Raw genomic sequence first — 57,671 nt, 5'->3', positions numbered from 1 at the left:
GGGCGCGTGGACGGACTCCGCCGTCCGCCGCTACGTGACCGACGCCGGCCCGCTCCTCGAGCGGCTGCACCGCCTGACCCGTGCGGACTCGACGACCCGCAACAAGCGGAAGGCCAAGCGGCTGTCCGACGCGTACACGGACCTGGAGGACCGGATCTCCGCCCTGCGTGAGCAGGAGGAGATCGACGCGATCCGCCCGGACCTGGACGGGACGCAGATCATGGAGATCCTCGGGATCTCGCCGTCGCGTGAGGTGGGCGAGGCGTACAAGTACCTGCTGAGCCTGCGCATGGAGCGCGGCCCGCTGGGCGAGGAAGCGGCGACGGAAGAACTGAAGAGGTGGTGGGCGGAGCGGTAGGGCGCATGCAGCGTCGGGGCGAGAAGATCCCCGCGCCGTCTCGCTCACGCTCGCTCGTTCCTCGCTCCCTCCGCTACGGCTTTACGGCGGCGCGGGGATCTTCTCGCCCCGACACCGCATGCGGCGTCGCCGGCGGGGTTATACGTGGGTCGGGTCGAAGAGGGCGCTGACCGACTCGCCGCTGTGGATGCGGCGCACCGCCTCGGCGAAAGCCGATGCGACGCTGATCACGGTCAGCTTGTCGTGAGCCAGCAGCCCGGCAGTCGGCACCGTGTTGGTCGTGACGATCTCGACCACGTCCGGGTCGGCTGCGATGCGGTGGACCGCGTCGTTGGCGAAGATCCCGTGCGTGCAGGCGATCCGCACGCTGCGCGCGCCGTGCTCGCGCAGCAGGTCGAGGATGGCGATGATCGTGGACCCGTTGGCGATCTCGTCGTCGAGCACGATGATGTCGCGGCCGGTGACGTCGCCGATCAGGGACGTGATCTCGACCCGGTCGCCGTCGAACCGCTCCTTCGCGGCCGCCGCGACGGGAACACCGAGCATCTTGGCGAACGCCGACGCGCTCTTCGCGTTCCCGAGGTCGGGGGAGACCACGGTGGCCTTCGACAGGTCGCTCGGCAGGAAGTGCGCCGCGAGCTCGCGGAGCGCGTTGAGCTGATCGGTCGGCACCCGGAAGAACGCCTGCACCTGCGGTGCGTGCAGCGTCATCGTGAGGATGCGGTCCACGCCTGCCGTCTCCAGCAGGTCCGCGACGAGGCGGCCGCCGACCGAGATGCGCGGCGCGTCCTTCTTGTCCGACCGCGCATACGCGAAGTGCGGCATGACGGCGGTGATCCGGGCCGCTGACGCGCCCTTGGCCGCGTCGATCATCAGCAGGAGCTCCATCAGGTTCTCCTGCGTGGGGCGCGCCACGGGCTGCACCAGGTAGACGTCGCGCTCGCGACAGTTCTCCAGGAGCTGGACCTGCAGGCAGTCGTTGGCGAACCGCTGGATGTTGATCGGGCTCAGCGCGACGTCGAGATCAGCGCACATCTCGTGAGCGAAGCGCTGACCCCCGGTACCTGCGAAGACCCGTACCTCGGCCATGGCTGGAAGTCTACGGAACGTCGAGCCGACGCGCCTAGCAGCAAGACGGCATCATGTGGTTGGTGAGCCTCACCGACTGGCAGACCTGGGAACCGTTCGTCGACGCGCTGCGTCGCTCCGCACCGCCCGGGACGGACGTGAGCGAGTTCGTCGGCACCGTCGGCCGCGGCGCGTGGCAGGGCACCTACCTGGACGACGGCGACGCCGAACTCCGTCGCGAGCACTACCGCAAGCTCGCGCGCGAGGCCGCCCGGACCGGCGACCGTGGTCCGAAGGCGGACCTCGACGACGCACTGCGCGCGCTCGCCGAGCTCACGCCGGACGCCGAGCAGACCGTGCGGGTAGTTGCCGCCGGTCGCCCCGACGGCGATGTCGTCGAGCTTGTCGCGCTCCCGTCGGCCGTCGACTCGGGGCCGGTCACGCCGATCCTCGAGGTCGTGCTGGAGCCGGGGGCGCTCCCGGCGCAGTACCTCGCGACGATAGTGCCGCCGTCGGACGCCGCTGTCGCGCCATCGGCCGATCCGGACGCCGTGGCGCGCGTGATCGCCGAACGGATGCCCGACGCCGTCGGCGCGTCACCCGACGAGATGGCCGCCGCCGAAGCGGACCTGCCCGCGGGATCGCACCTGCCTGACGAGGTGCGTGCGCTGTATGCGTCAGCGGGTTCGGGGAGTCTGAAGCTCGCGCCCGAGGAGGACCGGTTCGGCGGGTTCGAGATAGTGCCGCTGAGCGGCAGCTTTCTCCGGGAGGCGTTCCTGCCTGCCGCACGCTTCAGCACCTGGTCCGCCGACGCCGGCACCTTCGCCCCCGAGGATCCGTCCGGCAGGGTGCAGCCGGTGATCGGCTCGCCGCTCTGGTTCCCCGTGGGGACCGACGGCGCCGGGAACGTCTACGCCGCCGATCTCGCACCGGGCACGGCCGGGCACGTCGGACAGATCCTGCTGCTCGACCACGAGATGCGCGCCGGGGCGGTGTACCGGGCGGAGAGCCTGGCAGCGCTGCTCCTCGGACGGACGGCGGGCTCGGCGGAACCAGGTCTCGACAAGCTCGACCAGCGAAGGCCGGACCAGGCCGGAGTGGGGCGCGGGGCAAGCTCGGCGGGCCCGGGTCCCGACAGGCTCGACCAGCGAGAGCCGGAGTTCCTGAACCTCGACCCGGCAGGCTGGGCCGAGCGGCTCGACGCCGGGACGGTGCCGGACACGCTCAAGGCTGCCGGCCTCGTCCCCGACCCGGCCCGTCCGCCTGCCCTCACCGAGTCGATCTCGGCCGCGAACCGGCTGCTCGACCTGCGCGGTCTGGAGCCCATCGAGGTCACTCGCGTGACCCGTCCCGAGCGGAAGGGCCTGCTCGACCGGCTCTTCGACCGGTAGGGCGCGCGGACCCGACCAGGACGCGAAGAGGGCGGGAACCCGGTACCGGATTCCCGCCCTCCGCACGCCCGCGGCCCTTACCCTGCCGGGTCAGTGACCGCCGCTGAACTCGCCGTCCGACTCCGGGCGCTTGATCATCGTCGCCAGCCCGATGGTCACCGCCATCACGCCGGCGCCGATCCCGAAGGCCAGGCCGGCACCGCCGGCCATGCCCTCCGCGGCAGACGCACCTGCCTCGGTCAGGGACGTGGAGTGGATGGTCATGATCGCGATGAACAGCGCGGTACCGGCAGCACCGGCCACCTGCTGCACAGTGTTGATCGTGGCCGAACCGTGCGAGTACTGGTGCGGCTTGAGCACCCCGAGCGCGGCGCTGAACAGCGGCGTGAACACGGAGGCCAGGCCGACCATCAGCAGGATGTGCGCGCCGAGGACGTAGAAGATCGACGTCGTGGGCGAGAGGAACGCGAACGCGCCGATCGCCACGGTGACCAGTGCCGTCGCCGGGATCAGGATCGGCCGCGGGCCGAACTTGTCGTACCAGCGCCCGACGACCGGGCCGAGCACGCCCATCGCGACGCCACCCGGCAGCATGAGCAGGCCGACGGTCAGCGGCGGCAGGCTCAGGGCCTCCTGCAGCACGAGCGGCAGCACGATCAGGGTGCCGAACATCGCCATCATCGAGACCGCCATGATGCCGACCGCGACGCGGAAGTTCGACTCGAGGAACGTCCGCAGGTCGAGCAGCGCCGAGTCGGTCCGCTGGCGGGCGATCTGCCGCCAGATGAACAGGCCGAGCACCGCGAGTCCCACGCCGAGCGGGATCCACGGGTTGATCGCGGTGGCGTGCTGCGACGCCTCGCCCAGGCCCGACAGGCCCCACACCATTCCGCCGAACGCGACCAGCGCGAGCAGGAGGGAAAGCGGGTCGAGGTGGTGCTCGTCCTTGTCGGACACGTCGCGGATCCAGAGGATGCCCGCCACCAGGGCGAGCGCCGAGATCGGCAGCACGACGCCGAAGACGCCGCGCCAGCCCAGCGGCTCCAGGACCGCACCCGACAGCGCCGGGCCGAGCGCCGGGGCCAGGGCGATGACCAGCGTGACGTTACCCATGATGCGCCCGCGCATGTGCGGGGGCACGATCGTCATGATCGTCGTCATGAGCAGCGGCATCATGATCGCCGTGCCCGTCGCCTGGACCACACGGCCGGTCACGAGGATCGCGAAGCCCGGCGCGATCATCGCCAGGGCGGTGCCGCCCGTGAACAGGGCCATCGCCAGCAGGTAGGCACCGCGCGTGCCGAGCCGGTTGATGAGGAACCCGGTCGCCGGGATGACCACGGCCATCGTCAGCATGAACGCGGTGGTGAGCCACTGGCCGGTCGTGGCGGTGATGCCGAGGTCCGCCATGATCGGCGGGAGCGCGACCGACATGGTGGTCTCGTTGAGGATCACCGTGAAGGCGCTCGCCATCAGCAGGGCGATCGCGCGGAAGTGGCCGGGGGCCAGCTTGTCCGTGCGGGTCGGTGCGACCTCGTCGCCCGCAGCGGGCGGCGTGGCAGGTGGTTCGTTCAGGTGGTCGGATGTGTCGATGGTGTCGGTACTCATAGGCTTGCCCTCTCGGTACGGTGCGCGCGGGCCGAGATCGAGAGCGACATTGCACACGACCTACGTCTAAACGACGCCGGAACATCGTCGGGTATTCCCTCCGATGATCGCGACCTCTTTTTTACCGACGTCTGCGGTCAGCAGAAATCATCGGTTCTGCCCGGTGCTCTTTGCCCGATCGCCGAGACGTCAGCTCCCCGCGGCGTCCGCGGGCTCCCCGGAGTCCGTCGAGTCTCCGGGAGACACCGACTCCGTGACCGGTGCGGCCACGCCGAGCGTCACGCCCTGCGCGGCCATGAACGGCTCGGGGTCCACCGCCTGGCCGTTGACCCGTACCTCGTAGTGGAGGTGGCAGCCCGACGACGTGCCCGCACCCGCCGGGTCGATGCGCGAGTCGCCGCCCATCGACGCGATCTGCTGCCCGGCCTGCACCGTCTCGCCGACCCGCACCAGGTTGGTGCCGGTGAGCAGGTGGCCGTACGTCGAGTCGAGGCCCAGGCCGTGCTCGATACGGATCGTGTTGCCGGTGCCCCAACCGGTCGCTCCGGAGATCACCACGCGTCCCGCCGCTGCCGCGTACACCTGCGTACCGCAGGACGCCGCGATGTCCTGGCCCAGGTGATAGGTCGACGCGCCGGCGATGCCCGTGCTGCGCGGCCCGAACCCCGACGCCTTGGAGCCGACCGCCGGGTTGGCCCAGCCACCGGCGCCGACGGCGGCGTGCCCGACCGAGCCGGACATGCAGGGCGCGCCGGCCGCCGCACCCTGGATGGACCGGGACAGCGCCTCGAGGTCCTGCGCATCCGCCCCGCTGACGAGCTGGATCACCTGGAGCGCCTGGTCCCAGTACTTCTGGTAGTGGTACGGGTCGGCGTTGCGCTGCGCCTTGTGCGCGGCGAGCGTCGGCTCCAGCGTCTCCCAGCCGGTGACCGCGAGCAGGCGGTCGTAGAACCGGCCCGACGACTGCACTGGGTCGAGGCGCTCCTCGACGGTCCCGTACCACTTCTGCTCCTGGAACATGCCAATCGACGACGTGAGCGTCCCGTCGGGGTTGCGCACCCCGAACCGGTCATCGCCGTAGGACAGGTTGCGCATGCCGGACTCGCCGAGCGCCGTCATCACCGCGATGGCCTGGGCCCGGGCGGGCACCCCGCGTTCCTGGCCCACCTGCAGGATCACCGTCGCGTTCTGCAGCTGCTCGCCCGTGAAGCCCCCGGCCGACGTCGCCTGACCGTCCGCGGGCACGACGGAGGCCGACATGCTGCAGCCGTTCTGCGACTGGTTCTCGCTCACCGCGCCGCCCACGAGCACGACCATCGCGATCACCGCCGCCGGCACCGCCATGACGGCGGCGACCAGCACGGCCAGCACCAGCACCGCTCGCCTGGTCGGATCGTCCTTCTTCCTGCCTCTGCCAGGACGCCCGCCTCCGGACCGGACCGCCTGTGCCACCGCACGCGTCGCGATCCCGGCGGCACCCTGCCCGCTCACGATCCCTCCGGCGGCCTGATCTGCTCGGCGAGCCAGGGGGCCGCGCCGTCGGCCCGGGTCAGGAGCACCGTGTAGGGACCGATGTCCGTCGGCACCGCGACCTCGGCGAGCAGCGTCGACGTCTCGTCGGTGACCTCCGGGGCGCCGGTCACCTCGGTGACCGGCACGAGCCGCGGGTCCACGTCCTGGTAGACGGGCCGGGCCTGCGGCGTGAGCAGCGGCTTCAGGTCCGCCCACCAGGCGTCCGCGGCCTGGTCGGTCGCCGCGAACGCCGTGATCGTCGCGAGCGCCGCTTCGCGTGCCGCCGTCCGGACGTTCTCGTCCCAGATCGCCTCGACCGGCTCGCTGGGCGCCGTCTCGTCGAACTCGGGTTCGGCGGTCACCTCGACCGCGGGGTCGCCGGCCGCCGGCTCGCCCTCTACCTCCTCGGAGGCGGCCGCCTCGCCCGTGTCGTTCTCGGAAGAGCCCTCGGGGTTCGCGAAGTCGTCCTGCCCCCTGGGTGTGACGACACCGTCGCTCTCCTGTGCGGTCGGGTCGACGAAGCCGCCTTCGCGCGGCCAGCCGATCCAGGTCCCGATCGCGAGAGCGACCACGGTGATCACCACGATGACTACACGTTTCATCAGCGGCCCAGCCCTCGCATCTGACGGCGGCCGGGGTTGTGGACGATCGCCGACGGCTGCGGCCCGCCGGCCTGCGGCGCCCCACCCTGACGTGCCGCGTTGAACGACTGGGCCAGCCGGGCGGCGCTCTTCGACCGCTCACCCCGCTTGCCGAGCCCACGCGCGGCGCCGAGTGCCTGCTTGGCCTGTCGGGCCTTCTGCACCACGCTGAGCGCCTTGGAGGCGCCGACGGCGGCGCTGGACGTGCCACCGCTCGCGACCATCGCCCCCGCCTGCAGCGCTACCGACGTCCCGGTGCGGCGTGCGCTGCCCAGCCGGTCGCTGAGGCGCTCGCCGGCGGTCGGCGGCAGGTGCGGGCTGGGCTCGTTCGACGGCTTCTCGCCGGCGTTCGTCCCGTCCGGCAACGGTTCGGTGCCCGCACGTCCGCCGTCGGGCGATCCGTCCTGGGCGGTACGTGCGGCACTGGACCAGGCGTTGCCGCCGCCTCCCCCGTCAGCCGGGGTGCCGTCGGGCCCTACCGGTTGTCCGGCGGCGCCCACGGGGATGGGGACCGTGCGGTTGTCGTCACCCGGCGCGCCGTTCGACAGGCCGCCGCTGCCGCCCGCCGAGCTGCCGACCGGCCCGCCACCAGGAGTCCCGTCCATGGTGGACGGGCCGGCGGCCTGGATGTCGTTGCCGTCGATCTGGACGCCGTCGCCGTTCGGCTTCACCGGGGCGGGCCCGATGCCGACACCCGCCCACTCCCTCGCCTTGTTGTAGCGGTCGCGCCACTTCGCGGTGCCGTCCCACGGCATCGCGGCGGGCTCGCCAACCTGTGAGGGGACGCCGGCTGCGGCGAGCTTGTCGGCGAGGCCGCGCAGGGCCTGGCGAACGCTGGCGCCCATGAGCACGTAGAAGACGGCGCCCGCGATGACCAGCGTGTTGAACAGGTACAGCCGTACCAGGAACGGCAGGCCGCTCGTGGCGTCGTAGAAGCCGAGCAGCATCCTCATCCACGCGACCAGGAACATCGTGGCCATGGCCACCAGGACCGCGCCGAACGCCACGCTGGCGAACGTGCGGAACAGCTGGGCCCGGGTCCCGCTGGAGATGACGCCGACGGGGAGCTGCCACAGCAGCTTGATCGCCGACCAGCCCAGCAGCAGCACCGCGAAGATGGTGCCGCCGACGATCACCACGGACAGCAGCAGGAACACGAAGCCGGTGGTGAGCAGGCTGAGGGTCGAGACGACGGTGCCGGCGTCGACGGTGGACGCCGCCTCCTGGTAGGCCTCGTCACAGCCACCGATCGCCTCGACCGCGTTCTCCCGGCCGACGTTCTCGGTGTAGGTGTTCTCGCAGCCCGTGCCGTCGATGACCGTGCCGTAGTTGATGATCTGGTGCGGCGCACGGAGCAGGGTGTCCACGAGCTGGCCCTTGAGACCCTCGCGGATCACCACCGAGTCCCGCTCGAACGAGGCACCCTCCGTCGCGAAACCGGTGGCGATGTCCATGCCGGCGTTCCTCGACTGCATGATGACGCCCTGCTCACCGCCGATGGTCGCCATCGGGTTGGCGAGGAACCCCGTGGCCAGGGCGGCGATCAGGCAGCCGATCAACAGCTCCATGAACCCGCCCGCGTACCGGCCCTTGAGCAGCCAGAAGCCCACCACGAACGCCAGGATGATCAGCATCAGGTTGAGCAGACCGATCTGCGCGATCATGCCCTGGATGATGATGCTCAGGCCCGCGAGCGGCGCCAGGATGTAGCCGAGCCAGTCCATGCCGAGCACCCAGTCGAGCACCCAGATCTGCACGGCGACCATGTCGCGGTACCAGACCCAGAACATGCCGGCGAGGGTCGAGAAGATCTCGGAGTCGACGTTCAGCGGGTTCCACGGCGAACCCGTGTCCCACTGGAGCATGAACCGGTCGATGTTCACGCCCTGGGTGTCCTCCAGGTTCAGCCCACCGCCTGGATCAGCCGCTGCTGCGAGCGGCGCCAGCCGGGTCATGACCCGATCACCGCGCCCGTGGAGCTCGTCGGCGTGGTCTTGACGGTCTGCGCACGCGACTCCACCAGCGGCGCCATGACCTTGGCCCGGCCGTACCGGGCCTGGAAGTCGCGGATGAGGCACTCGCCTCTCCGCTCCTCCGTCACACCGACGGCGGCGTCCGTCACCGGGGCGGTGCCCTCGGTGACGAGCTTGACGAGTCCTTCGTCCACCGGGGCGCCCACGGGCAACCCGTGGAGCCAGCGCAGCCCACGGCGCGCGAGGTTGGCGTCCCGGTGTCGCAGCAGCACGCGGAACGGGATCAGCCCGCGGACGACCTCGTTGCCGAAGTCCTCCTCCGCGTCGTGGCTGCCGAGCAGGAGGGCGGCCTTGTGCTTGCGGCCGTCCCGGATGAACATGCCGATCTCTTCGGCCGCCTCGGGCGACGACATCGTCTTGGACGCCTCGTCGGCGGCGAAGATGTCGAGCCGGGAGCGGTCGGCGAAGCAGCGGTACCTGGCCAGAGCGGCGATCAGCGCGAACGTGGCCCGGCCGAACACCTTCTCGGCCTTGAGCTCCGCGAACAGGTGCCCGTGCTCCATGTCGGCCTTCGAGGGCAACTGCATCTTGTGGGTGTGCAGCACGATCGCCGGCGAGCTCAGGTCGAGCGGCGGCAGCGAGTCGTCGAAGAGGGCGCGGCCGAAGTCGAGCTCCGAGAAGATCCGCATCTCGTCGGCGAGCATCCGGGCGCCCGGGTACTCGCAGTCCTCCTCGAGGTGCCGGGCGAGGGAACCGAGCGAGGTGATCTTGTGCCGCCACATGTACTCGGTCTGGAGCACCTTGGACAGCAGCACGTTCTGCTCGGACTTGGTCTGCACCGACAGCAGCACCGTGATGAAGGCACGGGCCACACGGGGTGCCTGGGCGGGTGGCAGGATCCGCAGCGGGTCCATGGAGACCGTGGCGTCCTCGGAGATCTCGACCACCTGGGAGCCCGGGATCTCCGAGACGGCGACACCCCACTCGCCCATCTCGGTGTGGTCCACCGCCATGAGCGTCGCACCCATGTCGACGTTGTCCATGGCCACCGTCTTCATGCTCACCGACTTGCCAGCGCCCAGCTCGCCGACGAATCCCATCGCCAGCGCGACGTCGAGCTTGTCCGTGGCGCCCGCCAGGTTCACGAAGACCGGGTTCGGCCGTGCCGCTCCGTTCGAGATCTCCAGGGCGAACAGCGCGCCGGAGGTGTCCCCGAGCTCTGTCGTGGCGAACGGCACCGCCGCCGAGAAGGCCCGTGCGGTAGTGATCTGCGAGTACTCCCGCACCGCCCGGGGCGTCGGCATGCCGGGCAGGGTGGCGTCGAAGAGCGTCGGCTGGATCGTGGGGTCCGTGCGCAGCGAGAACTGCATCGCGGCGAAGTACTTGGTCAGGTCGCGGGCGTCGTCGAGCGCCTGCTCGGGAGTGTGGCCGGAGACCGTGAACATGGTGGTGGCGTCGACCTCTACCTCGAGCTCATCGGCGTCCATCACCGCCTGGTACTCGCCGAGCGCGCGTGCGGTCGTGTCCAGGGAGGATCCGGCGCGTTCCTCCTCGGAGCGCTGGTCGAACTGGTCGTTCAGGGTGCGCACCGCACGCCGGTTGCGGTTGGTCACCTCGTCGCGGGACCGCACGGTCATGCGGATCGCCCAGTCACAGGGCACTCCCGACTCGTCGACGCGCCCTATCCACTCGCAGCCCGGGTACACGATCCCGCCCGACGGCGTATCGGCCACCACGAGCGTCGTCTGGTACGAGGCGAGCTCGGGGTTGGTCGGGTCGATCACCTTGACGTAGGGCCGCTTCAGGATCTGCAGCGGGCCCAGCTTCTTCTCGGAGTCGGTCTGCCCGGCGGGGTCCACCAGTGCGGACGGCAGGACAGAGGGTCCGGACAGGTGCATCTCGGCGTCCAGGGACCCGTCGACGGGCACGGCGGTGTCGAGCCCCAGGCCACGCTGCATCGCGTGGCCGAACATCCAGGCCATCTCGGCGACGGTCGCCGGCCGGGGGTCGAACGCGGAGGGCATCTCCTTGCGCAACGCCTCCGCCTGGGCCGCCCGTTCGCCTACCGCATGCCTACCGGGTACGGAGCGCGGCATCATCAGCGTGTCCTGGAGCGTGGTCCAGCTCGCGTGCAGCGGTTCCATGAACGCCTTCGCGCCCGGGTTGGCCAGGGGCGCGGCGATCCAGTGGACGCGCCGTCCGATCGGGATCTGCTCGAGGAAGTCGAGGGTGGCCTCGCACTCGGCGGCCCACGCCTCGCGCTCGGTCAGGTCGACGCCCTCGATCATCGAGAGCACCACCGACGCCGGGTCGGTGGCCGCGGTCAGGCCGAGGTGCAGGGACTCGCCACGCAGCGCGCGGTATAGCGCGGTGTGGTGCCGCCGCGCGGCGTGCTTCTTGTCGTCGGGCTGAAATGCGTAGGGCACAGGTGACACGCGCCAGACCGCCCACACGGTCCCGGTGCGGGTCCACATGAGGCCGTCGGTCAGGGCCGAGATGTGGCTCAGCATGGGGGCTCAGTCCTCTCGCGGGGTGGTGGGGGCCGTGCGGTCGGTGTCCTGCGTCTTGCCGGCGAGCAGCTGCCCGACGCCGGTGAGGTCGGCGTTCTTGCGTCCAGCGGCCGCCGCCGCGGCTGCCGCTGCCCAAGGCCCTCGCCCGGTCAGCTCGGGCAGGAGCTCGGTCGGGATCGGCCGCGCCACGGCTGGGGGCTGTGGCTCGACTGTTCCGGCTCGCACCCCGGCCACCGGCCGGAACTGCTCGGCCGCTGTCTCGGCGCGGGACGTGGTGACGGTCTGCCGCGGTAGCACGACCATCACCCGGTGGGTGATCAGCCGCGGCTTGGGCAGGGATACCTGCCCGCCCGCCAGGCGTCCAGGGCTGGTGGTCAGGTTCATCGCGTCCATGACGAACGCGACGGGGTTGCGCCCGCTGCTCGGAAGCTTCCCCGTTGCCCAGACGACGCCCACGACCACGCCGACGGCGACCACTACGTTCATCAAGCCGCCCAGCCGCGCCCACAACGGGGCGGTCTGCCACAGCGCGAACGCCACCACGGCGCCCGCCCCCACCTGGGTGATCGTGTACGGGCCGCCCCAGATGCGCCCGCCGCTGGGTAGCTTCCCCACCAGCATGGGGATGCGTCGGGCCTTCGTGTAGAACTTCGCGGTCTCGGTCACCGGACACCCTCCTCACCACGTGCTGGGCGCGCGAACGCGCCCACCTGACCAACCCTGTGTCGTGCCCTCAGCGTCCTGCCCATATGCCTGGCCCCGTCGGCCCAGCGGCCGTCAGAGAACTGTCTGCGTGTTCACGATCGCCGGAGCGGAGTCGAACTCGTCCCTGGCGAGGTCGGAGGTGACGTTGATGCCCCCGTTCACCAGCCACAGGACGATGCCGCCAACGATCGCGGACATGAGGATCGCCGCGATCGACATCTTGGTCTTCACCGCCGTGATGACGACCATGAGGATGACGACGACGAAGGTCACCGACTCGATAGCACTCTTGACCTCCTCGGACTTGACGGTGATGAGGTCGAGGAAACCGCCGGCCATAACAATCTCGTTGATCATGGTTCTCTCCTTCTAGTCCCCGGCTGTGCCGGAGTCGATCGTGCCGGATGGCGTCGTGTTGATACGGACGGCCGGCTCGAGGCCGGCCACCTCCCAGCGGCCGTCCCGCGCGACGAGCGTGAGGACGTACTGGGCGGTGGTCTTGTTGCCGTCGAGCCGCGTGAGCTCGGCGGTGATCAGGGCGTGCGTGCCGTCGTCGTCGGCGGGATCGTCGGTGACCTCGTGCGTGCCCTTGATACCCGACACGGTCACTGCCGTGTAGGGGGCGGGGGTGATCGCGGAGATCGACGTGCCGGGTCGGAGGTAACGCGTGATCTCGCCGTCGCCGGCGATCATGGCCGCGAGGAACCCGGCGGCCGACTGGCCGGCGGCGGACGTCGGGGAGATGGTCTCGGGGTAGTCGAGGTCCGGCGGCTCGGCGGCCGCGGCGGGCCCGGGGACGGGTGCGGGCAGCGCGAGAGCGGTCACCGCCAGGTTGGGGCCTGACCACTCGGTGTCCGTGCGGTCGACCAGGACCGGCACCTGGAAGTAGCGGCGCACCCACACGAGCGGCACCTCGGTCTGCTCGCCGGCCTTGGCCTCCCCGCCCGCGGGCGGGGGCGTCGAACCGGGCGCCGGCTCCGCGACGTCGACGCCGACGGTCACCGACCACACGTCGTCGTCCGCCGGCTCGATCTGCGCCACCGACGAGTCACGGATGGTCAGGCCCGTCTGGGGAAGAGAGCCGACCGGGGCGTTCGTCAGGGAGGCAAGGAGCTGCTGGTCGTTGCTGTCGGCCCGCAGCCAGGTCTCCACGAGCTCGATCGCACGCTCGTTCGCGGCGGCCTCCTCGGCCGTGCTCGCCGCACCGGCCGTCGCGGAAACGGGGGCAGGCTGGGGGCGCAGCAGCGTCCACGCCAGAGCGGCGGGCCCGGCCAGCAGCGCGAGCGCGAGCACCGCACCCCACGCCTTGGTCACCAGGGCGGGCCCGTTGGACCACTCCACGACCTGGGGAGGGGGATTCTCGCCGTCGTCTCCGCCGCCCGACGACGGGGGAGTCGCGGGCTGGTCGGGTCCGCCGGCCCAGGGCGAGCCGGTACTGGAGGCGCCGTCGGCCGGGGCAGGCAGCTCGGCCGGCTTGGCTGCCTTCTTGCCACGCCGGCGCTCGAGGAGCGAGGTCATCGCGTCCGCACCTCGTTCTGCAGGTCCGCGCGGATGCGCTCGCGAGCCTCGCGGGCGCTGCGTACGCGAGGGCTGTCGAGCGCCTCGGTCAGGCGGACGGTCGTGTCTTCCTCGCCAAGGGGGTCCTCGGAGAGGGAAGCGATGAGGTCGCGCACCAGAGGCGCCACCTCACCGCGGGCCGCGTGCACCTCAGCGGTGTCGCGAAGCAGTGACCACGTGTGGTCGAAGTCCGGTGCATCCGGATCCGCACTGCGGACGCCCGCACTGCCGAGGTCGGTGCTGCCGAGTCCGGCGCCGGGCGCCTGGTCGAGCTCGTCCTTGCTCATCTCGCCTCTCCCGTTTCTCCGTCTCCTACGTCTCTTGCGTCTGCTCAGCACAAATGGCAGGTCGGCAGTTCGTGTGACATCGGTGATGCCCGGGTTTTGGCCAACTGTGACGCAGGTCACATAGTCCCGAACGGAGCGGGCAACAGTGGCGGGCAACACCCCCCGGATGGACTCAAGGCTGATCGGAGGGGGGAACCGCCATGCCTGCACGTACACCTGCACCAGCTGGGACGCTGATGCGCGAGCTCGACCACGACTGGGCAGACCTGGTTCGTACGCGGTCGTTCGCGATGGAGATCGCGCGCCTCGTCGGACGTTTCCCGCAGCTCGCCGGACTGCGTACGGGTGGCACCGTGCAGCTCGCCCCCGACGACGCCGACAGGGTGCTGTACGCGCTCATCGTCGAGCACGCGGGCGGCAGCTTCGCCGCCGGCCGCGCGGTGCTGCAGTGCATGCTCCCAGCGGTGCGCACCATCGTGCGCCGGTCGCGCCGCCACTACCCGGACGTGCAGGACCTCGAGCAGGAGGCCGCCGCCGCGATGTGGGACGCGATCACCCACTACGACCTCGAGCGCAGCAGCCGGGTGGCGATGCGGCTGCAGGGGCACACCCTGACGCGCGTCGTCGGCGACCGGGCACCGCACGCGCAGGGCGGGCGGGCGAGCCGCGGTCCGCGGGTGGCGGAGATCCCCACCGACACGACCACGCTGACCGCGCTCGAGCGGCCGACGGCGCCCGAGCCCGGGCCGGACGTCGTCTACTCGCTCGCGAGCGTGTCGCTCGGTACGACCGGCGAGGTTCTCGACGTCATCGCGTGGGGCCTCGACAAGAGCGTCCTGACGCGGGACGAGTCAGCACTTCTGGCGCGGCTGTACGCGCCGGACCCCGATCTCCCGGAGTACGCCGAGCTCGGCTCGGGTCGCGGGAACTATCAGCGGCGAGTGGCCCACGAGCTGGGCATCTCGCACGCAGCCTTGCGCCAGCGGGCGAGTCGCGCAGTGCGACGGCTGGCGGAAGCCGTTCAGTCCGGTGGTCTGTCTGGGGGGCAACCGGGCGAACGGGACGGTGAGGGACGACGACGGTCGACGGGTTGAGCACTGGGGGGTGCGTGAAGCCCTGAAGTTGTCGGAAGTTCATGTCATCGCGAGAGGGTCCCACCGCCAGCGGGGCCCTCTCGGTCTGTCCGAAAGTTCACCCCGGCCCGTTTTTGCGCACGCCAGGTGGTGGGGGACCCTCTTCTCATGGCCCGACCTGCCGAGTCAACACCACAGTCGTGGTATCGACCCGTAATCGGCAGATCGTTTCAAGGTCACTCAATATTCAAGCCATCTCCACAACTTTGAAGTCTCCTTGACCTAGCGGTCACCTGGAACGCTGATTAGCGTTCAACCTGCCGGGTCCGCCCGTGTAGTTGAGGATTACCTGCGGTGACACTCGCGTGACACCCGCAGGAGGCCCTCGACCAGCAGGGGCAGGGAGCACGGTGGAGACAGGCGCACGGATGGGAACCTCGATGGGTCCCGCACCGGGGGAACCCGAGGCGGACTCCGCCGACGGGCTCGGAGGAGACGGCACGGTGAGCAGTAGCACGAAGGTCGCGAACCAGGACCAGCACGCCCGGTCCGCGACAAAACCCCAGCGACCCGCACCCCCGGGGCCGCTCAAACCGACGCGCGCCCGCCGCCGTCCGGCACTCATCGCGCTCGGGCTCGCGCTCGTGGCACTGAGTGTGCTCGGCTCGGCGTACCTGGCCACCTCGCTCGGGCAGACCTACCAGGTCCTGGCGGTCACGAAGAGCGTCGAGCGCGGCGCCCCGATCACCCCCGGGGACCTCGGGGTCGCCGAGCTGCCCGAAGGGGCCGGATCAGCCCTGCTCAAGCCGGTCCTCGCCGACCAGCTCGACGAGATGACGACGGGCAAGGTAGCGACGGCCGACCTCAAGGCAGGCCAGCTCCTGACGGCGGACAGCGTCGCGACCGAGCTCCGGCCACCGGCCGGGCAGTCCATCGTAGGCATCGCGCTCGCCCCCAACCAGATGCCGACCCAGGCTCTGAAGGCCGGCGACACCGTCCGCGTGGTCGAGACGCCTGCGACCGGTGGCGAGCCGCCCGTCCAGACACCGTTGGCGATCCCAGCCACCGTGGTCTCGACAGCGCCGACCACCGTCGGTGAGCAGACAGTCGTCGACGTGCAGGTCAAGTCCTCCACCGCGGCGGCCCTCGCGGCCCGCGCCGCGACCGGCCGCGTGGCCATCGTGATCGATGCCGTCGGGGCCGGGTGATCCGCGTGGCCCTCATCGCCCTCGCCAACGCGAAGGGCTCGCCGGGAACCACGACGGCAGCCCTCGTGCTGGCGCTCCAGTGGCCGCGGCCCGTGCTCCTCGTGGAGGCTGACCTGGCCGGATCCTCGATCCTCGCCGGGTACTTCCGTGGCCAGCTGCCGCACGACCGCGGCCTGCAACCGCTCGCGATCGCGCACTCCCACGGAGACCTCGAAGCCTCCTTCTGGGGGCAGACGATTCCCCTCGTTCGAAACGATCCGGACAGGAAGCTGCTGCCCGGCATCGTCAGCCCGCACACCGCCCCCGCCATCGCGAACCTCTGGGGACCGCTCGCCAACCAGCTGGTCGCACTGGAACGCGGCGGCATCGACGTCCTGGTCGACCTGGGACGGCTCGGCACCGGCGGCGTCGTGCGGGAGGACCGCGAACCGCTCGTCCGGCTCGCGGACCAGGTGCTGATCACCACCGGTTCACGCCTGCCCGACATCGCGGTGACGCGTGAGCTGGTCAAGTCCCGCACCTCGGTGGTGGACGCCGCCGCGCGGGAGCTCACCAACCTCACCGCACTGACCGTCGGGCCCGGACGGCCGTACGACGCGAACGAGATCGCGCGCACGCTCGGCCTCGGAACCGTGGGCTCGATCGCGTGGGACCCGGTGAACGCCGACGTGCTGTCGGTGGGGTCGCCCGCAGGTCGCCGGTACTCGACCTCACCGCTCGTCCGGTCGGCAGGGCCCGTGATCTCGCGCCTCCAGGAGCGCATCGAGAAGCGGCGTGCACGGTTCGCCACAGGTCCGCGCGACGGCGGCGGCAGCGGGTCCGGCCCGCGCCGCCCACCCGTCTACGCCGACGGCGGCCCGCAAACCGTGCACGCGGGCGGGCCGTGGCGCGGCGACGGCGGGGGACACGCATGACCACGCCGGAGTTTCCCGACCTCTCCTCGCTGCCGATCTTCCACGAGGAGAACCGCGAGGCGGACCGTAAGGCCTCCGGCCTGCCCCAGCGCACCCGCACAGGCGAGGGCGGCCCTGGACAGGCCCCGCCGCTGTACCGGAACCCGCCAGCGGAACCGGCAGGCGGCGTACGCGCCACAGGTTCCGGAGCCTCCACGACGAACGGCGGCGCTCTGCTCGCGTCCGGCGGCGGCGCCTCTCCCTGGGTCGGGGCGGTCGCCCGCGCCGGCCGGGAGTATCACGGCCAGCCCGGCAACCCGCGGCTGCGCGACTCCGAGTTCTGGCGCCAGGTCAACAGCCTGCGCGGTGAGGTCTCCGCACGGCTCACGACGGCGCTCGCGACGCGTGAGCTGGACGAGGAGCAGCGCGAGGCCCTCGGCCAGGAGCTGATCCAGCAGGTGGTCCGCGACCACAACGACGCCCTGCTCTCCGGCGGCCAGCGCAACTGGACCCCGGAGTACCAGGTAGAGGTCACGCGCGCGCTGTTCGACGCCCTGTTCCGGCTCGGCCGGCTGCAGCCGCTCATCGACACGCCTGACGTGGAGAACATCGAGATCACGGGTACCGCGCCCGTGCTCATGCTGATGGGCGACGGCCGCCGCGCCTATGCGGAACCCATCGCGGACTCCGACGCCGAGCTCATCGACTTCCTGCAGTTCCTCGCGGCGCGCGACCCCGCGAACGAGCGGTCGTTCACGCGCGCCAACCCGTTCCTCAACCTGGACCTACCCGGTCGCGTGCGCCTCGCCGCCGTCGGCTGGGTGGTGCCCTGGCCGCGCGTCACCATCCGGCTGCAGCGACTGCAGTCGGTGGACCTGGAGCTGCTGCGCAGGAACAACACCATCGACGCAGTCCTTGCCGAGTTCCTGACGGCGGCGGTGCGGGCGCGCAAGTCGATAGTGGTCTCCGGGCAGGGCCAGGGGTCTGGCAAGACGACCCTGCTCCGAGCGCTCTGCGCCGGCCTGGACCCCTGGGAGTCCATCGCGACCATCGAGACCGACTACGAGCTCTACCTGCACCTCGAGCCCGAGAAGCACAAGCGTGTGGTGGCCCTGCGCACCCGCGAGGGTTCCGGCGAGATGAACACCTCGGGTCGCCGCGTGGGCGAGATCAACACGAACGTCAACGTGTACGAGTCACTGCGGCACAACATCTCGCGCATCATCGTGGGCGAGGTGCGCGGGCCCGAGATCGTGTCCATGTTCCAGGCGATGCAGATGGGCAACGGCTCGCTGTCGACGGTGCACGCCGACGGCGCCCGCGACGTCGTCGAACGTCTGGTCGGTATGGCAGTGCAGGACTCCACGCTCTCCGAGACGTACGCGTACCGGCAGGTGGCGCAGTCTGTCGACCTCATCGTCTTCCTCCGGGTCGACGTCGGGGGCGACGGCCTCCGCCGTCGGTACGTCTCCGAGGTGATCGAGGTGACGCGCGGCGAGGCCGGCAACCCGGTGGCAATCACCGACGTCTTCGAGCCGGGCCCGAACGGCCGGGCCGTGCCCAAGACGACGCCGTCGTTCCTCGCCGACCTGGAGGCGGAAGGTTTCGACGCGGGCCTGCTGAACTACCGGGACGGGCTCTGGGGGAACCCATGACCATGCTCATCGCAGTAGTCGTGGGCCTGGCTCTGGGCCTCGGCCTGTGGTTCGTCGCCGTCGGCGCGCAGAAGCACGAGGCGACGCCGAAGCCCGTCCGGACGACACCGCCCTTCCACGGGCTGCTCCGGCTGTTCGGCCTGACCAAGGGCGGTCCGCTCTACGCCCAGCGGAGGCTGCTCGGCATCGGTGCGGTGGTGGGCCTCGTGATCGGGATAGCGACCGGATGGTGGTCGCTCATCCTCATCGTGCCGGCGCTGATCGTGGGCCTGCCCTCGCTGTTCCGTACCACCACGCAGTCCAACGAGGTGGAGAAGCTCACCGACCTGACCGCCTGGGTGCGGTCGCTGATCGGTGTGCTGTCCGGCGGAGCCGTCGGGTTGGAGCAGGGAATCGCGGCAACCCTGCACAGCGCGGCGCCGTCCGTGCGGCCTTCGGTCGCCCGGCTCGTCGCGCGTCTGGAAGCACGCCAGCCCATCAAGCCCGCCCTCTACCGGTGGGCGGACGAGATGGACGACTACTCGGCGGACATGATCGCCTCGGCGATGATCCTGGAGTCGGACAACCGCACGGGTGCCGTGGCGCCGGCGCTCCGGCAGCTCGCCGAGTCGCTGTCGGCGCAGGCCAAGGCGCGGCGCGAGATCGAGACGGAGCGCTCGACCGGACGTGCGACAGTGCGCTGGGTGACCATAGTGACCCTCGTGGTGCTCGGCTTCACGGCGATGTCCGGGTACCTCAGCGGGTACGACTCCGCGCTGGGCCAGGTGGTGGCGGTCATCCTGTTCTGCGCGTACGTGGCCTGCCTGCTGTGGATGCGCAAGATCAGCTTCGGGCAGCCGATCCCGCGGTTCCTGCCCGACGAGCGGGAGGCCTGACATGTGGCCCTGGGCAGTAGGAACCGGCGTGGTTGCCGGGCTCGGCCTGTTCCTCGTCGTGCGCGAGCTGTTGCCGTCGACGCCGCGGCTCCAGTCCGCGCTGGACCGCCTGAGCGGTGACGACAAGGTAGAGCCCATCACGGTGTCCGACGGCGGCGACCTGACCGCCACCCAGCGGTACACCCAGGTCTTCGGGGCATGGGCGCAGCGCCGTCTGCCGATCGCGGTGCTCGGCCCCGGAGGTCCGAGCCGCTCGGACCTCGACCTCATCGGCAAGACCGCCACCGACCACTATGGCGAGAAGGCCCTGGGCGCGGTCATCACGTTGGTCGCGGTCCCCTTCCTGGGGCTGTGCGTGGGACTCCTGAACCTCGGCATGCCAGTGTCGGTGCCGCTCGGGGGCGCGCTCGTGCTCGCCCTCGGTGCGTGGTTCCTGCCCGACCTCGATGCGCGGACCAAGGCAAAGCGCGCCCGCCAGGAGTTCTCGCGCGCGGTGTCCACCTACCTCGAGCTGCTCGCGATCGAGCGCATCTCGGGCGCGGGTGCGACGCAGGCCACGTTTGCCGCGGCACAGGTGGCCGGTTCCTGGCCGTTCCGGCGGATCGCCGCCGCGCTCGAACGGAGCCGCTGGGAGGGGCAGGCGCCGTGGGTCGCGCTGCGCGAGCTCGGCGAGGAGGTCGAGGTGGACGCCCTCGGCGAGGTCGCCTCCATCGTGGAGCTCGCCGGTACGCAGGGTTCGGCGATCCACGACCAGCTGCAGTCCAAGGCGGCGGCGATGCGCGACGCCCAGCTCGACGTCGAGCAGCAGCTCGCCCACGATGCGACCGTGCGCATGACCGTGCCGGGGACTATGACAGTTTTTGTGTACTTTTTGATGCTTATATTTCCCATCGGGGTCACAATGTTTCAGACTGCCCCCTGATGCGGCCCGCCTCGGGAGGTATCCGGATGTCACACGAGCCGTGTCTTACCCATTTGTTGAAGTCGACAGCACCCCCAGGAGTCAACATGAACCAGCACCTGAGCCAGGGCCGTGCGGTGGCGTCGCGCGCCGCCGTACGTGCTTCGCTGCGCGCGGCCGCGGCGCGTGGTCGCGTCGACGCCCTGAACACCCGCTTCGTCGAGCGCTCGGCGGAGCTCCGCCGTCGGCTGGCCGCAGGGCGAGACGGCGAGCCCGATGAGGCCGGTCTGGAGTCGATCGAGGTGGTGGTGCTGTCCGTGATCGGCCTTGGTATCGCCGTCCTGCTCGGCGGCGCGATCCGCACGCTCGTCACGCAGTACATGGCGCAGCTCAAGGGGCCGTAGAGCCATGGACGAACGCGGTGCCGCCTCGATCCAGACCGTCCTGACGTACCCGATGGTCCTGATGCTCATCTTCGCGATGGTGCAGGGCATGCTCTACTTCCACGCGCAGAACACCGCCCAGTCGGTGGCCAACGGGGCCGTCCAGGCCACGCGCGTCGAGGGTGGCAGCGTCGAGTCGGGATACGCGGAGGCTGCCGCGCGCCTCGTTCGTGGTGGGGACGCGTTCGCGTCGGTCGACGTGTTGGTGACACGTGGGGAAGAGATGGCGACCGCGACCGTGACGGGACTGGCTCCGTCACTGGTGCCGGGATTCCGCGGCCTGCGGATCGAGCAGTCTGCCACCGGGCCGGTGGAGCGGTTCACCTCCGGAGCGGTGGGACCATGAGTCCCGGGCACTCCGAGCGCGGCAATGTCGCGATCAACACCGCCGTCGTCGTCCCGATGCTGCTGCTCATCGGGCTGCTGCTCGTGATGGCGGGGCGGCTGGTGCTGGCCGAGGGCGTGGTCCAGTCCGCGGCGAACGAAGCCGCACGGGCGGCGTCGATCAGCCGGACGGTGGCCGTGGCAGACGCCCAGGCGAGATCGACCGCGACGTCGACCCTGGTGAACTCCGCGGTGAGCTGTGCGTCGACGAGGGTCATGCCGGTGACTGACGCGTTCGAGCTACCGCTCGGAACGGTCGGGACGATCACCGTGCGCGTGGAGTGCGTGGTGCCGCTGCGCGATCTCGGGCTGCCGGGAGCGCCCGGATCACGGACCATCAGTGCTACCGGGACATCGGTGCTGGACGCCTACCGGGGGCGGTCATGACCAGGGGGGTCGGGCGGATGCGGGTACGTCGCTTGCGGAGCGAGCGGGGCGAGGTCAACATCCTCGCTGCGGGCATGGTGCCCGTGCTCATCATCGCTATAGGCCTGGTGGTGGACGGCGGCGGCCGGCTCCAGGCCGAGGACGAGGCCGAGTACGCCGCCGACCAGGCGGCACGAGCCGCCGCGCAGCAGATCCGGATCGACCGCGCCCAGATGGGGCTGCCTCCTGAGATCGATCCCGCGCGCGCGACACAGGCCGCCGCCGACACTCTTGCCGCGCTGGACGTGCAGGGCGGCGTGACCGCCGTCAACGGCGCGACCGTCAACGTCGGTACCCAGCTCACCTACGAGACCACGTTCCTCACGTTGATCGGAATCAGCTCGCTCAGTGTGACGGCCGACGCCGAGGCGCGAGCAGTCCGCGGGATAGGACAGGAGGAACCCTGATGAGCACCTCGACAGTCCAGGGTCATGCGGTGACGGGCGAGCCCGGCGGACCGCGGTCAGGTACGGGCGCACGCGTGATCAGAGGACTGGGCGCGGCGTTGCTGCTGATCGCGCTCGTCGTCGGGATCCCGGTCGGCCTGTGGATGTTCGGCGGGCCGGTGTGGACCGGACCGGTCAGCATCAACCGGATCATCTCGATGCTGTCCAGTCCCGACGTGACCGGTTCCGTGCTGATCGGGCTCGTCAAGGTCGTGGGCTGGATCGCGTGGTTCACGTTCGCCTTCGCGGTGGTCGTCGAGGTGATCGCCGCGCTGCGCGGACGGCGTTCGCCGCACGTGCGCGGGCTCGGGACGCAGCAGCGTGCCGCGGCGGCGCTGGTCGGTGCGGTGATCACGATGCTCGTCGCGGCTCCGGCGGTCGCGCCGGCCATGGCTGCGACGACGCCGCTCGAGACGGGTGCGACCGGGACTGCCGTGTCCGCGCCGGTCTTGCCCGGTGCCGTGGCCGATGTCGCTGCCGGCACTGCGGAGAAGGCTGAGGAGCGTGCCCGGGCCGACGAGGCGCCGTCGGCCACCTATACGGTGCAGCCCGGTGACTCGCTGTGGCGGATCGCCGAGCTCACCCTCGGCGACGGCGCGCTCTTCAAGCAGATCGCCGACCTCAACTACGGCGTCCGCCAGGCTGACGGCAACGCGCTCGACGCCGGGAACTGGATCGAGCCGGGGTGGGTGCTGAAGCTGCCGGCAGCTGTCGATGTAGGGGTCACCGCGACCTCGGTCGGCCAGCCCGGTGACGGCGATGACGCCGGCGGCGACGAGCCGGTCGGCATCGCGCCGTCGAAGAGCGCGGCCGACGACACCGCCGAAACTGTCGGGTCGAGCGACCCGGAAGGCACTGTCGATGTGCGCAACCGTGGCGCCGAGGCCGTAGAGGTCGTCGTCGAGCCGGGCGACACGCTCTGGGGCATCGCCGAGGAGGAGCTCGGCGACGGGACCAAGTACCCGGAGGTCTACGAGGCCTCCCGGGACACCGAGCAGCCAGGCGGGGCCCGGCTCACGGACCCCGACCTCATCTACCCCGGCTGGACCGTCACGGTCCCGGGTGCGGAGGAGTCCACGAGGGACACCGGATCCGAGGACGAGCGCGCCGACGAAGCGGCACAGCCCTCGCCGGGTGCCGACGAGCAGGGGGACGAGCCGGCCGACGAGCCTGGGGAGCCGGCCGATCAGGGCGCCGACGCGGGGGCCGACGAGCCGAGCGCGTCCGCCGGGCCCGCGGAGTCGGCGCCGGAGGATTCCGGTGCCGATGAGTCGAGCAGCGATGAACCGGGCGTGGAGTCCGCGGCCGGGGCTGCCGGGCGCGCACAGAAGTCGGCCCCGCCACCACCGGCGCAGCCCGAGGAGCAGCCGGAGCAGGCCGCACCGGACACCGAGGTGACTCCTGAGGGCGCGGTGGAGGTCGAGCCGGAGGACATCCAGGAGCCGGGTGGCGCGGGGAACGACGTCGTGGAGCCGGGCGGGGGACAGCCCTCGGACGAGCAGCCGGCCGGCGAGGCCCCGGCAGCCACGGAGCCGAACCGCGCCGGCCAGAACGCGCGACCCAAGGCGCCCAGCGCTGACCAGGACGGTGCGGGACGAGGCGACGCGGACCAGAGTGGTTCCGAAGGTACTGGCACGCCCGACCCCGCGGACGCGGGGACCGGCGCCGCCGGTCTCGGCGGAACCAGGGAACCCGCACCGGAGGAGACCGCGGAGGGAAACCTTGTCCCGCAGGCTCCGCCCGCGGGCGAGGAGGAGACTGGGCCGCAGTTCGACGAGGTGACACCCGAGGACCTCCGGAACGACGACCTTCTCGAGCCGGACGAGTCGGCGCCGCAGAACCGCACGCCGGGGGACACGATGCTCGGCGAGAGCTTGATCGCCGAAGAGCTCACGCCGCAGGAGGAGCCCTCCGCCGCGCCGACGGCGTTCGGCGACCGCACCACGGGCAGCGATTCCACGCCGGACGACGAGCAGACGGCCGAGACCGGCGCCGAAGGCCCGGCCGAAGGAGCCGCCCCCGTACCGGACTCCCCGGACTCCGACGTGAGCGAGACCCCTGTCGGCGATGTCGTCACCGAGGAGGTCCTGCCCGACGAGCTCGCCGGCGACGAACCCGTCGCCGGGGACTACGCACCCGAGGTCGCGGTGGAGACCTCGCCGCCGGTGTCGGCCTCGGAGACCGTTGACGTGGCCGGTGCCAGCACCGCGCGGCCCACGGCGTCAGACGGAGCAGCAGCCATCGTCACCGCCGACGGCACGTCGCTGATCGACTCGGCGTCCGACGTCATGTCCGACGTCGCCGACGACCTCGACGAAACCGTAGACATCCGCACGGTGGCCGGCGTCGGCGGGCTGCTCGCCGCAGGGCTCATCGCGCTCGTCGCCGTGAAGCGCCGCCGCGTGCACAAGGGCCGTACGCCCGGCGAGACCGTCGTCGTGCCCGGGCCGGACACTCCGGCAGGCGCGCTCGAACGCGACCTCCGCACCGTCGAGGACCCGTTCGGGCGCAGCCAGGTCGACAGCGCGCTGCGCAGCCTCGCGCGGTGGCACCGCGAACGCGGCCTCCCGCTGCCAGGAGTACGCGTCGCACGGCTGAAGAGCGGCGAGTTCGTCGAGCTCCACCTCGATCGCGCCGCCGGCCTGCCCGAACCCTGGGCCGGCACCACCGACCGGTTCGTCTGGCAGCTCGCGGCAGGCGATGCCGAGGCGGCGGCACAGGTCGACTCGCGGGCCTCGACCACTGGTGGGGACGCAGGCGAGGCGCCCTACCCGGCACTCGTCACCGTCGGCCACGACGACGAGAACACCCACCTCATGCTCGACCTCGAGCACCTCGCCTGCCTCGACATCCGCGGCACGGACGCCGCCGCGCAGGCGACGCTCGCGGCGCTCGCGGTCGAGCTGGCGACGAGCCTCTGGGCCGACGACCTGCAGGTCACGGTGGTCGGCACTCTCGGCGAGCTGCCGGGCGTCGTCGACACGGGCCGGGTCCGGCACGTCCCCAGCCTCGCGGGCATCATCCGCGAGCTGGAGGCGCGCGCGGCCGACGTCGACCGGACGCTCGCCCAGGTGGGCGCAGCCTCTGTCGCCGAAGCCCGTGGCCGCGGACTGGCCACGGACGCCTGGACACCCGAGATCCTGCTGGTGGGCGAGCGGCTCGGCCTGGTCGAGCGCGCCAAGCTCGAGAGCCTTGTCGAACGAGTGCCCGGCGTGGGCATCGCGGCAGTGACGTCCAGTGCGGAGGTCGGTGACTGGGCGCTCGACCTCACGGGCGAGCTCACCAACGGCGACACCACCCGCGGGATCCTCATGCCCGCGTACATCGCGGTGCGTCCACAGCAGCTCGACGCGGCCACGTACGCACAAGCCCTGGCCTTGTTGGCCGACCCCGAGACCGCACCTGGCCCCTCCTGGAGCCGTTCGATCGACCGCACCGAACCGACGTTGGAGGAGATCCCGATGGATGTTGTCCGCGCCGGTGCCGCGGATTCCGACGTCGCGGTCGGTGAGGTGGCCGGGCATGCGCCGGCGCCGGGTATCGGGACGGGTGGCGGGTCGACGTCGGGGCAGCAGCCCGAGAGGTTCTCGCCGTGGGCGACGGCCGCGGTGAGTGTCGCGACGCCGCCCCTGGGTACGCCGGTTGTCTCGGATCCGCGGTCGCGGGTCGAGCTCGCCTCGCGGGCCGAGTCCGACTCGTTGGTCGAGCCTGGTTCGTTGGTCGAGCCCGCATCGTTGGTCGAGTCTGTCGAGACCCAGGTCCTCCAAGCCCCGGTCGTGCGAGTGCTCGGCAGCGTCGAGCTCGCCGGGACGACGGGCGTCGAGCTGCCGTCCACCCACCAGCGGCAGGCGACGGAGCTGATCGCGTTCCTGGCGTTCAACCCAGGTTCGCGCGGGTCGGACATCTCGAAGGCCCTGTGGCCGTCGCGTGAGCCCAACCTGGCGACCCGGCGCTCCGCGGTCTCGCGGGCGCGGCGCTGGCTCGGGACGGACGCCAACGGCTTCGAGTACCTGCCGCGCTACTGGTCCGCCGACGACGGCGGCCAGGCCGACCTCGAGTCCGCCGGCTACCGGCTGCGTGGGGTCAGGACGGACTGGCACTCCTTCTGCGACCTGGTCGGTCCGGACCTCACGCAGACCCCGACGCCGGACCTCCTGGCTGCCCTCGACCTGGTGCGCGGCCGGCCGTTCGAGGGTGTGGCGCTGCGCAAGTACGTGTGGGCGGAGCAGCTGATGCACACGATCTCGTCGGGCGTCGTGGACGTGTCGCACGAGGTCGCGCGCCGCGCGCTGCTCGCCGGCGATGTGGCGATGGCACGGCACGCGTCGCAGGTGGGGCGGCTCGCCGACCCCGTGGACGAGCGGTCGTGGCGCAACGGGATCCGCGCGGAGATCGCCTCCGGCCGACGGGACGCGGTGGGCCGGCTCGTCGACCGTCTGCGCGACCACCTGGAACAGCTCGCCATGGAGCCGGAGCCGGACACCGAGGAGCTGCTGGCACAGGTGGACGAGCAGGACCGCCGCCGCGAAGCTGACGCGGGCCGAAGCACCCGGGGCTAACCCGCCCCCGCCGTTGATCGAGCCTGTCGAGACCCGTCTCGGCAGGCTCGACCTCGGTTATCCACAGCACCCACTTTCCGGATTCCGTCGCCCGGGCTAGCGTCATTCTTGGCTGTTGCGGATATGCAACGGTGGGGCGTGAGCGGCAGGGGGACGCGGATGGATGGCGCGGTGATGCGTATTGCGGGGCTGGTCTTGGCGGCTGGCCTGGCTTTGTCCGCTTGCACGGGTGCCAACCCGGATCCTGAGGTGAGTGCTGGCCCGACCGGCGATCCGACGCCTACCGCGTCGGCGAGCCCGTCTCCGTCGGTGCCGACCAAGCCGGAGCGCCCGGAAGCGATGGAGCGCGAGGACGCAGAGGGTGCTGCTGCTGCGGCGGAGTACTTCCTGTCTCTGTACGCGTACACGAAGGCGACTGGTGACACCGAAGAGTGGGACGCGATGTCGCACCAGACATGTGGCTTCTGCGAGATGGCTAAGGTCCACGCGACTGAGATCGCCGCGAACCAAGAAAGGTACTCCGGCGGCGGACTCTCGGTGGATGTCACTCAGATGTATCTGAAGGATGAACTGACCGGAATATATCCACTGGACGTCCGACTTAGCCAAGCGCCGTTTGAGATCCGTGACCGTGCGGGGGAGAGGATTGAATCCTCGGATGGAGAGGTTCTCGATCGGCGCGTCGAGATGGGTCGCAGGGGCGACAAATGGATTGTCGTCACGGTCGCGCCCATTCCGGATGGCAACTCATGAGCGCACTCGTAGCCCTCGCAGTGGCCGGGCAGCTTACGTTCGCCTCGCCAGCAGTCTGTTCAGGACACGGCGTCGGCTGCGAGACGGCTGGTCAGTCCGTAAAGATATCCGCCGAGCTCCCAACGCAGTCTGGCGCTCCAAGCGGGCCTGGTCGACAATTGACGGCTGGGTCGATAGAAACCCTGCCCGTCCGCCAGTGGCGCATTACTCCCGCCATGTGCTTCCTTCGCGACCTCGGAGGTACCACCGCATTCGCCGAATCTTGCGACGAGGGTCACCAGCTCGCCTACGCCGGGATTGAGTGCGAGGACGACGAACAGGCGGTCGGCGCCCTGTTCGAGCAGCGACGCGAGGCGAACGGCTGGTCAGATGCCGTGCTGGTCGAGGACGAGTCCTGCCTTGCCGAACGCCGCCAGCAGGTCGACATTCCGGCCGCCGCCGCGAGGGCGTTCCAGGAGATGCAGATCGCCCCATCCGAGGTGAACGTGCAGCCGCCGGACGGTTGGACCCTGGTCAACATCGACACGATCGCCTTCACCGAGAGCCAACCCCGCACAATGAGCACCAGTTTGTTCGGCATACCCATAGAAATCCGGGCAGTACCGAGCAACTACTCGTGGGACTTCGGCGACGGATCGGCTCCTCTGGTGACCAGTGACCCCGGCGCGCCCTACCCGGCCCATACCGTCGCCCACGCTTACGTGAAGACGGGCGAGGCGGTCATCTCCCTCACCACCACGTGGCACGGCCAGTTCCGATTGGCCGGCGAACCCACCTGGTACGACGTGGCTGGGGAGGGGACAACCGTGTCGTCGTCGGGCAGCTTGGAGATCCTTGAGGCGAGGGCGCGACTTGTGGAAGACCTGTACGGCGGATGATGTCAGCGACGAGCCAGAGACGTGCGGCGTCGTGAGTTGTCACGGCGTCGGGGGTCGGGATCCGGTCGTGTCGATGCAGCGGTCGATGAGCGCGGTGAGTTCCACCGAGAGCGGCAGTTCGGCCTGTTCAGCGGCGGCCACGCCGTCGTAAAGCGTGATGGCGACGGGCCCGGGCTGCTGGTCAGCCGCGGCGTCGGTGCAGAGCAGGACGCCAACCGTAGGGCCGTGAACGTCGGATACGCGGACCAGGTCATCCACCAGGTCAAGCGTGTAACGGGCACGCGCGACAAGGGCTGGATCAAACCGGCCGGCCTGGACCTGGATAGCGATGTAGCGCATCTGGGTCACGTGGAAGAGCAGCAGGTCGACCGTGTAGTCCCGGTCATTCTCCGTGAGGCTCAGGTGGCGGTCGACCAGGCACATGTGACGCTCAGGGGTGGCCAGGAGATCCTCAAGGTGATCGACCACGATTCCAGTGAACGACCGTCGGATCGAGTCGACGAGCTCGCCCACCACGTCCTCGAACCCCTCAGGCCGGAAGTCCTCCGTGCGCTGGAAGAAGCTCACGAATCGCTCCCCTCGATCTCGTAGTCGCGGTCGAGGTCGGGACGGTGCGCGGCATCGGGCCAGGTGAAATCGCTCATAGCCCAAGCCTGTAGAGGCATTTCAGCATCCGCCACCTGAGTTGCATATGTGCAACGAAACAGCATGAGCCCAAGCGAGGACAGCAGCGCTTCATGACGAGTTCCTGGGCTGCCCATGCCCTACGTTGGCTGGATGTTGTGAATTATCACGGAAGCACCTTGCCGGGAAGACGGATATAGCGCACCCTTGCTACGGCCGTGTTCACTGAGTTCTGCCCGAAGTTGAGGGAGTTGCCGGATGGTCTCGTCCGCCATCACGCCTACGCGCACCATCGCCATCCTCATCGGAGTCGCAGTCATTGCGGTAGCCGGGTTCGCGGTCGTGCGCTCAGGAGTGTTCGAGCCGGACACGGTCCAAGGTGCGATCCCCGGCCTGGGCTCGTCGTCGCCCTCGGTCTCGGCGTCACCGAGCCCATCGGCATCGCTGTCCCCGACACCAACGGCCGCACCCGAGCCGACGACGCCGGCGCAGATCAAGGCGAAGAACATCGCAGACGCGAAAGCGCGGCTCGTGGAGTACTACGAAACGACGGCCGCCGTGGCGAACAATGGATACAAGGAGTGGCGCGGTCAACTGGTCCCGTTCTGGGGAAGCTTTGCCCTTCGTGATGCGATGAGCGGTGTATACACGCAACTCGCCGAAACGGGCCAGTACACGACTGGGGCGGCCACCGTCGAATCAACTCGTGTGGACTTTTACACCCCGGCCGACGAGGGCTTTGAGGAGGTCGGCATTGAAGCGTGCGTCGACTTTCGGATATTCAGACGTTTACCTCGGAGGGTAATGAGGTGGACCGTCAGGCTGGCGCTCCGACCCGGTATTACCTCAGCTACGTGATCCGTCACCACGGCCAAGATGGCGCGTGGGCAATTAACGCTGAAGAGCAGCACGTGGAGCGCGCATGCTAACCCCAGCCCGAGTGCGACGATTCTCCCGTGGTGCGCTGACTCTGATCTTCTTTGCAACTGCACTCGTACTAGCCCCTCAAAGCGCCGAAGCTACGGAATGTGTGCCGGTGACAGGGCCGGACGGGGTAGTCATTCCCTGTGAAACGGAAGGGGAGCCCGGCGAGCCAGGTGGGCCTGGCGAACCGGGTGATGGCGGGAATGGCAATACGCCTCGAGAGTGTTCTCTAGATGGACGTGTGGTTCCGTGTTCGAGCGAATTCGGCAGTTGGGATGGGAACTGCTATGTGCGCAGTGCTGTTGACCCTGTCCCTCCGAAGGGGGCTCCCGTTTGGGAGGGAAACGATGACGGGCTCATCATCGAGTGCAACCCGTACGAGTGCCTCGGTGGACCGAGTCCTTGCCCCGACCGCACGCTGGACTGGGCCGCGAACCCGCCTGCTGACACCGGCCCTTCCGCTGAACAGCTCGCACAGCGGGCCCTCTTGGCGATGAATCTCACGATGGGTGAGATTGGATCTACTCCGCCGGCAACCACTGCCAACCCGAATGCTGTCGGTGCTATTGGCCTGCCGATCTGGTTGTGGATTTCCAACCGGGCGGACAACACGACTGGTCCAATCCCGGAGACTGAAAGCGCACCTGGTCTGTCGGTTAGCGCGTTGGGCACGCTCGACCGCGTCGAGTGGACGCTGACCTCGGCAAGCGGCGCCACGATCGGCGCAGTCACGTGCGATGGTGCCAATGCAGCCGGCACACCGTATGACGGCCGCAACAGTGCAGAACCGTCTCCCACCTGTGGATTCGGTGCCGATCTAAACAACAGCCCCGGCATCCTGACACTTACCGGCACCGCCCACTGGGTCGTCGAGTGGCAGAGCAGCGGAGGGCAGAGTGGTCAGATCCCCTTTACGCCTCCGCCCAACAGCACCCAGATCCGGATCGGTGAGCTCCAGGCACTCGTGCGCGACTGACCGGGAAATTCAGGTTGTACCGTGGATGGCATGCCGTCACGTTCGATGAACGACTCATGGGCGTCGAGCCCGGGACGACGACGGAACATGCAGGCGAACCGCTCACGCGACACCAAGCCCGAGCTCGAAGTTCGCCGCGCGCTACACAGACTTGGGCTCCGCTATCGTGTGGCGATTGCACCCGAACCTGGCTTTCGTCGATGTGCGGACATCGTCTTCACTCGGGCACGCGTGGCCGTGTTCATCGACGGTTGCTTTTGGCATGGCTGCCCAGAGCACGGGCGATCGAGCTTCAAGCACAACGCCGACTACTGGCCCGCGAAGATTTCATCCAATGTTGTTCGCGATGCGGATACTACAGAGCGGCTTCACCAAGCTGGTTGGCGGGTCCTGCGCTTCTGGGAACATGAGGATCCCATCGAGGTTGTTGAGAACATCCGACGAGCGGTCATCGCCAAACCCGGGCGTCCCTCACGTGAATGAGGAGAGGTATCCGAGGGTGGGGTCTGCAAACGTTCCGACGACTAGGCCCCGGTCGAGAAAGCGGTTGAACTCCTCGCAGCTGGTTTCTGGCAGTAGGGCGCAGCCGTGACAGGCTGCCAGGTTGCAGGAATCGGGCCCCTGCCCCTTCTCCCCGGCATCCATACAGACCGGGTCAGTGGAGCACCACCCGGCGTTGCTGACTGCCGACGCGAACACAGAACGGAGGTTGTCGGGGCGCGCCATGCGCACCAGGCCACCCATCGTGCCCTCGGAGTCGCCTGCTGCCGTGTAGATCAGCAGGCCGGCCATTTCGCGGCCGGGGTTGGTGGAGACGTAGAGCCGTTCGCGGAGTGAGGCCGAGCTGTAGCCACAGGCGAAGACCAGTTCGTTGATCAGCAGGTGCCCGAGAGTGTGGAGCAAGACGAAGCGAGGACTGAGCGCCCGGTCCTGCAGCCCGCGCTGTGAGGCAACCCGCTCGTAGTGGTCAGTGACCTTCTGGGCGCGTGCCTGCACTTCGGCGCGGGCTTCCCATGCTGCCAGGGACTTGGGGTCAAGCCCGAAATAGATGCCCTCACCCTTAACTACATAGGCTGGCAACCAGTCCTGGACTGGTGGCAGTGGCTTACGGCGCAGCAAGGCCTTCCCGGCGCTGAGCTTCAGTACGTCGTCCCGCACACGAGTGAACCCCCGCAGTGCCCGAGTCTCGCGGAGCACGTCAACGGAGCGCACGCGCTCCAAGTAGGGTTCGAGATCGGCGTGGATACCGGGATCAGACGCCGTCAGGTAGTCGTCTCTGGGGGTTTCCCGGATGTGCTGGAACTCGGGATACCGCCACTCGTCGTCGCCGGTGAGCAACTCGGCGTCAGATTCCTCACCGGACTCCGGCTCGTCCTCGCCTACGCCGAGCAGGTCGCGGTAGCCAGCAATGAGCTCGTCTTCGGAGATCGGACCGAATAGCTCAGGTGGCACATTCTTGAGCAACTGGTCACGCAGCATCTGTACGTCCAGCTCGGCACCGAAGATGCTGTGCAGTGTGCGCATGGTGCCGCTGACGGCCGGGTGCCGCATCAGTTCGTGCATCTCGGCACTGACTGAGCCCTCATTGCGCGGCAGGTAGATCGATGACTCGACCTTCGGGAAGTAGACGTTGCCTGCTGCCCGTAGCGCGCCGCGCATGGGCCGACCACACCCCCCTTCGAGCTTGGCCAGCCAGGGGCGGGCTCCGGTGCAGAGATAGGGGTCGTTCGGCGAGGACAGACGGTCACTGAGGTTTGTGTGTTCTTCGCCGTTCACGAAGCGGGCTTCGGTGATGCCCCGCAGTGTCCGCTCGTTCTGACAGCCGTCACACACCACCCGCTGGCCTTCAAGACCGCCGCCGCCGACGGACTTCAGTCGCAACGTACCGTTGCAGGAAGGCCGGTGGGCGCGGTGCACCCACTTGTCGAATGGGAAGTCATCGAGATGCCCGCCAGCGCAGACCGCGACGAACGGCACCTGTGCCATGCGTGGCCGGTACTTCCAATCGATGTGCTTCTTGTCCTTGCAGACCACCGGCTGCTGCATAGTCAGAGTGGAGAGCTCCAGCCGCTTGCAGAACATGCAGAAACACCAACGGGGAAAGCGCAGGACCGGAACGGTTAGCTTGACGTTGCGGTTGTCGTTGCCCTGACCCTGGTAGCGGAAGTCGGGTGGCAGCCGGAATCCTGATACCTGTAGCCGCGCCTCCAAACGCCAGTCGTGCTCCTCGTATTCCTCGAGTGCCAGCGAGCTTGCGTCGCCGGGCTCGTACCAGTGATCGAGACCTGCAGTAATGACCGAGGTGCCGTTGACCAGCACGCTCATCGCGCCGACGCCGAACGGGGTTACGAGCTGGGCTCGCCTCATTGTCCCGTTGCTCATAGTCCGTCCTCTATTTCGGCATCGGCGTGGGCGTACGCCAGTGAGATCGCCAGGTGGCACTCCGCATCGACGTTGCGCATGCTGGTCGGCACATCCCAGATGGTGGCCTTACTGTCGAGATCAGGCAGCGTGCCGGCGAAGCGCATTAGTCCCTGCTTGGGATCTCCCCACGGTGCTGGGTTGGCTTCCCAAGTAGTGCGCTCCCAGCTGCGCCACTGTCGAGCGCGCGTGTCCGCCATACGTTCCAGGACAGACACCTCGCCCTTGTCGGCAATGAGGGCGCGCTCGCGGAGCAGCGCAATCGCCTCGTCGTACTCGGCCGACGGGAACGGGTACGGCGACAGCTCCTGCGGCGTGGTTTGCCGAATGTAGGCCACCGCGGCCGCATGGAGCGCCCGCCGCAGCACAGGGGTGGCGAACGGGGTCACCGACGTCGGCTCGACCTGTGCGTACAGCTGTTGGTGGTAGGTCAGGAAACGCTCGTAGTGGCTGCGATCGCGTGGCTTGGCGGCGCCGTAGATCGTGATAACAAGCCCAGGGCTGATATCAGCACGACGGCCAACTCGTCCGCTGACCTGGATGTACTGTGCAGTGGTCTTGGGCTGCCCGACGATCGTCATCAGGCCAAGGCGTTCGATATCGACACCGACTTCGATGATGTTTGAAGCGAGGCAGATATCGATCGCCTCCTGGCGCTCCTGTCCCGGAACGTAAGGGGCTTGAAGTTGTTCGATGGCCTTGGGAATTTCGTCAGAGCGGCGGCGGGAGGTCAGTTCCATGGTGCGGTTAGGCCAACGTGGGTTGATGCCATCGCGGCGGACCAGTCCAGTCAGATAGTCAGGGACGTCTGACTCTAGAAGCGACACAGTGTTGCCGAGTTCGCGCAGTGAGTTTAGGAAGTTCAAGTTCGTCCAGTACCCGTCGCGATCGCTCTCGGGCACCTTGGCCGCTGCCTGGAGGGTCGCAGCGGCGACACGAGTTTGGACGGTTTGCAGCGAGCCAAGTGACGCACTCATGACGCCGACGTATCGACGACCTGGCTCCAGCGTGCCATCTTCCAGCCGGGCTGGTTCGGCGAAGAAGGAGTGTCCTTCTTCCAGGCCATGCGGCGGGAAGAGGGCGACCTCCTCCCGTCCGAACAACCCCTTGATCTGGTCCTCATAGCGGCGGATGGTGGCGGTGGCAGCGATGATCTTCGGTGGGATCGGTTCCTTGCTCCGGCGGTCGGTACTCAGTTCATCGATCACGGGCTCGTACAGGCCAACCATCGAGCCGAGCGGCCCAGAGATGAGGTGCAGCTCGTCCTGGATAATCAGGCCGGGCGGGGACACGACGCGCTCACCTTGGTCATCGAAGCCGAAGAGGCTCCGGGCTTGAGGGCGCCAGGCCAGCATGGCGAACTTGTCGACGGTGCCGATAACGATAGAGGGGCGCACCTCGTAGATGTCTTCATCGACGACGTGGACCGGCAGTCCAGAGCGACGGGAGTATGGGCACTGCGAGTCGACACAGCGGAGGACGACCTTCTGCCCGACTTGGTCATAGCCGATGACGTCCTGACCGCCCCTGCCTCTGGGCTTAGTGCCCATCTGGGTGCCACACCACGGACAGCGCAGCAGCAGGAAGAGATTCTGCTCGTGCGGATTGCGGCGGAGTCGACCAAGAACATCGACGGCTTTCTTCCAGTTATTGGGCGTGGATGACCCGCCGAGCCAGATCCCGATCCCAAACGGCGACTCACCCAGCGCCTTGGCGTTCCGGCCGCGGATGTCTTCGAGTACGCATATCAGCGAGGCCGCCCGCAGAAATTGCTGCGCGGTTAGCAGCCTCAGCGTGTACCGCATAAGTGTGTCGGTACCCGCGTCTTGCGGGTTCCGCAGGCGTCGCGCGAGCAGGCTGATCGCGCAGGCGCCCAGGTAGGCCTCGGTCTTGCCGCCACCCGTCGGGAAGAAGATCAGGTCGACGAGCGACCGAGTCTTGCGTGACGGGTCGACCAGTTCCGGCAGGCTGGACAGGATGAAGGCGATCTGGAAGGGACGCCACGTTCCCCTTCCCTTGGGAACAACCGGCGCGGGATGAGTCCCTTTGACGCGCAGGACATCATCCTTGCCTCGCTCGACCTCACGGAGTGGGAAGTTCGACCGCACCTGTTGGTAGAGCATGGCTTCATTGGCCCACCGGAATGCTTGCTGAGCGGTGTAGTCCGATCCCACTAATTCCCAGCCGACCCGCATCCGCTCGAGGGCTGCCTCGGCGAGGTCCATGTGACGACGTGCAGGCGGACGAAACCGCCCCGGCAGGTCATCGATCTCCACCCGCCGGGCGTCGATCCACTCGCGGTAGAGCCGCAACACGGTCTCGACCTGGGCGTTGCCCTCGGGCGCACCGTCAGCGAGGGCCTTCATGCTGACCGTGACAGCTTGCCGCTCAGCTGTGTCGGTGAACAGATAGTTCCCGAGCTTGTCGGTCAAGTAAATGTTCGGGGTCAGGCTGACCACTTCATACGCCGGCAGTGCCACCGCCTTGACGACTGAGACGGGTGAGCTGGCGCCATCCTCCCACTCAGCGGCGCATCCGTGTCCGATGGCGTAGGTACGCTTGTTCCGATACAGCAGATCGATGGACTGTTCTTCCTCGTCGCGGTTGGGCAGCTCTACTTCGGGATACGGCTCGATAACGAGACCATCCGTCGCAGTGACGGTGAAGCCCACCTGGAACAAGGCGCTGCTCGGGCCGGTGCCCACGACCTGGTTCACGACGGCGACGGTCACCAACCGGAGTTGTGGGTCGTCGATTCCAGGGACCGGGCGGCTGAACACCTGCGTCGTGGGCGCGATACCGGGTGCATCCCCATCGGGCATGGTGGTGACGATCTTGAGCTGGTTGATCTTGTCGCTAAGCACACTCCCAGGCACCAAGCCAGACAGTATGAAGGGGCGTCGGCGCCACCAGTCAACCGGTTTGGTGAGCCCGGGGATGTGAACATTGAGCCGCTCGTAATGGGCTCCTGTCACCCTGACGCTGAGAGCGCCACCGGCTGGGACACGGCACTGGAACGAGATCGCCATGGCGGAGGGCTTGAAGCTGTTGGCGTCGGTCAGGTCAAAGTCGTCGGAATCCGCTTCGTCGTGACGAAGCGAGCCTTGGACCTCGACCGGTGGACCTTTGGGGTCTTCCTCACTACGCGCTACTCCCGCGAATCCGGTGAGGTCGATATCGTCGTCGCTGGACTCCGCAATTGCCGTTCCTACGATTGCCGCACCGCTGTAGAGCACGCCGATGCCGTAGCGCGTCAGCGGTGTCCCGATCGTCAGGATCTCCTGTTTGGTCGGACGGTCATGGAACTGCCCCCGACTCTCCTCTACCGTCGCAAAGGTGATGGCTCCGCTGGTGCAGTCGACTGGCTTCCCTGAGGGCTCTTCGTCACCTAACGGCCCGAAGAGTTCGCGCCGCAGTTCGGTTTCGACTATGTCGCGAGCTTCGAGTCCGCTCATGCAGATCCTCCTATAGCAGCACGGAGCGTGGTGGCTTCGATAAGGGCGATAAGCCGGTCGGTCGCCCGGGTCAGGCCGACATAGAGCAGGGACTCGAAGTTCCCGGTCGCAATTGTCTGGTCCAGGTCGGTGACCACGACAGCCGGCGAATCCAATCCTTTGAAGGATTGGATGGTCGCGTACTGCACATGACCCGGGCGGGATGGCAGTCCATCAGCAGGTTCCAGGATCTGGCGCAGCCACGGATCGTCGGTGGTGACTGCGGTTGATCCGCCACGCTGAGGGCTGAGTACAACGATCTCGTTCAGCTCGTACCCCTCGCTCTTCAGGCTGCGGATGGCCGTCGCCAGGAGTGCTGACTGGTCCTGCCCTGCTTGGTACTGACGGAAGATCGGGTCGACACCGTCGTCGAGGCGGCGGAACTGCTGGTAGCCGGGCTGGAGGCGGCTGAATAGGTTCACCTGGTATCCGATGCGCGGCAGGTTACGGCAGTTCTGGATCAACTTGTAGCTCGACAGGTACGGTGCACGGGCCCGGAGGCGGCCGCGTCCAGACTCGTTCGCGAACACAGACTGCCGCTCGAAGTCGCCAAACAGCAGCAAGCGCCCTTCTTTGAGCCCGCCCGTGACCATCAGATCGAGGACGTCGAGGTACGGCTCAGTCGCGATGTCCTGTACTTCGTCGATGATCAGGAAGTCGCCCGCGAGCCGGTCGCCGCCTTCGAGCAGTGATTCCATTGCGCGCTCGGGCAGTTCTTCACTCCAGAAGTCTGGCGTTGCGTGCACTGGAGCACGATCAAGACCGGCCAGCCGAAGGAGCTCCTGGTGGAAGGTGCCAACCGTCAGGCCCTCGAATCCGGCCAGTTCGCTGGCGAGGCGCTTGGCGAGGAACCGGTTAAAGCACAACAGGCGGCCATGCTTGCCGGTTGCTATCTCGCGACTGGCCGACTCTTGGGCCAGGAAAGTCTTGCCAGAACCTGCCGGTCCGGAGAACAGGACGCCACGGTTCTCACTGGCAGCATCGAGGGCAAGGAACTGTTCCTCGACGAGGGTGATCAGCTGAGACTGGCGGGTTCGCCGACGGTCGCCAGCGACGGTTGCCAGCTCAAACTTGGGCCGCAGTAGGCCCGCGATCCGCTCTGCTGCCTCGTCGTTCGGGCCGACACCGCCGTAGGTGAAGTGCTTGATCTTGTCGTTGAGGTGCTTGGTGCCGGCGGCGAGTGTTCGGAGGATCGCTCTGGGAGCCGCCTTGAGATCTTCACTGTCCATCACTTGCCAGTTATGCCACTCGGGGCTCGGTGGCAGCATCGTGCGGGCGCGAATGCTGGTGAACCAGACGGCGGAGAGCATCGGGATCGACCGTAGGTCGACCTTCTTGGTCTCCAGATAATTGCGCAGGCTGTGCATGGACTCACCGGCCTGTTGAAACGGTCCGCGACTGGTCGGCACGTCATTGCCGAGCTTCCAGGTGCCATCTGGCCGGCAATCGATTTTTTGATGGGACTTGACCTCTATGACCAGGACGCCTATGTCGGGGACGATCACGACGAAGTCGGCCTCGCCTTCGACCTGGCGGACATGATCAGCGATCCCGAGCGAGTGCAGGACGAGCCAGCCGCCTGTGTCGCTGTCCTTTAGAAGTGCGGCGTGAATCGCCTTCTCACCGGGGGGCGCGTCGTCTCGGCAGAACGACGGCATCATTCGAGCCACTGCCCGCTCCTATCTTCAAACGGCACCCTTGCGTCGTGCCGTGGCACGATCTCGGAGTATGGGGAAATAGCGAGGACGCGGGTTGCGAGAATTCCCCGGAAGCCATCGCTGGTGCCTTCCAAGCTGAGGTGCCCGCTGGCTTTTAGTTCGGTGAGGTCGGCGGCGGAGGCAGCGGCTTCCAGCTGCTTCCCGATCTCGGCGCTCGCTTGGTAGAGCATCTTGCGTAGCAACGTGGCGTGGCCGAAGGTCGGCTGGATGGGGATGCCAAGCCACTGCAGGAGTGATTCGAAGTCCTGATCGCTTATAGGGCGGATCAGGCTGGGGTCAGTCCAAGCTCGTGCCCGGTCGACCGTCTTGACGCCAACGGCTCGGAGATCTCGCGCGACCTGTCGATAGCCATGCTGCTGTAGGCGCCGGCCGAGCCGTTGCTTCCAGGCAGCCTGGGTAGCATCCACCACCTGCCCTCGCAGACCGAGCTTGGCGAGGGCTGCCTGGTATAGCGCGCCCCGTTCGGTCACTCCCTGTCGGAGCAAGAAGTAAGTGCCTTCGCGGACAGCCGCCACCTCGGTATAGGCGACGCGTTCACCGGGCGGCTGCTGTGGATCGAGGGAACGGATGCGCTCGCCGTCGTCTAGCCACATCGCCAGGTTGCCGCTGAGAAGAATCTTGCGAGCACTGACTTCTTCACTGGTGGGCTCACGGTCGTCGGATTCCCTCTTGCCCCATACCGGTCGCGGCAAATAGGCGTCCTCGTCGTCTGCTTCGACGGGGACGTTCTGCTCAGGTTCCGAGGTATCGCCAAGCGTGAAGATCCTAGCTTCGACTCGGATGGACCCTTCGGCATAGCGAGCGATGGCGGAGCGCGGGACGCTACGGTCGCCAAACCACGCGGGTAGCAGGAAGCTGACTTCGTCGGTCACAGGAGCGGTGACCAGTGACGAGCGGTAAAACCTTGGCGGCCCGACGACGTACGCCTGGCCGCGGTCTGGCTGGTCACGCTCAAGATCGCCGGCAGCCAGTACCAAGATGCCGTATTTCTGTAGCCACGACTCGAGTGCGAGTTGAGCGCGGCGGCTGGCAGCGATCACCACGGACTCGCGAGGCCCTGCTTCGAGACAGGCTTGAAGCAGCGCGGCACCAAGGGCTGATTCTCTTTCACTACCGACAAGGGCGGCGGCGGATTCTGCAAGATCCTCGAGGAGCGACTGATCGGCAACCGCCCCTCGGAGGCGGCGAGCATGACGCCCCACCTCGTCGGCCAGTTCGACCATTCCCGAGTTGAAGTCCATCGGTTGCGGCTCGGTGATCAGGCGCCAGCGCAGGGCCTTAGATACCCCCGCTAAGTCGTCCCACAACCCTTGTCCATCGTCGCGGAGCGCGTTCAACAAGTGGCGTACGGCAGCATTGAAACGCGCCCCCTCAGGATCTCCAACTGCGAAAATTTCGACCCCGCTGTGCACAATAGTGGCCGAGGCAGCGTAGCGCCGGTCTAGCCCCTCAATCCGGCTCATAGGGCGACCGTGAAAGCCAAGGCTTCGACTCCTGGCGGTGGGCGCCAGCCAAGGTCATCGCCTAGTGACAAGGGTTCGCCTCGAGTATTGCGTAGCTGCATCAGGAGTTCCGCACTGGTCTCGTCTACAACGGATCGATCAAGTACGCAGATAACTACCGGGACCTCGATATCAGCCAAGTACTTGATCGCCCCGTTTCCATCGAGAACTACTGCGTTTAAGTCCTGCGGCAGTGGGAGGTGTTCCGCGAGCCTTGCTGACGCATAGAGGCGAGTAAACCAGGTTGCGACCCGTCCAATTTTTGGCATGAGTAACGACCTGATTTCACTCGACGGCAACTCGTCGTTCTCTCTCGCGATATGCGCCTCGAAGTCTTCATTTAACCAAGTCACTGTTCCGACTATGGCGAGGTCGGCAGCAGGTAGAGCGAGACGGGCATCCCATGCGAGATCTAGACGCGCCATGTGTTCGATACTCCCCGGCTCGGGGCGGGGCGTCCGTTCTGGTTGCTCTATCTCGGGGAGGGGGGCCAGCGCTCGGATGCGGTCGACCATCCAGGGAGATCCGGAAAATTGAACCCTGGGTGGCTGCGTTGCTTCGTTCAGCGACGAGAAGACCCCGGTGATCACGTGACTACTGTTCACTGCCCTGAGCGGCTGACCCGGTCTCATATCGCGGAGGGCTTCCAAGGGTTTCGCAAGGACAGGTGCGTCGCTTGCAAGCACCCAACCGCACGCAACTAGAGTGGCCGCAAAGTCCCGTTTCGGCACCGACACGGCGATGACCAACTGACGGCCACTGACCTTCCTTGAGTAGCGCGCGGCCCGCGTACCCAGTGCAAGCATCGGCCCGATCCAGGGTGCTGCCCGTCCAGGGGCCTCGGCAGACTCCGACAGCACAAGCCGAACTGGCCCACCTCTAGGAGCTGCGATCAGAGGCACCTCCTCTTAGAATCGACCTCGTCTGTCGTTCGCAGAACCGAGACTAGTGAGTGCCTCTGATAGAACGCGGCGCCACGCTGAGATCGGCGGGGTGATCCGGAACTGCGTGGCGCTCGCCAACATCACGCACTCAACACCTCGCCAGTCGTCGGCTGTCGGGCCGCCCGGCGCATCGCGGCGCTGATCGCCGTGGCAAGTGACTCTGCAAGTGGTGGTGGAACTGCATTCGATACCTGTTCCACCTGGGACGAGAGCGTCCCTTCAAGTACGAAATCGCTCGGGAAACCCTGAAGGAGCATGGCTTCGTAGATGCTGAGACGCCGCCGCCCGTCTGGATGAACGTGAATCTCCCGGTGGCCGTAAGCGACCGTCGGACTTGGCTTGTCCCACTTCAAGCGGCGGAAGCTCCGACCTGCCCGATCCGCACCGCCGGGCTGGGAGAACCGTTTGGATACGGGTCGCATCGTCCAGTGATTCTCGTGGTGAGGTATGGCCGACTTGTCGAGGCCACGTGCGAAGAACGCGGGGTCCGGAAGCGATCCGATTTTGGCGCGCACCGTGAGATCTGTCGCCGCGACCTTCTTGGGGTCGAAGTTTTGTGCGACTGCGTCGTCGCGGAAGCCAGAGATGATCACGCGATTGCGCGTCTGTGCGACCCCATAATCGAGTGCCGAGTACTCGTTGACGTTTGGTTTGAGTCCGATATCGCGAAACTTCGAGAGGATACCGCGGAACGTAACTGAGTGCTTGGTGTCGCGAATGCCGACTACGTTCTCGAAGAGCACAAACTCGACCGTGTACTTTTCCTGGAGAGCTTCAACAATCCGCAAGTATAGGAGTGGAAGTCGGTTGCGAGGATCGTTTGCTGCGGATCCGGTGTTCGCCCGCGAGAATCCTTGACATGGCGGTCCACCTATCACGCCGATTGTTTCTCCTGGCTCCAAGATCTCGTCTAGATGTGCAAGGACTCCGGCAGGGCCAAGCTCCGCAAGATCTGCTTCAACTGAGACGGTGTCTTTGAAATTGCGACGGTGAGTCTGAATGGCTGCGGGCGACAGATCGACCGCGAAGACCAGCGGGAAATCCGCCCGCTGGAACCCGAGGTCTAGCCCGCCAGCGCCAGAGAAGAGGCTGACGATTTTGGGCAAGGCATCTGCGGGCTCCCCTGTCATGCTCGCGCCCTGCGCTGGCCAAGCGTGGGGCTCTGACGACTCCTGCCCGGTCAGGGCCGTGACGCGGCTTCTCATGCGTTCACTCTATGGTGTCTTTCGGATTTTGGCTGTGACCTGCAGGTTCGGCAAGAATCTGGGTCGTGAGGGTCGGCGGGGTGAAGCGCATCTGGTCCGCGCGCGGCGCTATTGACTGAGTAGCACCTGTGGGAGCATGCTGAGTCGGGCCTGTGTCCGAAGTGGTCGTCCTCGACTACGAACCGACCCTCAGAATGTAGCCAGGCCCCCAGTGCTGACGCTCCGGGAGACGGTGGAGTCGATGTTCAGGTCCCGTCGATCAGCCCCTGACCGGGCCGGTGTGCGCAGTTGGTTTGCCAGCACGTCTCACGACCCGTCGAGATGCCAGTCCTACAACCTGGAGTAGCGCTCTGCTGCGCCCCCGAACTCAACCGGCAATCCCACGACGGGCAACCGGTCCGGGTCGCAAGCCTGGATCCTATCGGGCTGGCAACGCAGTCCTGCGGCCGTCGGCTCCGGGCCTTGGCCTGCGGCAACCGCTCCAGCCATCCCGCAGCATCCACCACCCGGCTGTATGCGGAATCCTCATTTCAACATCCAACTGAGGCACCTACCGGCCCACCGGCGAATCCGAATCACACCCATACGCTTGGCACCTTGGAGGACGGGAAGCCGGAGTCGATCGATGAGCGACGGCGCGGTGGGGTACATGACGGATTCCGCTCTAGTTCTCCGTTGCCTCTTAAAATGAACTCCATGGAACCTCATCCGGGAGCTTCGTCTGAGGCAGTGAGTCGGCGGATGAGTATCGCGCGGCGCAAGGATACCAAGCCAGAGTTGGACCTGCGCCAAGTCCTGCACTCGCGAGGTATGCGGTATCGGGTGGTCTACCCAGTTCCTGGTCGACCTCGACGAAGCATCGACGTCGCTTTCACGCGGGTGAAGGTTGCTGTTTTCGTCGATGGTTGCTTCTGGCACATGTGCCCTGATCATCGTGCGCAGCCGCGCACGAATTCGGACTGGTGGAAGGTGAAGTTCGCTCGCAACGTCGCGCGTGACCGGGAAACAGACCAGCATCTGACCTCGCTCGGATGGACCGTGCTGCGGTTCTGGGAGCACGAGGACATGGCAACGGCTGCAAGGGCCGTGGAGCAGGTTGTGCACAGGGCCTGAGTCGGCTCAATTAGTACACGCGGCGGCGGCGAGCACCAGGGCTGCACGGAGATGCCATCCCGGTGCGTCGACACCGTCATCGTCAGTGGCTCGTGGTTGAATCGCGGCACACATCGACCACGAAGGGAGCGGCCTGGTGCCTACGCGTGAGCCTACGGTTGTAAGCCTGTTCAGCGGAGCGGGAGGCCTGGACATCGGGCTTGAACAAGCCGGCTTCCGGCTTGTCACGGCGACCGATCATGCGAAGCATGCGATGCAGACGCTTCGGGACACGCAGGCAGCACAAGTGTCGATCAGCGGACGTGACGCGTTCTACATGGACGGCACGAAGCTGATCGAGGCTGACGTTCGCGATCTGAGAGCAGTGGATGTGCGGCCCAACGGTGCGCGCTCAACGTGGCGTCCTGACGTTCTCGTGGGGGGCCCACCTTGCCAACCGTGGTCGTCCGCTGGGCATCAGAAAGGGCTTGACGACCCGCGGGGTCAGCTGATCGCGCACTTTCTGCGCATGATCGGTGAAGTGCGGCCGAGATTCGTTGTCTTCGAGAATGTTCGGGGGCTTCTCACGGCTCGTGGTGCGACCGGAACGCCTGGCGAAGTTCTTCGGAGCATCCAGGCTGACCTCGACGACATGGGCTATGCGAGCAGAGTCAGCACGCTGAACGCGGCTGACTTCGGCGCAGCACAGCGACGTGTGCGGGTTGTCCTGATCGCGACGGACGAGTACGCACTGCCCGAGTTCCCTGTCTCTACGCACTCACGCGACCCTGGACTTGATCTGAAGCCATGGGTTTCTCTGGGGGAGGCTCTCGCTGGGATGCCAGCTCCTGATCCTGAGGACATCGTGAGGCCTACGGGGGAGCGCGCCGATGCTCTTCGTGCACTTGCGCCGGGCACGGGCATCAAGACGGGCGGCCGCGTCATGGCGAACCGCCCTTCGGGCCAATGGGGTTATCGCCAGGATGCATTCCTCGCAGACCTCTCACGTCCCGCACGGACGATCCGCGCTGCTGGTACCCCTGACTGGGTGCGTCTACCCGGTGACGATGACATGCGCAGACTCACCTGGCGTGAGTGCGCGGCCTTACAGGGCTTTCCGCAAGACTGGCAGTTTGCGGGCAAGGCTACGCAGCGTTTCCAGTTGATCGGGAACGCCGTGCAAGTAAACATGGCCGAAGCCGTGGGACGGGTCGTGCTTGACTCCCTGAGGAAGGGCGACGCCCCCACGAAGCCAGTGACTCCTCCATGGCCGGAGGAGCTCGTCAAGCGCGTCAGGTACACAGCTGCCGAGGAGAAGGTGAACGGTCATCTGAGGGTTCGTACGAAGGCGCGCACGGACTCACCAGCTCTGGCGTCCTAGTTCGTCGGATGTCGACGGCATACTCAACCGCGTGCCCTTCCTCACACCGCCAGCCTGGACCGATGCCGACCTGAAAGCCGGTCGTAATCGCGCCGAAGCACTGTTCACGGAACAGCGTCGTGAGGAAGGGCCACGTTCGTTCGAACGCATGTATGAGCGTCTGCGTCCACAGGTCGAGGGACTGTTCAACGCATCCGAAGACCTACGTCACCTCGACGCGAATGTGTTCCGGAACGATCCTGGAGCCTGGCAAGTGTCCCGTTACGTGACCGGTCCTCCAATCAGCCAGGAAGACCTTTGGACTCTTGTCGGCGGACCGAAGTTCAAGCGCGTTCCGCCTGAGTATGCGGATGCGACGGCAGAGGCAATACGAGTGGTGCTTGACCCGATCAGGTTCCCGTGGCTCCGCGAAGGCCGCGCACCGACCGCTGAGGAGCGCGAGCGGGCGATCGTCGCGACCGGGCTCCTTTGGGCCACTCAGCAGCTCGGGACAGAGCGTCGCGGGGAAGCGTCTACGCGGCAGGAGATGGCCACCGGCGCGGCCCTCGCTGCCGGACAGCTCACCTTCGACGCGTCCCGGAAGCGCGTCGAGTTTGTGGACGACATGGCGCGGGGCACGTACTCAAAAGAACGCGTCATTGCCGCCGCAAAGTGCGACGTGCCTGCCCGGCTCCACGACGGGCGCTTGTTCGCCCTCGAATGCAAGGTGTCGAACGGACCCAAGAATGGCTGGAAGCGCGTCAACCGCGAGGTCGCCGGCAAGGCGACAGGCTGGCGGGCACATTTCGGAGCCAACCTTGTCGCGGGCGTAGTCCTTGCAGGCGTCTTCGATCTCTCTGCGCTCGTATCTGCTCGAGACCAAGGCGTCGTGATCTTCTGGGAGCACGACCTCGAATCTCTCACAGAGTTTGTCTCAACGGCGTCTTGATCCAGCCAGTCCACCTGCAGCCGAACCGTCTCTGCCAAGGCACGGGATTTTCGAGGATGCGGAACTGATCGAGGAATCCGCGAACATTGGTCAGTGGCTATCTCCGTATGCGTCAGGCTTAAGGCCCTGCGTCGAAGTGACCATGTCGCGCGGGCGGCCTAGGAGCATGGCGCGCGTGCGGCCGTGCGGATTGACTGCCCGAACACGAAGACATCCGGCGTGCCTCCGGAGTAGTCGTGCAGCGTGCCCGTACGGGGATCGATTGATCGCTGGTCAGTAGCTGAGGAGTATCACGCCCTGGAGGTCGAGGTAGATCCCGTGTGCGCCCTGCAGCTTCTGAAGCTGATCGAATACCTTGGGATACACACTGTTGCCCTTGTAGGCCTCGGGGACGACGACGACGGCCCAGTCGACGTTCGGGGACGAAGCCGCTGCTAGAACGGACAGTATGGCTCCGTTGTTAGCGAATGCGCGGCCCGCCTGAAGTGCAACGCCGATTCGTTGATCGAGCCCGGCGAAGTCAATTCTTTTGCTCGCAAAGGTCGCTTGCCCGCCTGGTACGACGTCAAACTGAGACAGGACTGGTCCGAGCAACTCGCGCAGCGGTTCGCTCTTGATGCTTCCCTGTGCTGTCACGACAGTTGCTAGGTGCGGTGCCATCTGAGCTATCGCATCTACGACTGAACCCACGGCGTCCGGTACGCCGCGCACTGCGGCCGAGAGTGGAACGAAATCCTTCTGCATTGCTGAAGCTTCGCATCGCCTCAGCCCGGCTGGAACCCCAGCCGCTATCCAGCTCACGAATCGTGGCGCAGCATTGACCCATGGCGACCACTGGAAGCATCGTTCGCGGCATCGGCCAGGTGGCGCTGGGCGCCGTTCTCCTCACCGCAGGTATCGGTCACCTCACCAAGGCGCGCAAGGAGTTCCAGGCTCAGGTTCCAACCTGGGTACCCGTCGATCCCGACACTGTCGTGGTCGGGTCGGGGATGGTCGAGATCGGCCTTGGTGCCGCGCTAGTGGCCACTTGGAAGCAGCCTCTCCGGCGTCGGCTCGGGGGGTTGGTTGCGGCGTTCTTCGTGGCTGTGTTCCCTGGGAACATCGCTCAGCTCGTGGAGCATCGGGACGGGTTCGGTCTGGACACCGATCGCAAGCGTGCGCTCCGGCTCATTGGGCAGCCGGTTCTCGTCGTGTGGGCGTTGGCCACGACGCGGAAGTAGGAGTGTCGACAAGTTAGACCGCGGCGCTGGACTCGACCGGCGGAGGCAAAACCCGACCGCAGAGGTGGGCTCGACGAGGGGGAGGCGGGCTCGGCCAGCGGAGCTGGGTCCAACCGACGCGTGCCCTCACACCTGGTTGAGCATCCCCAGGCTGCTCGCGAACTCCATCAGCTCGAAGGTCGATCCTGTCACCATGGTCGCGCCGGCCGCCTTTGCGGTTACCGCGAACGGCCCGACGTTGCCGTAGAGCACAAACGGCGTGATCGGATCGGTCATCCGGAATTTCGTCAGCAGACGTAGCCCGGCGTCCGGGACGTCGACGTCCGACTCCTGACGGCCCATGTCCGAGATGATCAGGCCGTATGTGTGGCTCTCAAGGAGCTGCAGTGCCTCGCTGGTCGAGCGTGCGATCTCGACGTGTGCGCCGTCGCGTCGCCAGGAGTCGGCGAGGACCGCGTTGTTCTCCGGGTGGTCGTCGACCCAGAGGATCGAGCGGAGCGCTTGGCCGGTCGGCGCTGAGATCCGGCGCTCCTGTTCCTCCAGCATCCAAGAGGTGTCGACGGGCTCCCGCACAGCTCCTTCGAACTCCTCAGCGGTCTCCGCTTCGGGATCCGGCAAGACGTAACCGGGCGGGGTTCGCTCACCCACCTGGGACGTGGCTCCCCCAGGAACACTGGCCGCGTGGTCCAGCCGTCGCTTCAGCGACGCCACCTCGCGCTGCAGGTCGGTGATCATGTCCGACTGCTGGTCGGTCGCCTGCTTGAAGTTGAGCTTCTGTCCGCCGAACTCGAGCGTCACGTCGTCGGAGTTTCTCAGCTTCGACAGGAGCTGCCGTCCGAAGACCAGCAGTACGACGATCACGAGAAGGGGCCACAGGAGGGCGGCGATAGCGCTGATCAGGTCGGCCACGGGGTAAAGGTACCGGTCAGAGGATCATGGGACGGAACAAGCGCCCGCCACCACAGATGATGGAGGTCCATCGGTGACCGACCCACTCGATCGTGTCCGTGAGATCTGCCTTGCTCTGCCCGAGGTGACCGAGAAGCTGAGCCACGGCTCGCCCACGTGGTTCGTGAAGAAGACCTTCGTGAGCTTCTCCGATCACGGGCACGGCGGTCCGCTCGCGATCTGGTGCGCGGCCGCGCCTGGCGCTCAGGAAGAAGCGATCGAGAAGGAACCGGACCGGTTCTATCGGCCGCCGTACGTCGGCGTGCGTGGGTGGCTTGGGGTGAGGTTGGACGTCGATGTCGACTGGGACGAGATTGCAGCGATCGTCGAGGATGCGTATCGGCAGGTTGCGCCTCGGCGGTTGGTGGCGGAGCTAGACGAGGAGTAGGGGCTCGACGAGCTGGTCTCGACAAGCTCGACCAATGGCTAGAGCTGGACTGACGGGCTCGACAAGGTCGACCAGCGGTGGGGAACTTGGCCAGCCGCAGGAACGAGTGGTCAAGCCTCCAGCAGGCCTCGGATCTCCTCCGGCCCCAGCGAGCCCGCGAACGCGCCCGCATCATCGCTCAACACCGCATCAAAAAGCCGAGCCTTGCGCGCCTTGAGTGCCATCACCTTGTCCTCGATGGTGTTCTCCGAGACCATCCGGAACACCATCACATTCCGCGTCTGCCCGATCCGGTGCGTCCGGTCGATCGCCTGCGCCTCCGTCGCCGGGTTCCACCAGGGGTCCAGCAGATAGACGTAGTCGGCCTCGGTGAGGTTGAGCCCGAACCCACCCGCCTTGAGGCTGATCAGGAACACGGGAGCGGCGCCGTCCTTGAACCGGTTGATCACCTCGGCGCGCTTCCGGGTGGACCCGTCGAGGTACTCATAGGGGATCCCCAGCGACGTGCACACCTCCGCCGCCTTGGCCAGGAACGACGTGAACTGGGAGAACACCAGCGCGCGGTGTCCCTCGGCGGCGACCTCCGCGAGCTGGTCCGCGAGCAGGCTCAGCTTCGCCGACGGGACACCCTCGTACTCCGGGTCCACCAGGGAGGCGTCCAACGCCATGCGGCGCAGCGTCGTCAGGGCGCGGAAGACCGCCACCCGGTTCTCGTCGAAGCTTTCGAGCAGTCCCAGCAGCCGCGACCGTTCGCGCTGCAGGTGCGTGTCGTAGATCCGGCGGTGCTTCGGGTCCAGCGTCACGCGGAGCACCTGCTCCTGCCGTTCGGGCAGCTCGGGCGCCACCTGTTCCTTGGTGCGGCGCAGCAGCAGCGGCCGGATCCGACGGCGGAGCCTGGCCAGCAGCGGCGTCGAGTCGCCCTCACCCGAGATCGGCTTGACGTAGTCCTCGCGGAACTTCGTCGGTGACCCGTAAAGCCCCGGAGCCACGATCGCGAGCATCGCCCACAGCTCCATGAGGTTGTTCTCCATGGGTGTGCCGGTGATCGCCAGCTTGAACGGCGCCTTGAGGCGGCGGGCGGACTCGTTGGCGCGCGTCTGGTGGTTCTTGGCGAACTGCGCCTCGTCCAGGATCAGACCGCTCCACTCGACGTCGGCGAACGCCTCGAAGTCCAGGCGGAAGATCGCGTACGACGTCACGACGATGTCGGCGTCCGAGGCGACCTTTGCGACGGTGGTCCGTGCCTTCGCGGCGGTGGTCGACAGCATCGCCACCTTCAGGTCCGGCGTGAACTTGGCCGCCTCGGCAGCCCAGTTGCTCACCACCGACGCCGGCGCGACCACCAGGAACGGTGCGCCGTCGTCGGGCCGCTCCTGCCTGGCCTGGGCGACGAAGGCGAGCGTCTGCACGGTCTTGCCGAGGCCCATGTCGTCGGCGAGGATCCCGCCGAGCCCGTGCCGCCAGAGGAAGGTGAGCCACTCGAAACCGTGCTGCTGGTAGGGCCGCAGATCGGCCTTGAGTCCAACGGGCGGCGGCACGGGCTCCGGTCCGTCGACGCCGTCGGCGGTGAGCGACACCAGGTCGCTCACCGAGCGGCGCCACCGGTCGGACTGCTCGACGATGTCGGCCACCTGCTCCAGCTCCGCCCACAGGCCGGCATTGAACCGGCTGATCCGCAGCTTGCCCGGCTGGTCGGAGAGTCGCTGTGCCTCCTCGATCAGCGCCCGGAGCTGCGCGAACACGGGCAGGTCCGTCCGTAGCCACGTGCCGTCGGTGAGCATGAACCGCTTCTTACCCCGAGCGAGCGCATCGAACACCGGACCGAACGGGATCTCGCGTCCGTTGATCGTGACCATGACACCCAGGTCGAACCAGTCCAGGTCGGTGCTGTCGTCCGCACGCATGCTGACCACTGGCGTCGCTTCGAGGCCTTGGTACTCGGGCAGCTTCTCGCTCTCCACGCGGACGTCGGGCTGCTCCTCGAGCACGGGCAGCACGGTGGTGGCGAAGTCCATGGCCTGCAGCCCGCGGAACGTCTCGGGCGCTACCCGGAAGTGACCGAAGCCCGGCACCTCGCGCACGGCGGCGATCACCCTGCCCAGGGTCGTGGCCTCCGCCGCGAGATCACGCAGGTCCGCACCCGGTTCCATGGCGGTGGTCAGCGGATATTCCTTGTCCGACGGCGGGTACGCCCACCGCCACGCCACGCTGATCTCCTCCGGCGAGACCGCCTTGACGGTGGCCACCAGCTCGGGCTGAGGCAGGTCCGGCAGCTCGACGTCGAGGTCGGCGTGCACCTGTACCTCCCGGCGCAGCAGCGGCAGGTAGTCCGCCAGGAACTCGTCGACCGCGCCTGCGGGGATCCTGAGATCGGCCAGGTGGACGGCCGCGAGCTCCTGGTCGGTGAGGGGCGCCGCCGTTGGGCCGAGGGTGATGGCGCGGCCGGAGGAGGACTCCTCGATGGCGAACAGGCCGTGCCGACCGAGTGCACCGACTGAGGTCGCCAGGGTGACGGCGCCGTCGAAGGTGACGGTCCGCTCGAGGCGCGCGCCGCCGTCGGGCAGGGAGAGGTCGAGGGCGATGGACGCCTCGCCGGCCAGCCGCAACGACTCCCGCTTCGACTTGCCGACCAGCTCGATGCCGAGGTCGGCGGCGTCGGCGAGATGACGCCAGAACGGACGGGGGAGTACGTCGTCCAGACTGATCCAGTCACCCGTGCTGATGTAGCCGTAGCCGCGGGGACTCGTGGCGCGCAGGGCGTCGAGCGTGGTGAACCACTCGCGGACGACGGGATCGAGGCCACGCAGGAACCCGTTGCGGATGTAGTTCCACGACGCCGTCCCGCCCACCCACGAGCCCTTGTCGTTGCGCTGGACCGGCCGCATCGAGAGGGAGAGGTTGTTGTCGATGGTCGTGCCGTCCACGCGGAGCTGCAGCGCCAGCACGGGCCGGGCATCGGCGGTCGACGGGTGCGCCGGCGGGGGCTCGACCGGCGTCGTCGGCACGAGCTGCTGCACCGCCGCCTTCCACTCCGGGACCTGGGGCGTGCGCTTCAGCGAGGAGGCGGGCCGGACCATCGACGCCAGGCCGTCCGAGCCGGACTCGATGAGCGTCGCGACGACGTGCTTACAGGCGGACCCGACCGGGCACGTGCAGTCCGTGCCGACGACGACGGGCGGCCCGGGGCTGTTGGTCCTGAACTGGATGGAGCAGGAGTAGGTGCTGCGGCCGCTGCCGCGCACCCACGAGATCAGCAGGAGGTCGTCCGGCAGCCACTCCCACGAGATGACCCGGCCCTGCTTCTGGTAGTCCTCGCCGCGCAGGTACGCGCCACTGCCCACCAGGAGCTTGATCGCCGCGGGGTGGATGCGCGGGGCGGGAACGGTTGCGGGCACCCCTCCATGGTTCCACGCCCGGGCCACCGGTCCGCGGAGTTATCCACAGCGCGCCTTCAACCCCACGGTGTGGGTGGCCTCTGCGAGAGTGTCGCCATGCACACCCTGCCCGACGCCGGACGCCAGCCCGCCGCGCTCAGCGTCCTCCTTCTCGCGGCCGCCGTGTGGACGTCTGTCCCGATGCGGCTGCTGATCCCTGGTAACGATCTCGATCTCGGCTTCACTGTGGACAACGCGATCTTCGTGATCGAGAACGCCGCGATGGCCGGAACGGTCGTGCTCGGGGTCGGAGCCGCAGCCCTCCGGTCCAGACGCGTCCTCGTCGGGGCGGTAGCGGTCGTCGGTCTGCACCTGCTGTTCCAGCTCGGCACGGCGGGGGTGCAGCTCGTGAACGGCGCCCGCCCCGAGCTGGTGCTCGGCACGCTCGTCGCGATCATCGCCCTGACGCTGCTGCTGGCCGGGGTGCTGATCGCCCTGTTCCTGCGCAAGCCGGCGACGGCGCGCCGGGCCGGACTCGCCGTGGCCCTGGCGGGGGCGCTTATCCACACCCTGTGGACAAACGTGCTGCTTCCGGTGGTCGCGGCCCTGCCCTACGGCGGGCCGCGGCCCGGGATGGTCGGGTCACTCGTCGTCGCGATGGCCCTCAACCTGCTGGTCGTCGCGGCGGCGGCCCTGTGCGGCTGGGCCACGCCGATCACACGGCGGATCGGCGCGCTGCTGGCCGCCGTGGTCGGGGTGCTCGGGATCGCGGCGGTGGCCGAGACAGCAGACGCCTTCGGTGCGGGCTACGGCGCGACGCAGGTCGTTCAGGCACTGCTGACTCTGGGGGCCGTGCCGCTCGCGATCATCGCGGGCCGGCGGCAGGCAGCAGCCCGGCAGGCGGAGAACTGACTCGCTACTTTGCCGTGCTCACCCGGATCTCCTCGAGTGCGACTACCTCGAGGATCTGCTTCACGATGATCGGGCCGACCGACTCCCACGAGAGCATCTCGGCGATCACCATGTAGGACAGGTCGTCCCCGGTGAAGCAGCCGCCGCGGTGCAGCGCGTTGACGAGTCGGTGCTTGGGCCAGTCGAGCTCGTCGAGGCGCTCGACCCGCCGCACTGCGGGGAAGAGCCTGCCGACGGGCAACGACTTGAGGCGGGTTACGGCGGCCTCGGCGAGGCGGGCGGTGCCGATGTCGGTCTTGCTGTCGACCTGACCGACGTACCAGGCGTCGTCCTCAGCCATGACCTCGCGGAACCATGGGAACACCTCGCCCCAGGTGGGCGTCGGGGTGACGGCGGGTGCGTCGGACATGAACGGATGCCTCCAGTCCCTGTGTAGGTAAGTACGTCAATCCTTGCACCGTTCGGCCGGCAAAACAGGCACGATCGGCTCTAGAGACCGGACCTCATCCACTAATTCACCCGCCCAGCGGTTGCCGAGGAACGGAAGCCGTGCGAGCGCCACGCATGCCGAAAACGATCGCGGTTGCCAGGTACCCGAGCGAGAGGGCGACGAAGAGCCCGGGCGACCATCCGGCGTCGGGCACGAGGAAGGCCGCGAGGGCTGCCGCACCCACGAAGGCCGCGTTGTAGAGCACGTCGTAGAAGGCGAAAGCGCGGCCGCGGTAGGCGTCCTCGGAGTCGCGCTGCACGATCGTGTCGACCGCGATCTTCGCGCCCTGCGCGGCGAGCCCGAGCAGGGCGGCGGCGGTGACCACGCTGACGAAGCCGGGCTCGGGCACGAGGATCAGCTGTGACGCCCCGGCCACCACCAGCATCATGGCGATCCAGGACTGCGGGGCCATCCGCCGCGCCAGCACCGCGGTGAGCAGGATCGCGAGCCCGCCGCCCACACCCGTCGCGCCGATCACCGTGGCGAAGGTGGTCAGGCCGGCAGTGCGGTCGCCAGGCTCGGCCAGGAGGTTGCGCGACATCAGGATCGCCGCGATGAACACCACCCCGTACAGGAAGCGGTGCAGCGCCATCACGAGCAGCGCCTGACCAGGGGTACGGCGCGCGGCGAGGTAGCGGGCGCCGTCGACCAGGCCGCTCGCCACTGCCGCCAGCTCGCTCCGGATCGAGCCGACGACGGGCTGCAGTGGTCCCAGCAGCGTGCGGGACATCCGCAGCCCGAGCAGCGAGGCACAACCCATGACGACGCAGGCACAGGTCAGGGCCGCCGCGTCCTGGATGCGGCCGGCCGGCACCGCCAAACCGAGCACGAAGCCGATGCCGCCCCCGAGGAACGCGGCGCCCGCACCGAGCGTCGGCGTCAGGGCGTTCGCCGTGAGCAGCAGGTCGCCCTCGACCACGCGCGGCAGGCCCGCCGAGAGGCCGGCGAGAAGGAACCGGTTGACGCTCAGGGCGGCGAGCCCCAGCACGTAGATCGCGGGCGTGACGCCCTGCGTGAGCATCAGCGCCGCCATCGTGCCGGTGATCAGCACGCGGACGGCGTTCCCGTACACCAGCACCTGCCGCCGCTGCCAGCGGTCAAGGAACACGCCAGCGAACGGCCCGACGATCGTGAACGGCGCCAGCATGATCGCGAACGCCCCCGCGATAGCCGCGGCAGACCCCTGCGACGCCGGGCTGAAGAAGAGCAGGTTGGCGAGGCCCACCTGGAACATGCCGTCGCCCGCCTGGGACACGAGACGCACGGTGAACAGCTTGCGGAACCCGGGCAGGCGCAGCAGCGCGCGTAGTTCGGCAAGGACGGTCACTCACTCACAGTAGTTGTCGGCGCTGCTGCGGCGACGGGCGACGGCGGTGCGGACGCTGGGGGAGTGCGACCAGGGCTGCCGCCGAAGTTCATGCGGTGTCCATCTTGTCGTCACCGGGGGTCGGCCCGGCTGCCACGGGCCGACGCCAGCCTGCCCGTGTGTCTCTCGATCGCCGCCACGCGGCATTCATCGCTTCCGGCGCCGCCCTCGCACTGGGGCTGAGCGCGTTCCCGGCTTTTGCGGTTCCCTCGACCGAACGCGGTGGGGTCTCGACAAGCTCGACCAGCGGGCCGAGCTCGGCCGCCGGGTCGGGCTCGACCGGTGGGTTCGGCCCCGCCCGGCGCGGCGAGACCTTCCACCGGCTCGCCACCTACCCCGTCTTCCAGAACGCTCCCGCCGGCACCGATCCCGCCGACGAGACGGTCGCCGAGATCTCCGCCGTCAGCGAGGACGGCAAGACCCTCATCCACACCGACGCCGCCGCGCGCCGGATCGGGTTCGTCGACATCAGCGACCCCGACTCGCCCCGAGGCCTTGGCTCGCTCTCCCTCGCGGAGCTCGGCTCGGAGCACGACGAGCCGACGTCGGTCGCCGTGGTCGGCGACTACGTGCTCGTCGTGGTCGACAGCTCGACGTCGTTCACCGCGCCGTCGGGCCGCCTCGACGTCGTCGACCTCGCGACCCGCGCCCGCGTGCGCTCCATCGACTTGGGTGGCCAGCCCGACTCCATCGCCGTCACGCACGACGGCAGCCGCGCCGTCATCGCCATGGAGAACCAGCGCGACGAGGACGTGCTCCCCGACACCGGCGACGGCGAGGAGGGCGACCTTCCGCAGGCCCCCGCCGGCTTCCTGCAGTTCGTCGACCTGGCGGGCTCGGACCCGCAGGTATGGCGGACCCGTCCCGTCACGCTCGACGTGGCGGCGCTCGCGGCGGCCGGCCTGGACACCCCGCAGGACGTGGAACCGGAGTACGTGTCGATCAACCCGTCCGACACCAAGGTCGCGGTGACGCTCCAGGAGAACAACGGCGTCGCGGTGCTCGACGTCGTGTCCGGCGCGCTCGAGAACGTGTTCTCGGCGGGCGACGTCGCGCTGGAGGGCGTCGACGTGGACGACGACGGCACCATCGACCAGACGGGCTCGCTCGACGCGGCCCCGCGCGAGCCCGACGCCATCGGCTGGGTCGACGACAAGCACGTCGCGACCGCGAACGAGGGCGACTGGAAGGGCGGCACGCGCGGCTGGACGGTCTTCGAGGCCGCGACGGGCGACGTCGTCTGGGACGCGGGTGCGGACCTCGAGGAGCTGGCCGTCCGTGTGGGGCTGCACAACGAGGACCGCGCCGGCAAGAAGGGCGTCGAGATCGAGGGCCTCGCGGTGGCCACGCTCGACGGTGTCCGCTACGCGTTCGTGGGTTCCGAACGCTCCAACTTCGTGGCTGTGTACGACGTGTCCGACCCGACTTCCCCGCGGTTCGTGCAGGTCCTGGCCACGACCAACGGTCCCGAGGGGATCCTGCCGATCCCCTCCCGGAACCTGCTCGTCGTGTCCTCCGAGGAGGACTCGGCCAAGGACGGCGTCCGTGCGTCCGTCTCGGTGTTCGGCAAGGGTCACCGCTACGCGCGGGACGCGGGTACGCCCGCGTTCCCGTCCGTCGTGTCTGCCGACGCAGTGTCGGATGGCGCGGCGCTGCGGGGCTCGCAAGCTCGCTCCTCCGCCGACGCGGCGACGGCGACGGGTGCGGGTGCGGCCAAGCCGATCGGCTGGTCCGCGCTGGGCGCACTCTCGGCCGACCCGAGCAAGCGCGACCGGCTGTGGACCGTGACGGACGCCGCGAAGTCGCCGACGTCGATCCTCTCCGTCTCGACCACTGGTCGGCGTGGCGCGGACCGCCCGGCGGTCATCGACCGCGAGATCGTCGTGACGGAGGACGGCGAGCCCGTCGGCCTGGACGCCGAGGGCATCTGGGCGCGGCCGTCGGGCCGGGGTGCGTCCGGCGGGTTCTGGCTCGGCGTCGAGGGCGCCACGGGTGCGGAGAACGCGCTGGTGCGCGTGTCGTCGTCGGGCCGCGTGCAGGAACGCGTGAGCCTCCCCGCCGACGTCGCCGCGGGTCTCGGCAAGTGGGGCATCGAGGGCGTGACCGGCTCCGTGGACCGGTCGGGCGAGCACCTGTTCGTCGCGCTGCAGCGCGGCCTGACCAGCGACGCCGGTGTGGGTGGTTACGCCCGCATCGGGCGGTACGACGTCGCGACCGGCGAGTGGACGTGGTTCGGCTACCCGCTGTCCGCCCCGACGTCCGACGGTGACTGGGTGGGTCTGTCCGAGATCACGGTGGTGGACCGCGACACGCTCGCCGTCATCGAGCGGGACAAGCTCAACGGCCCGGCGGCGGCGCTCAAGGCCGTCTACACGGTGGACCTGCCGAAGCGGGATCCGCGTCCGGGGACCGTCCCGGCGCTGCGCAAGCGGCTCGCGATCGACGTCCTGCCTGCGCTGCGTGCGACCAACGGGTGGACGCAGGAGAAGCTGGAGGGCCTCACGATCGGTGGCGACGGCCACGTGTACGCGGTTACGGACAACGACGGCGTGCAGGACGCGACGGGCGAGACCGTGTTCCTCGACCTGGGCAAGGCTCGCAAGCTGTTCAGGTGAGGCGACCCGATGGTCGACCGGCGAGGTGACCACAGGTCTGCGGGGTCTGTTGCTCTGCGTAGACAATATCTACGCAGAGCAACAGGCCCCGCATTCGTAGTACGTCCCCCGGACCTGCTCAGCCCCGCGCGTTGACGTGGATCGCCAGCGCCCCGTACGCCGGGACCGTCGCGGTGAACCAGCCATCCGCGTTGACGGTCCGCTTCACCGAGCAGTTCGACGACGCGACGACGTCACAGTACGTGCCCGCCGGGAGCGGCGTCTGGAACGAGCGCTGGACGGCCGACGCCGTGTTGTTCAGCACCACGTAGCCGCGGTTGCCGCGCCCGTAGGTGATGAGGTTGCCGCCGTCGTCCCACCAGTTGGTGACCGCCGTGCCGGCCACCGCGTTGTGGAACCCGACCATGCCGCGGATCTCGGTCCAGCGCTGCGTGCAGGTCCACCGTCCGGCGCCGCAGGTCGCGTCGGGGACGGCGGTCTCGGTGGCGCCGGGCGCACCGGCGTCGTTGTTCGAGAACTCGTACCCCGAGTACACGGTGGGCGACCCGTACGGCCACGACAGCAGGAACGTGTTGGCCAGCACGTACTTGGCGCCCCACTTGTAGTTCATCGACTCGCCGTTGCGCTCGGTGTCGTGGTTGTCCACGAACACACCCGCCCGTCCGGACTGCAGCTTGCCGTCGCCGATGAACCGCAGGTTCTTGATCTGCCCGTCGAAGTCGTGCTTGAGCTGGCGTGCGTAGTTGAACTCGTGCGAGTCGCCGCTGCCCAGGTACTCGGACGGCTGGACCGGCTCCCCGGCGGCGCCGATCACCTCGTGCACCCAGAAGACGTTCGGGTTCCGCATCCGCGACTTGATGGCCTCCAGGTCCGACGCCGGCACGTGTTTCGACGCGTCGATCCGGAACCCGTCGACGCCGAGCGAGACCAGGTCGTCGAAGTACGCGGCGAGCCTGCCGCGGACGTAGTCGGAGCCGGTGCGCAGGTCCTGCAGCGCGACGAGGCGGCAGTTCTGGACCTGGTACCGGTTCGTGTAGTCCGAGAT

At 68.1% G+C, this 57,671-nt stretch carries 48 protein-coding genes (2 of these 48 running past the window's edge); 25 read left to right on the top strand and 23 right to left on the bottom strand.

What is annotated here, in order from left to right; translation table 11 throughout:
• Positions 1 to 358, top strand: partial view of a CCA tRNA nucleotidyltransferase gene (locus tag ACFO6V_RS26430; protein WP_377141697.1) — the 3' end only. It extends 1,079 nt beyond the left edge of the window; 358 of the gene's 1,437 nt are visible here — the last part of the coding sequence; its start codon lies beyond the left edge, outside the window; the stop codon is at positions 356 to 358.
• Between the two features lie 138 nt (positions 359 to 496).
• On the opposite strand, the gene ACFO6V_RS26425 is transcribed toward ACFO6V_RS26430, so the two are convergent.
• Positions 497 to 1,447, bottom strand: a complete 951-nt coding sequence (locus ACFO6V_RS26425; RefSeq protein WP_377141694.1) for a ribose-phosphate diphosphokinase — start codon at positions 1,445 to 1,447, stop codon at positions 497 to 499.
• Positions 1,448 to 1,509: 62 nt separating this feature from the next.
• Here ACFO6V_RS26425 and ACFO6V_RS26420 point away from each other — a divergent pair, with 62 nt between their 5' ends.
• Positions 1,510 to 2,817, top strand: a complete 1,308-nt coding sequence (locus ACFO6V_RS26420; protein WP_377141691.1) for an SMI1/KNR4 family protein — start codon at positions 1,510 to 1,512, stop codon at positions 2,815 to 2,817.
• Between the two features lie 90 nt (positions 2,818 to 2,907).
• On the opposite strand, the gene ACFO6V_RS26415 is transcribed toward ACFO6V_RS26420, so the two are convergent.
• The 9 genes from ACFO6V_RS26415 to ACFO6V_RS26375 all read right to left on the bottom strand — a co-directional run bounded on the left by ACFO6V_RS26415 (position 2,908) and on the right by ACFO6V_RS26375 (position 13,610).
• Positions 2,908 to 4,425, bottom strand: coding sequence for an MDR family MFS transporter (locus ACFO6V_RS26415; RefSeq protein ID WP_377141688.1), 1,518 nt, complete (start codon positions 4,423 to 4,425; stop codon positions 2,908 to 2,910).
• A gap of 189 nt (positions 4,426 to 4,614) precedes the next feature.
• Positions 4,615 to 5,916: a M23 family metallopeptidase gene (locus ACFO6V_RS26410; protein ID WP_377141685.1), complete on the bottom strand. Its 1,302-nt coding sequence runs from the start codon at positions 5,914 to 5,916 to the stop codon at positions 4,615 to 4,617.
• Positions 5,913 to 6,539, bottom strand: a complete 627-nt coding sequence (locus ACFO6V_RS26405; protein ID WP_377141682.1) for a hypothetical protein — start codon at positions 6,537 to 6,539, stop codon at positions 5,913 to 5,915. The genes ACFO6V_RS26410 and ACFO6V_RS26405 overlap by 4 nt, the downstream gene beginning before the upstream one ends.
• Positions 6,539 to 8,533: a hypothetical protein gene (locus tag ACFO6V_RS26400; protein ID WP_377141679.1), complete on the bottom strand. Its 1,995-nt coding sequence runs from the start codon at positions 8,531 to 8,533 to the stop codon at positions 6,539 to 6,541. Before ACFO6V_RS26400 ends, ACFO6V_RS26405 begins: the two co-directional genes overlap by 1 nt.
• Positions 8,530 to 11,061, bottom strand: coding sequence for an ATP-binding protein (locus ACFO6V_RS26395; RefSeq protein ID WP_377141677.1), 2,532 nt, complete (start codon positions 11,059 to 11,061; stop codon positions 8,530 to 8,532). Before ACFO6V_RS26395 ends, ACFO6V_RS26400 begins: the two co-directional genes overlap by 4 nt.
• 6 nt (positions 11,062 to 11,067) lie before the next feature.
• Positions 11,068 to 11,727: a hypothetical protein gene (locus tag ACFO6V_RS26390; RefSeq protein WP_377141674.1), complete on the bottom strand. Its 660-nt coding sequence runs from the start codon at positions 11,725 to 11,727 to the stop codon at positions 11,068 to 11,070.
• A gap of 111 nt (positions 11,728 to 11,838) precedes the next feature.
• On the bottom strand, positions 11,839 to 12,123 hold the full coding sequence (locus ACFO6V_RS26385; protein ID WP_377141671.1) for a hypothetical protein: 285 nt from the start codon (positions 12,121 to 12,123) through the stop codon (positions 11,839 to 11,841).
• A 12-nt stretch (positions 12,124 to 12,135) separates the two neighbouring features.
• Positions 12,136 to 13,284: a hypothetical protein gene (locus ACFO6V_RS26380; protein WP_377141668.1), complete on the bottom strand. Its 1,149-nt coding sequence runs from the start codon at positions 13,282 to 13,284 to the stop codon at positions 12,136 to 12,138.
• A complete protein-coding gene (locus ACFO6V_RS26375; protein WP_165827347.1) occupies positions 13,281 to 13,610 on the bottom strand; it encodes a hypothetical protein in 330 nt (109 codons plus the stop codon). The genes ACFO6V_RS26380 and ACFO6V_RS26375 overlap by 4 nt, the downstream gene beginning before the upstream one ends.
• A gap of 200 nt (positions 13,611 to 13,810) precedes the next feature.
• Here ACFO6V_RS26375 and ACFO6V_RS26370 point away from each other — a divergent pair, with 200 nt between their 5' ends.
• The 13 genes from ACFO6V_RS26370 to ACFO6V_RS26310 all read left to right on the top strand — a co-directional run bounded on the left by ACFO6V_RS26370 (position 13,811) and on the right by ACFO6V_RS26310 (position 28,104).
• On the top strand, positions 13,811 to 14,704 hold the full coding sequence (locus ACFO6V_RS26370; protein ID WP_377141664.1) for a sigma-70 family RNA polymerase sigma factor: 894 nt from the start codon (positions 13,811 to 13,813) through the stop codon (positions 14,702 to 14,704).
• Between the two features lie 482 nt (positions 14,705 to 15,186).
• Positions 15,187 to 15,891: a hypothetical protein gene (locus ACFO6V_RS26365; RefSeq protein WP_377141661.1), complete on the top strand. Its 705-nt coding sequence runs from the start codon at positions 15,187 to 15,189 to the stop codon at positions 15,889 to 15,891.
• A gap of 5 nt (positions 15,892 to 15,896) precedes the next feature.
• Positions 15,897 to 16,805, top strand: a complete 909-nt coding sequence (locus tag ACFO6V_RS26360) for a hypothetical protein (protein WP_377141658.1) — start codon at positions 15,897 to 15,899, stop codon at positions 16,803 to 16,805.
• On the top strand, positions 16,802 to 18,439 hold the full coding sequence (locus ACFO6V_RS26355) for a CpaF family protein (protein ID WP_377141656.1): 1,638 nt from the start codon (positions 16,802 to 16,804) through the stop codon (positions 18,437 to 18,439). The genes ACFO6V_RS26360 and ACFO6V_RS26355 overlap by 4 nt, the downstream gene beginning before the upstream one ends.
• A complete protein-coding gene (locus ACFO6V_RS26350) occupies positions 18,436 to 19,314 on the top strand; it encodes a type II secretion system F family protein (protein ID WP_377141653.1) in 879 nt (292 codons plus the stop codon). Before ACFO6V_RS26355 ends, ACFO6V_RS26350 begins: the two co-directional genes overlap by 4 nt.
• Positions 19,315 to 19,342: 28 nt before the next feature.
• Complete coding sequence (locus ACFO6V_RS26345; protein WP_377141651.1) at positions 19,343 to 20,236, top strand: hypothetical protein; 894 nt, start codon at positions 19,343 to 19,345, stop codon at positions 20,234 to 20,236.
• A gap of 86 nt (positions 20,237 to 20,322) precedes the next feature.
• On the top strand, positions 20,323 to 20,619 hold the full coding sequence (locus ACFO6V_RS26340; RefSeq protein WP_377141648.1) for a hypothetical protein: 297 nt from the start codon (positions 20,323 to 20,325) through the stop codon (positions 20,617 to 20,619).
• Between the two features lie 4 nt (positions 20,620 to 20,623).
• Positions 20,624 to 21,004 (top strand): TadE/TadG family type IV pilus assembly protein, encoded by a 381-nt coding sequence (locus ACFO6V_RS26335; RefSeq protein ID WP_377141645.1) that lies wholly within the window; start codon positions 20,624 to 20,626, stop codon positions 21,002 to 21,004.
• A complete protein-coding gene (locus ACFO6V_RS26330; RefSeq protein ID WP_377141642.1) occupies positions 21,001 to 21,429 on the top strand; it encodes a TadE/TadG family type IV pilus assembly protein in 429 nt (142 codons plus the stop codon). Before ACFO6V_RS26335 ends, ACFO6V_RS26330 begins: the two co-directional genes overlap by 4 nt.
• Entirely contained in the window at positions 21,426 to 21,875 is a 450-nt protein-coding gene (locus tag ACFO6V_RS26325) for a pilus assembly protein TadG-related protein (RefSeq protein WP_377141639.1), read from the top strand. Before ACFO6V_RS26330 ends, ACFO6V_RS26325 begins: the two co-directional genes overlap by 4 nt.
• Positions 21,875 to 26,473, top strand: a complete 4,599-nt coding sequence (locus ACFO6V_RS26320) for a LysM peptidoglycan-binding domain-containing protein (protein WP_377141636.1) — start codon at positions 21,875 to 21,877, stop codon at positions 26,471 to 26,473. Before ACFO6V_RS26325 ends, ACFO6V_RS26320 begins: the two co-directional genes overlap by 1 nt.
• A 123-nt stretch (positions 26,474 to 26,596) precedes the next feature.
• Entirely contained in the window at positions 26,597 to 27,226 is a 630-nt protein-coding gene (locus ACFO6V_RS26315; RefSeq protein WP_377141912.1) for a DUF6318 family protein, read from the top strand.
• A 215-nt stretch (positions 27,227 to 27,441) separates the two neighbouring features.
• Positions 27,442 to 28,104 (top strand): hypothetical protein, encoded by a 663-nt coding sequence (locus ACFO6V_RS26310; protein WP_377141633.1) that lies wholly within the window; start codon positions 27,442 to 27,444, stop codon positions 28,102 to 28,104.
• Positions 28,105 to 28,143: 39 nt separating this feature from the next.
• Here the strand turns inward: ACFO6V_RS26310 and ACFO6V_RS26305 are convergent, their stop codons facing one another.
• Positions 28,144 to 28,671 (bottom strand): PDDEXK nuclease domain-containing protein, encoded by a 528-nt coding sequence (locus ACFO6V_RS26305; RefSeq protein ID WP_377141630.1) that lies wholly within the window; start codon positions 28,669 to 28,671, stop codon positions 28,144 to 28,146.
• Between the two features lie 315 nt (positions 28,672 to 28,986).
• On the opposite strand from ACFO6V_RS26305, the gene ACFO6V_RS26300 reads away from it, so the two are divergent.
• The 3 genes from ACFO6V_RS26300 (at position 28,987) to ACFO6V_RS26290 (ending at position 31,111) form a co-directional block, all read left to right on the top strand.
• A complete protein-coding gene (locus ACFO6V_RS26300; protein WP_377141627.1) occupies positions 28,987 to 29,586 on the top strand; it encodes a hypothetical protein in 600 nt (199 codons plus the stop codon).
• 559 nt (positions 29,587 to 30,145) lie between these two features.
• Positions 30,146 to 30,628, top strand: a complete 483-nt coding sequence (locus ACFO6V_RS26295; protein WP_377141624.1) for a hypothetical protein — start codon at positions 30,146 to 30,148, stop codon at positions 30,626 to 30,628.
• Positions 30,629 to 30,658: 30 nt separating this feature from the next.
• On the top strand, positions 30,659 to 31,111 hold the full coding sequence (locus tag ACFO6V_RS26290) for a very short patch repair endonuclease (protein WP_377141621.1): 453 nt from the start codon (positions 30,659 to 30,661) through the stop codon (positions 31,109 to 31,111).
• On the opposite strand, the gene drmB is transcribed toward ACFO6V_RS26290, so the two are convergent.
• From drmB to ACFO6V_RS26260, 6 genes are all read right to left on the bottom strand, one after another.
• Positions 31,100 to 33,010, bottom strand: a complete 1,911-nt coding sequence (gene drmB, locus ACFO6V_RS26285) for a DrmB family protein (RefSeq protein ID WP_377141618.1) — start codon at positions 33,008 to 33,010, stop codon at positions 31,100 to 31,102. The genes ACFO6V_RS26290 and drmB overlap by 12 nt on opposite strands.
• Complete coding sequence (locus ACFO6V_RS26280; protein WP_377141616.1) at positions 33,007 to 36,504, bottom strand: helicase-related protein; 3,498 nt, start codon at positions 36,502 to 36,504, stop codon at positions 33,007 to 33,009. The genes drmB and ACFO6V_RS26280 overlap by 4 nt, the downstream gene beginning before the upstream one ends.
• On the bottom strand, positions 36,501 to 38,204 hold the full coding sequence (locus tag ACFO6V_RS26275; RefSeq protein ID WP_377141910.1) for a nuclease-related domain-containing DEAD/DEAH box helicase: 1,704 nt from the start codon (positions 38,202 to 38,204) through the stop codon (positions 36,501 to 36,503). Before ACFO6V_RS26275 ends, ACFO6V_RS26280 begins: the two co-directional genes overlap by 4 nt.
• Positions 38,201 to 39,724 (bottom strand): hypothetical protein, encoded by a 1,524-nt coding sequence (locus tag ACFO6V_RS26270; protein WP_377141613.1) that lies wholly within the window; start codon positions 39,722 to 39,724, stop codon positions 38,201 to 38,203. The genes ACFO6V_RS26275 and ACFO6V_RS26270 overlap by 4 nt, the downstream gene beginning before the upstream one ends.
• Positions 39,721 to 40,353: a hypothetical protein gene (locus ACFO6V_RS26265; RefSeq protein WP_377141610.1), complete on the bottom strand. Its 633-nt coding sequence runs from the start codon at positions 40,351 to 40,353 to the stop codon at positions 39,721 to 39,723. The genes ACFO6V_RS26270 and ACFO6V_RS26265 overlap by 4 nt, the downstream gene beginning before the upstream one ends.
• A 434-nt stretch (positions 40,354 to 40,787) precedes the next feature.
• Positions 40,788 to 41,912 (bottom strand): DNA cytosine methyltransferase, encoded by a 1,125-nt coding sequence (locus ACFO6V_RS26260; protein WP_377141607.1) that lies wholly within the window; start codon positions 41,910 to 41,912, stop codon positions 40,788 to 40,790.
• 696 nt (positions 41,913 to 42,608) lie between these two features.
• Between ACFO6V_RS26260 and ACFO6V_RS26255 the strand changes: the two genes are divergently transcribed.
• The 3 genes from ACFO6V_RS26255 to ACFO6V_RS26245 all read left to right on the top strand — a co-directional run bounded on the left by ACFO6V_RS26255 (position 42,609) and on the right by ACFO6V_RS26245 (position 45,313).
• Positions 42,609 to 43,025, top strand: coding sequence for a very short patch repair endonuclease (locus ACFO6V_RS26255; RefSeq protein WP_377141604.1), 417 nt, complete (start codon positions 42,609 to 42,611; stop codon positions 43,023 to 43,025).
• A gap of 136 nt (positions 43,026 to 43,161) precedes the next feature.
• A complete protein-coding gene (locus tag ACFO6V_RS26250; RefSeq protein WP_377141601.1) occupies positions 43,162 to 44,385 on the top strand; it encodes a DNA cytosine methyltransferase in 1,224 nt (407 codons plus the stop codon).
• 31 nt (positions 44,386 to 44,416) lie between these two features.
• The gene (locus ACFO6V_RS26245) at positions 44,417 to 45,313 is read left to right on the top strand and encodes a XamI family restriction endonuclease (protein WP_377141599.1); all 897 of its coding nucleotides are present in this window, start codon (positions 44,417 to 44,419) and stop codon (positions 45,311 to 45,313) included.
• Between the two features lie 273 nt (positions 45,314 to 45,586).
• On the opposite strand, the gene ACFO6V_RS26240 is transcribed toward ACFO6V_RS26245, so the two are convergent.
• Entirely contained in the window at positions 45,587 to 46,057 is a 471-nt protein-coding gene (locus tag ACFO6V_RS26240; protein WP_377141596.1) for a hypothetical protein, read from the bottom strand.
• 80 nt (positions 46,058 to 46,137) lie between these two features.
• On the opposite strand from ACFO6V_RS26240, the gene ACFO6V_RS26235 reads away from it, so the two are divergent.
• On the top strand, positions 46,138 to 46,533 hold the full coding sequence (locus ACFO6V_RS26235) for a DoxX family protein (RefSeq protein ID WP_377141593.1): 396 nt from the start codon (positions 46,138 to 46,140) through the stop codon (positions 46,531 to 46,533).
• A gap of 126 nt (positions 46,534 to 46,659) precedes the next feature.
• Here ACFO6V_RS26235 and ACFO6V_RS26230 read toward each other — a convergent pair whose 3' ends face one another.
• The gene (locus ACFO6V_RS26230; protein ID WP_377141591.1) at positions 46,660 to 47,442 is read right to left on the bottom strand and encodes a DNA-binding transcriptional response regulator; all 783 of its coding nucleotides are present in this window, start codon (positions 47,440 to 47,442) and stop codon (positions 46,660 to 46,662) included.
• A gap of 73 nt (positions 47,443 to 47,515) precedes the next feature.
• On the opposite strand from ACFO6V_RS26230, the gene ACFO6V_RS26225 reads away from it, so the two are divergent.
• On the top strand, positions 47,516 to 47,869 hold the full coding sequence (locus tag ACFO6V_RS26225) for an MmcQ/YjbR family DNA-binding protein (RefSeq protein WP_377141588.1): 354 nt from the start codon (positions 47,516 to 47,518) through the stop codon (positions 47,867 to 47,869).
• A gap of 110 nt (positions 47,870 to 47,979) precedes the next feature.
• Here the strand turns inward: ACFO6V_RS26225 and ACFO6V_RS26220 are convergent, their stop codons facing one another.
• Positions 47,980 to 51,264: a DEAD/DEAH box helicase gene (locus ACFO6V_RS26220; RefSeq protein ID WP_377141586.1), complete on the bottom strand. Its 3,285-nt coding sequence runs from the start codon at positions 51,262 to 51,264 to the stop codon at positions 47,980 to 47,982.
• A gap of 96 nt (positions 51,265 to 51,360) precedes the next feature.
• On the opposite strand from ACFO6V_RS26220, the gene ACFO6V_RS26215 reads away from it, so the two are divergent.
• Positions 51,361 to 52,155 (top strand): hypothetical protein, encoded by a 795-nt coding sequence (locus tag ACFO6V_RS26215; protein ID WP_377141583.1) that lies wholly within the window; start codon positions 51,361 to 51,363, stop codon positions 52,153 to 52,155.
• Between the two features lie 4 nt (positions 52,156 to 52,159).
• On the opposite strand, the gene ACFO6V_RS26210 is transcribed toward ACFO6V_RS26215, so the two are convergent.
• Entirely contained in the window at positions 52,160 to 52,564 is a 405-nt protein-coding gene (locus tag ACFO6V_RS26210) for a hypothetical protein (protein WP_357448055.1), read from the bottom strand.
• Between the two features lie 106 nt (positions 52,565 to 52,670).
• Positions 52,671 to 53,972, bottom strand: coding sequence for an MFS transporter (locus tag ACFO6V_RS26205; protein ID WP_377141580.1), 1,302 nt, complete (start codon positions 53,970 to 53,972; stop codon positions 52,671 to 52,673).
• Between the two features lie 158 nt (positions 53,973 to 54,130).
• Here ACFO6V_RS26205 and ACFO6V_RS26200 point away from each other — a divergent pair, with 158 nt between their 5' ends.
• Entirely contained in the window at positions 54,131 to 56,626 is a 2,496-nt protein-coding gene (locus ACFO6V_RS26200) for an esterase-like activity of phytase family protein (protein ID WP_377141577.1), read from the top strand.
• A gap of 118 nt (positions 56,627 to 56,744) precedes the next feature.
• Here the strand turns inward: ACFO6V_RS26200 and ACFO6V_RS26195 are convergent, their stop codons facing one another.
• Positions 56,745 to 57,671: the 3' portion of an alpha-amylase gene (locus ACFO6V_RS26195; protein WP_377141575.1), read on the bottom strand. It continues 513 nt past the right edge of the window; 927 of the gene's 1,440 nt are visible here — the last part of the coding sequence; its start codon lies beyond the right edge, outside the window; it ends in the stop codon at positions 56,745 to 56,747.

Source organism: Promicromonospora alba (genome assembly GCF_042654905.1).
Classification (GTDB): domain Bacteria; phylum Actinomycetota; class Actinomycetes; order Actinomycetales; family Cellulomonadaceae; genus Promicromonospora; species Promicromonospora alba.
Note: the sequence above shows the minus strand (reverse complement) of the source record. Positions and strands in the feature narration are given on the sequence as shown.

What these genes read in the sequence shown, in the direction of transcription:
- ACFO6V_RS26425 (WP_377141694.1), bottom strand. Translation starts at nt 1,447, where the DNA reads ATGGCCGAGGTACGGGTCTTCGCAGGTACCGGGGGTCAGCGCTTCGCT.
- ACFO6V_RS26415 (WP_377141688.1), bottom strand. Translation starts at nt 4,425, where the DNA reads ATGAGTACCGACACCATCGACACATCCGACCACCTGAACGAACCACCT.
- ACFO6V_RS26405 (WP_377141682.1), bottom strand. Translation starts at nt 6,539, where the DNA reads ATGAAACGTGTAGTCATCGTGGTGATCACCGTGGTCGCTCTCGCGATC.
- ACFO6V_RS26400 (WP_377141679.1), bottom strand. Translation starts at nt 8,533, where the DNA reads ATGACCCGGCTGGCGCCGCTCGCAGCAGCGGCTGATCCAGGCGGTGGG.
- ACFO6V_RS26395 (WP_377141677.1), bottom strand. Translation starts at nt 11,061, where the DNA reads ATGCTGAGCCACATCTCGGCCCTGACCGACGGCCTCATGTGGACCCGC.
- ACFO6V_RS26385 (WP_377141671.1), bottom strand. Translation starts at nt 12,123, where the DNA reads ATGATCAACGAGATTGTTATGGCCGGCGGTTTCCTCGACCTCATCACC.
- ACFO6V_RS26380 (WP_377141668.1), bottom strand. Translation starts at nt 13,284, where the DNA reads ATGACCTCGCTCCTCGAGCGCCGGCGTGGCAAGAAGGCAGCCAAGCCG.
- ACFO6V_RS26375 (WP_165827347.1), bottom strand. Translation starts at nt 13,610, where the DNA reads ATGAGCAAGGACGAGCTCGACCAGGCGCCCGGCGCCGGACTCGGCAGC.
- ACFO6V_RS26370 (WP_377141664.1), top strand. Translation starts at nt 13,811, where the DNA reads ATGCCTGCACGTACACCTGCACCAGCTGGGACGCTGATGCGCGAGCTC.
- ACFO6V_RS26355 (WP_377141656.1), top strand. Translation starts at nt 16,802, where the DNA reads ATGACCACGCCGGAGTTTCCCGACCTCTCCTCGCTGCCGATCTTCCAC.
- ACFO6V_RS26350 (WP_377141653.1), top strand. Translation starts at nt 18,436, where the DNA reads ATGACCATGCTCATCGCAGTAGTCGTGGGCCTGGCTCTGGGCCTCGGC.
- ACFO6V_RS26340 (WP_377141648.1), top strand. Translation starts at nt 20,323, where the DNA reads ATGAACCAGCACCTGAGCCAGGGCCGTGCGGTGGCGTCGCGCGCCGCC.
- ACFO6V_RS26335 (WP_377141645.1), top strand. Translation starts at nt 20,624, where the DNA reads ATGGACGAACGCGGTGCCGCCTCGATCCAGACCGTCCTGACGTACCCG.
- ACFO6V_RS26330 (WP_377141642.1), top strand. Translation starts at nt 21,001, where the DNA reads ATGAGTCCCGGGCACTCCGAGCGCGGCAATGTCGCGATCAACACCGCC.
- ACFO6V_RS26325 (WP_377141639.1), top strand. Translation starts at nt 21,426, where the DNA reads ATGACCAGGGGGGTCGGGCGGATGCGGGTACGTCGCTTGCGGAGCGAG.
- ACFO6V_RS26320 (WP_377141636.1), top strand. Translation starts at nt 21,875, where the DNA reads ATGAGCACCTCGACAGTCCAGGGTCATGCGGTGACGGGCGAGCCCGGC.
- ACFO6V_RS26315 (WP_377141912.1), top strand. Translation starts at nt 26,597, where the DNA reads ATGCAACGGTGGGGCGTGAGCGGCAGGGGGACGCGGATGGATGGCGCG.
- ACFO6V_RS26310 (WP_377141633.1), top strand. Translation starts at nt 27,442, where the DNA reads ATGTGCTTCCTTCGCGACCTCGGAGGTACCACCGCATTCGCCGAATCT.
- ACFO6V_RS26300 (WP_377141627.1), top strand. Translation starts at nt 28,987, where the DNA reads ATGGTCTCGTCCGCCATCACGCCTACGCGCACCATCGCCATCCTCATC.
- ACFO6V_RS26295 (WP_377141624.1), top strand. Translation starts at nt 30,146, where the DNA reads ATGAATCTCACGATGGGTGAGATTGGATCTACTCCGCCGGCAACCACT.
- ACFO6V_RS26290 (WP_377141621.1), top strand. Translation starts at nt 30,659, where the DNA reads ATGCCGTCACGTTCGATGAACGACTCATGGGCGTCGAGCCCGGGACGA.
- drmB (WP_377141618.1), bottom strand. Translation starts at nt 33,010, where the DNA reads ATGAGCAACGGGACAATGAGGCGAGCCCAGCTCGTAACCCCGTTCGGC.
- ACFO6V_RS26280 (WP_377141616.1), bottom strand. Translation starts at nt 36,504, where the DNA reads ATGAGCGGACTCGAAGCTCGCGACATAGTCGAAACCGAACTGCGGCGC.
- ACFO6V_RS26275 (WP_377141910.1), bottom strand. Translation starts at nt 38,204, where the DNA reads ATGATGCCGTCGTTCTGCCGAGACGACGCGCCCCCCGGTGAGAAGGCG.
- ACFO6V_RS26270 (WP_377141613.1), bottom strand. Translation starts at nt 39,724, where the DNA reads ATGAGCCGGATTGAGGGGCTAGACCGGCGCTACGCTGCCTCGGCCACT.
- ACFO6V_RS26260 (WP_377141607.1), bottom strand. Translation starts at nt 41,912, where the DNA reads ATGAGAAGCCGCGTCACGGCCCTGACCGGGCAGGAGTCGTCAGAGCCC.
- ACFO6V_RS26255 (WP_377141604.1), top strand. Translation starts at nt 42,609, where the DNA reads ATGGAACCTCATCCGGGAGCTTCGTCTGAGGCAGTGAGTCGGCGGATG.
- ACFO6V_RS26240 (WP_377141596.1), bottom strand. Translation starts at nt 46,057, where the DNA reads ATGCAGAAGGATTTCGTTCCACTCTCGGCCGCAGTGCGCGGCGTACCG.
- ACFO6V_RS26235 (WP_377141593.1), top strand. Translation starts at nt 46,138, where the DNA reads ATGGCGACCACTGGAAGCATCGTTCGCGGCATCGGCCAGGTGGCGCTG.
- ACFO6V_RS26215 (WP_377141583.1), top strand. Translation starts at nt 51,361, where the DNA reads ATGCACACCCTGCCCGACGCCGGACGCCAGCCCGCCGCGCTCAGCGTC.
- ACFO6V_RS26210 (WP_357448055.1), bottom strand. Translation starts at nt 52,564, where the DNA reads ATGTCCGACGCACCCGCCGTCACCCCGACGCCCACCTGGGGCGAGGTG.